This is a genomic window from Leisingera sp. S132, from assembly GCF_025144465.1.
GTDB lineage: Bacteria > Pseudomonadota > Alphaproteobacteria > Rhodobacterales > Rhodobacteraceae > Leisingera.
Window position 1 is genome coordinate 57,672 of record NZ_CP083556.1, and the last position, 57,671, is coordinate 115,342.

Consider the following 57,671-nt stretch of genomic DNA (forward strand, 5'->3'; position numbering starts at 1 on the left):
ATGCTGCGAGAAGCCCATGCCAACGCCGCCGCCGTGGTGCAGCGACACCCAGGTGGCGCCGGAAGCGGTGTTCAAGAGCGCGTTCAAGAGCGGCCAGTCAGAGACAGCATCAGAGCCGTCCATCATCGCCTCGGTCTCGCGGTTCGGCGAGGCCACAGACCCCGAGTCCAGATGGTCGCGGCCAATGACGACCGGCGCTGACAGCTCGCCATTGCGGACCATCTCGTTGAACGCGAGGCCGGCCTTGTGGCGATCACCGAGGCCGATCCAGCAGATCCGCGCCGGCAGGCCCTGGAAGGCGATGCGCTCCTGGGCCATGTCCAGCCAGCGGTGCAGGCCCTCGTTCTCCGGGAACAGCTCCTTCATCTTGGCGTCTGTCTTGCGGATGTCCTCCGGATCGCCCGACAGCGCGCACCAGCGGAACGGGCCGATGCCCTTGCAGAACAGCGGGCGGATATAGGCGGGCACAAAGCCGGGGAAGTCAAAGGCGTTCTCCAGCCCCTCCTCCAGCGCCATCTGGCGGATGTTGTTGCCGTAATCGACGGTGGGAACGCCCATCGCGTGGAAATCGCACATCGCCTTGACCTGCACGCGCATACTGGCACGGGCGGCCTTTTCCACCGCTTTCTTGTCCGTTTCGCGGCGCTCTTTCCACTCGCCCATGGTCCAGCCCAGCGGCAGGTAGCCGTTGACCGGGTCGTGGGCAGAGGTCTGGTCGGTGACGATATCAGGACGGATGCCGCCTGCTTCGGCGCGCTTCACCAGCTCCGGGAAGATCTCAGCCGCGTTGCCCAGAAGGCCCACGGATTTCGCCTCGCCCGCAGCGGTCCAGCGCTCGATCATCTCCAGCGCTTCATCCAGGGTTTCGGCCTTCTCGTCCAGGTAATTGGTGCGCAGGCGGAAGTCGATGCTGTCGGGGTTGCACTCCACCGCCAGGCAGCAGGCACCGGCAAACACGGCTGCCAGCGGCTGCGCGCCGCCCATGCCGCCCAGGCCGCCGGTCAGGATCCATTTGCCCTTGAGGTCGCCGCCATAATGCTGGCGGCCGGCCTCGGCAAAGGTTTCATAGGTGCCCTGCACGATCCCTTGCGTGCCGATATAGATCCACGAACCAGCGGTCATCTGGCCGTACATCATCAGGCCCTTCTTATCGAGCTCGTTGAAGTGGTCCCAGTTGGCCCAATGCGGCACCAGGTTGGAGTTGGCGATCAGCACCCGCGGCGCATCCTTGTGGGTCTGGAACACGCCAACCGGCTTGCCGGACTGCACCATCAGGGTCTGGTCTTCCTCCAGGTTCTTCAGGGTCTCGACGATCAGGTCGAAATCCTTCCAGGTGCGCGCGGCGCGGCCGATGCCGCCGTAAACCACCAGCTCATGCGGGTTTTCGGCGACGTCGGGGTGCAGGTTGTTCATCATCATCCGCATCGGTGCCTCAGTCAGCCAGGACTTGGCGGTGATTTCCGGGCCGGTGGGCGGGAAGATGTCGCGGGTGTTCTTGCGGGGATCGCTCATGCCGAGGGCCTCCAGTTTTTGAGATCAATCAGAATTCGGGTGAGATGGGCGCGCAGGCGGTCCGCGCGCTCCGGCAGATAGGTCCAGGGCGGGCTTTCCTGGCAGTATGTGGCCTGCGCCAGTTCCATCTGGATCGCGTGCAGCCCGTCCGCAGGACGCCCGTAATGGCGGGTGGTCCAGCCGCCTTTGAAGCGCCCGTTGAGGGTGGAGGTATAACCCTCCGCCGCCACGCAATGGGCGACGGTCAGCGCCTCGATTTCAGGGTCGCAGGTCTGTCCCATGTTGGTGCCCACGTTGAAATCCGGCAGGCGGCCCTCGAACAGGAACGGGATGTCGCCGCGGATCGAGTGGCAGTCATAAAGGATCGCAAAACCGTGGCTCGCCTTCACCCGCTCCAGCTCTGCCATCAGCGCCGCGTGATAGGGGGCGTGGTAGGCATCGCGGCGGCGCGCGATTTCCGCCTCACCCGGCTCCTTGCCCTCTTGCCAGATCGGCAGCCCGTCAAATTCCGTGAGCGGCACCAGAGTGGTGGTGTTTTGCCCGGGATAGAGACTGATACCACCCGGATCGCGGTTCACGTCGATCACATAGCGGTGGCTTGGCGTACGGACGGTTGTGATGTCCTCTGCCAGCCCGGAATAGAGGTCATGGATATGCCAGTCTGTGTCCGCTAGCGCCTTGCCCGTCTCGTTCAGACACTCCCAGATTTCCGCTGGCACATCGGTGCCGGTGTGGGGCAAGCCTAGTACCAGCGGCGAGCTGCCTTGGGTCACTTCGATCATGCCGCCACCTTCACGCCAGCGGCCTCAGCAACCCGGCCTGCGCGGACCATGGCGCTGGCGGATTCAATATCCGGCGCCAGATAGCGGTCCTCTGCCAGCGCGGGGATATCGGCCCGCAGCATTGCCAGCACGTCCTGCAGCCGCGCGGAGGTCTGCAGCGGCGCACGCGCCTCCACCCCTTGCGCAGCACAGAGCATTTCGACGCCCAGGATCACCGACAGGTTGGCGTTCATCCGTCCCAGACGCAGCGCGCCATGGGCGGCCATCGACACGTGGTCCTCCTGGTTGGCCGATGTGGGCGTCGAGTCGGTCACGCAGGGGTTGGCCAGGTGCTTGTTCTCGCTCATCAGCGCGGCGGTGGTCACTTCGGCAATCATGAAGCCGGAGTTGAGACCCGGGTCAGGCGTCAGGAACGGCGGCAGGTCGTGGCTCAGCGTCGGATCGACCATCAGCGCCACCCGGCGCTGCGCGATGGCGCCGATTTCCGCCACCGCCAGCGCGATCTGGTCAGCCGCAAAGCCCACGTATTCAGCATGGAAGTTGCCGCCTGAAACGATGCGGCCTTCGTTCACCAGCACCAGCGGGTTGTCGGTTACGGCGTTGGCCTCGATCTCCAGCGTTTTGGCGGCCATCCGCAGCACGTCCAGCGCCGCGCCCACCACCTGCGGCTGGCAGCGGATGCAGTAAGGATCCTGCACCCGGGTGTCATCCTCGCGGTGGCTTTCGCGGATTTCGGACCCATCCATGATCGCGCGCATTTCGCGGGCCACATCGATCTGCCCGGCATGGCCGCGCAAGGAATGGATGTCGGCGACCAGCGGCGCGGTGGAGCCCATGATAGCGTCGGTGGTGAGCGCGGCAATCGCCATCGAGGCCTCTGCCATGCGCCAGGCGTCAAACAAACCGGCCAAGGCGCAGGCGGTGGAGAACTGGGTGCCGTTGATCAGCCCCAGGCCTTCCTTGGGACCCAGCACAATAGGCTCTAACCCGGCCTTTTTCAGAGCCTCAAGGCTGGACATGCGGGTGCCTTCGAACGTGGCCTCCCCTGCCCCGATCATCGCCGCCGCCATATGCGCCAGCGGCGCCAGATCGCCGGAGGCGCCGACGGAGCCCTGCGACGGGATCACCGGCACCACGCCGCGCGCCAGCATCTGTTCGATCTGGTCGATCACCAGCCAGCGCACGCCGGAGGCGCCGCGGCCCATCGACAGGAGCTTCAGCGTCATCATCAGCCGGGTTTTATCTTCCGGCAGTGCCTCCCCTACCCCGCAGCAATGGCTGAGGATCAGGTTGCGCTGCAGGGTGGCGGTGTCAGCCGGTGCGATCTTGGTCGAGGCCAGCTTGCCGAAGCCGGTGTTGATTCCATAGACCGCTTCTTCTCCGGCAGCGGCATCAGCCACCATCTGCGCTGCGGCCTCAACCGGCGCACGGGCCGAGGCATCCAGCCGGGCCGGGGTCAGGTTGCGGTAGATATCTTCCAGCGTGGACAGCGTCACCGTGCCGGGGATCATCTCGATCATTGTTTGCCCTCATAGATACGGGTGTAAAGCGGGTTGAAGCCGATGCGGTAGGCGAGCTCGCCGGGCGTTTCCACGTCCCAGACCGCCAGATCGGCGCGCATCCCAGCGGAAATCTCTCCGCGGTCCGTCAGCCCCAGCGCCCGGGCTGCGTGCCGTGTGACACCCGCCAGCGCCTCCTCCGGGGTCATCCGGAACAGGGTGCAGCCCATGTTCATCGTCAGCAGAAGCGAGGTCAGCGGCGAGGAGCCGGGGTTGCAGTCGGTCGCCAGCGCCATCGGCACGCCGTGGGTCCGGAAGTGTTCAACCGGCGGCATCTGCGTTTCGCGGATGGTGTAGAACGCACCCGGCAGGATCACCGCAACAGAACCCGAGGCGGCCATCGCCCGGGCGTCGTCTTCGGTGGCGTATTCCACGTGATCGACTGACAACGCGCCGTACTTTGCCGCCAATGCGGTGCCGCCCTGGTGGCTCAGCTGCTCGGCATGCAGTTTCACCGGCAGGCCAAGTTCTTTGGCAACCGTGAACACCCGTTCGATCTGGGCAGGCGCAAAGGCGATGTTTTCGCAGAAGCCGTCGACCGCATCCACCAGCCCCTCGGCAAAAGCGGCGCGCAGGGCGGGGATGCAGACCTGATCAATATAATCATCGTCCCGGCCCTTGTACTCCGCCGGGGTGGCATGGGCGCCGAGGAAAGTGGTTTTCACCGTCACCGGGCGCAATTCGCCCAGGCGGCGGGCGGCGCGCAGCATGTTGAGTTCGGTGGTCTGGTCCAGCCCGTAGCCGGATTTCACCTCCACCACCGTGGCACCCTCAGCAATCAGCGCGTCGAGCCGCGGCAGCGCGCCCTGCACCAGATCCTCCAGCGCGGCCTCACGGGTGGCCGACACGGTGGAGACGATGCCGCCCCCTGCCCTTGCGACTTCCTCATACGTGGCGCCGTTGAGGCGCATCTCGAACTCCATCGCCCGGTTGCCGCCAAAGACGATATGCGTGTGGCAGTCGATCAGGCCCGGTGTCACCAGCCGCCCGTCCAGATCCACATGCTTCCAGGGAAAATTGTCAGCTGACAATTCCTGCCGCGGCCCAGCCCAGACGATTTTCCCGCCCGAGACCGCAACGGCACCGTCATCAATCAGCCCGTAAGGCGTATCGGAACTGGCCATCGTGGCCAGCCGGGCGCCTGTCAGAACATAGTTGCCAGTCACGCAAATCCCCCCGAGTCGCTTGGTTGCCAGTTGGGCAATAAGCTACTCATTTAGGGCATTATGTCTAGTCATAAAATGAATAAGCTGCGACTTGGCCCTGCGATGCTAGTGTCCCTCTTTCCGCGGCATCCGAGGGTGCAGATCGTCGATGATGACCGGATGCGCATGCGGGTGGCCGCCCTGCAAGTGCGGGTGATCCGGCGGCAGGTCCGGGTGCTCATGCGCAACCGGCGCGCCACTGTCCGCGGGCCACAGGTGCTGCGCCGCGATCAGCCCGGCAGCGGCCAGCAGCGCCAAAACCAGCATCGCCGCCCCTGCCCCCCAGGCCGCCATCAGCCAGGCCGACAGCGGATAGAAGACCAGCCAGCAGGCATGCGAAAGGGTGAACTGCGCGGCAAAGATGGCCGGGCGGTCCGCTGCATGGGCCGAGCGCGCCAGCAGCCGCCCCGAAGGGGTCATCACAGCAGAGTAGCCCAAGCCGATCACGAACCAGGCGATTGCCAGCCGTGCAAACCCCAGCGGCTGAACCAGCGCGGCCAATGCCAGCCCCATCAGCGCAGCACTTCCCAATGCGCCGCCTGCCAGCATCACGCTGCGGTCCGGCAGACGCTCCAGTAGCCGCGGCAGCAGCATGGCCGACAGCATCGAGCCGCCGCCGAAACAGGCCAGCGCCAGCGCCACTGCGCTTTCGCCATGCCCCAGCCCGGCGCGCACCAGCACCACCGTGTTGACCAGCACCATCGCGGCCATCGCAGACACCACCCAATTCATTGCCAGCAGCCCGCGCAGCCGCGGGGTGCGCAGATAGTTGCGGATGCCGCGGGTGGTGCGCTGCCAGATCGGCCGCGGCGCCTTGGGTTCCGGCGACGGCAGAACGATGGAGACGAGCAGCAAGGCGGAGGCCGCAAACCCCGCCGCGGTGCCCCAGAACAGCGTCGAGGAGCTGACCAGAACCAGCAGCGCCGCGGCCAGCATCGGGCTGATCAGGCTTTCCAGTTCATACGCCATCCGCGACAGCGACAGCGCCTGGGTGTAGTCCTTCTCCTCTGTCAGCACATCTGGGATCGAGGCCTGAAAGGCGGGCGTGAATCCGGCGGAGGCCGATTGCAGCACGAAGATCAGCAAATAGACCTGCCAGACCTCCGTGACGAACGGCAGGCAAACGGCGACTGCGGCCCGCACCATGTCCAGAGTGATCAGCATCCGGCGGCGGTCCACCTGTTCGGCCCAAGCGGCGGCGATGGGGGCTACGGTGACATAGGCCACCATTTTGATCGTCAATGCGGTGCCCAGCACCACGCCTGCGCGCTCCCCGGCCAGATCAAAGGCCAGAAGGCCAAGCGCCACGGTTGCCAGGCCCGTGCCTGTCAGGGCCACGATCTGGGCCAGAAAGAGATGCCGGTAGGTCCGGTACTTCAGGATGGAGAGCATGCAGGCTTTGCCTTTGTGACTGGGAGTGTCCCGGCCACTGTGGCCGCTGGCGAGCGCTGAAAGCAATGGTGCAATGCCGCCGGAACCCGAGGCAAAGGTCAAAATTGTCAGCTGACAATTTCAGTCACGAGGTGCCGGTTCCGGAGTGCGGCAGGGTGGTTTTCAGCCCGGTAAACTGCGCCGTTCCAGATCCGTACCCCATACGGAAACCGGCGCCGCGCCGCGCGGGTTTCACGCTGTCTTCAAAAGTTGTCAGCTGACAATTCACTTCAGGCTCCTGTTCAGAAGAAGCTGAAATCCAGTGTTCACCGCGTCAAACCGGTCACTGAAGACCGGCAGCCTGTGAAAATTGTCAGCTGGCAATCTCCGCCCGGTTCCCCGCCTGCAGCAGCGCATTCAGCATCGGTGCGGTGGAAAACTGGCCCGCGCGCGCTTTCTGAGCCAGACGCCGCAGATAGGCGCCGGGGCTGCGGATGGTGCCGAGTTTCTCCAGCATGCAGATCACCGCTGTTGCCGCGTCCTTGCGGCCCATGGCGGCACGGGCGTCGCTCAGCACCGGCATCTCGATCCCCATCATCGGCGACAGGGTTTCGGCAATGCGGTCGGCATCCTGCCAGCTGCGCAGCTCGCCGGGATAGTAGGCCTGAACCTCTGGGCAGGCACGCAGGACCTTGGCCAGATCACTTGCATTCTCTGTATTGCCTGCCTTGCCGTCTGTGGCATGCGGTTGAGGGCAGGGCGCTTTGGCCTGCGGCTCTTCAGAGTCAGAATCATTTTTTACTGAATCCTGTATGTGCCGCTCATTCTGGCTGACGGGGCCGCTCATTTTGCCTGCAGCGGGCAGGGGAGCTTGCGGGGTTTCCTCCGGTGTCCGGCTGGCAATTTCCGCGCGCAGGAGATCTGCCATTGCGGAGAGTTCGGCTTCGCAGGGCTTGCGGCGCAGCAGTTTGCGGGACGCGTCCAGCAGTGTCTCTGCCGTCTCATCGGCAATGTCCAGCAGCTCCTGCCGCAGCACGGCAACGCGGTCCCGCAGAACGGCCAGGTGCTCGGTGCGTTCCTTGGCGTTCAAGGCGGCACCGAAGATCCGGGCGGCATGGCGGGCGAGGGGAGAGAGATCGAAGCCGAACGCCATCGCGGTGTCCCCGCCAACCCGGCGCGCGTAGCGTTTGCGGTTGGGGCTGTTTTTCCGGCTGACAATGCCGAGCCGGGTGAGGGCGGCCAGGTGGCGGCGCAGGGTGCTTTCGGGCATCCCGTTCAAGCGCTCCATCAGCCTGCGGTTCGACGGGAACACGATGGCGCTGTCCGCTTCTGCAGGCAAAGCGCGCTCCGGGAAAAACGTCAGCAGCGCCTTCAGGACGCCAAGGGTGCGGTGGCTCAGTTCAAATTCCGCGGCGGCGTGCGTCAGCGCAGCCAGAAGGTCCCACTTGTCGTGAGTACCCGCCAGCCGGCCGCACGGATCCTGCCGCCCAAATGCGATTTGGGACGCCTGTTCCATGATTATTTTCACGAAAGACAAAGAATTCCCGCCCCCATGCAGCGCATGGAGTTGACACTAAGGAGTCTGAAGGGCTATTCCAAAGGTGCTAAATCTGAGAACGGCCTTCTGGGATGTAATGTCCTGGGGGGCTTTTCTTTTGCCTGCTTACGTGCCTCCTGTCCTGTTTTCTCTGCTCTTCTTCAGTCTTCCGGCTGCTCGGGCTGGTCTTTTTGCCAGCGGCCGTGAAGCTCTGCCATGATCTCTTCTGCGTTTTCGTCGAACCAGGCGTCAAAGCCGGGTGTGTCCTTGCCGGAGATCGTCAGGGTGATGCCCTTGGCGGTTGTCTTGATGCCTGCCACTGCGGCGCCGTTGCTGCCCGGCAAGGCGCGGGATTTCGGCGGGGCAGGGGGGGCTTTCACCTCCTGGCTCACGCCCTGGGCATGGGTCAGAACCGCCTCGAACCTTCCGTCGGAATCATAGGTGGTGAAATCCGGCCGGTGTGTCCGGGTGATGGCCCGGGCCCGCGCGGCGGGGTCCTGGAACAGCTTGACCAGCATCATCCAGCGGTCGCGGCCGACGCCGGGGGCAGAGCCGATGGCCCGCAGGAAGGGCAGCTCAAACGCGGTGCCGACCTTCAGCATCCGCGACACCATCGGCAGGTCGATCGACAGCGCCGCGGCAATTGTCGGCCGGTCATAGCCGTCGTTCTGCAGCTGCGCCGCAAAGGAGGCCTTTTCAATAAAGCTGAGATCCAGGCGCGAGGTGTTTTCCTGTCCCTGCGCCATCACAAGCGCGTGGTCGTCCAACTGCCGCACCATCGCCTTCACTGGCAGGCCAAGCTCCCGCAGCGCCATCAGGCGGCGGCGGCCATAAACGATTTCGAACCGCCCGGGCGCCTTGGGGTGCGGGCGCAGCAGCACCGGAACCTGCTGGCCATAGGTCCGCAGGCTCTCCTTCAGCTGGTTAAGCGCGGCACCGTCCAGGCCCAGACGGTCCTCGTAGCCCGCGTCGTCGATCAGCGCGGCGTCGATTTCCTGCACCGCGCTTTCCTGCAGCTTGCTGAGCGAGGATTGCAGCGCCCCGACCGCGCCGCGCGGCATCATCTTGGGTTTCGGCCCGCCAGCGGATGCTGCCGGGCTGCCGAGTGCCGTGCTGAGAATGCCTTTGCGTGCCATCAACGCCTCCATGCTTGTTGAAGGAGCGATTCTATTTCATCGTTAACTTGATTTAGTGAATCCACCGCACGGTCGTAGGTTGACCTGTGAAACATGGATCTTTCGACCTCATAGACCGTTTGCTGGGTCAGGCCCGCGTCGGAAATCGCGGTGGATTTCAGCATCGGGGCAACCATCACTTCCTCGCCGAACAATTGCCGCAGAAATGCAACCACCTGTTGCTGCGGGCCGTCGTTCGGCTCGTACCGGTTGATCAGGAAGCGCAGGAAATCGAACTCCAGCGCGGCCCCGGCGTTGGAAACCACATCCAGCAGCTCGGCTGACATCTGCAGGAACTGCGACATCGAGGCGATGTCGAGCATGTTCGGCACCACGGTGATGATCACGCCGGTGGAGGCACAGAGCGCCGACATGGTCAGATACCCCAGCTGCGGTGGGCAGTCGAAGATGATCACGTCGTAATCCTGCTCGACCTCCTCCAGCGCGGCGGCCATGCGCGAGAAGAACGCGGGCTGCACGTTGTTGATCAGCGCCTGCGGGGTCTCGTGTTCGAATTCCTGCAGGATCAGCCCGCCGGGGGCGAGGTCTAGATTGGCGAAATAGGTCTGCTGGATGATGTCGCGCAAGGGCAGGGGGTCATCATAGCGGATTGCGTCATAAATCGTCCCTGTTTCGAGGAAATCGACCTCTGGCCTATAGCCGAAAAGCGTCGTCAGCGACGCCTGCGGGTCGATATCCACCGCCAGAACCCGGTAGCCCTTGAGCGCCAGCCGTTGCGCGGTGTGAATGGACGACGTGGTCTTGCCCGATCCGCCCTTGAAGTTCAGGAAGGACAGCACCTGCACCTTGTCGCCCTCGCGGCGGCCGCGCAGGTAGGTGCCGGGGGTCTTGGCCGCGGCATCCAGGATCTTGCGCATTTCCATCAGGTCGGCGGCGGAATAATGGCGGCGGCCGCCCGGGGTGGTGTGCACCTCGGGGAATTTGCCGTCAAAATGCAGCTTGCGCAGGAAGCTGGCAGAGATTCCCAGCATCTCTGCTGCCTCGCCGGCACTGAACAGGCGCAATTCCTTCCTTGCATCCGGCGCAAAACTCGCCAGCATGTGGCTGTTAAGAGCCGCACTGAGGTTCTCCGCGTTCTCGCGGATACGCTGATTGATGTGGAGTGCTACTGCCACCTGCTGCCCTCTCGATAGTAACGCTGTTTTGCGTCAGCGCCTTATTTATCGTTTCTATACGCAATGCGAACGCAGTTGTGCAATAGATTCCTTCAGTTAGAGGTTGCAGCCGGGTCCGCCGGCGCCGTGCCTTACACGGTGAATCTCAGAGGTTTTCCGGGTAAGGCATTGAATTAAAATAACTTGTTAGGCACCGAATGGGTTTTCACGGCCTGTGGATAATTTTTCGCCACGGTATGCATGATGCGCAAAAACGATCGGGTCCGCGAGTCGCCAAGGCATGGAGATTCCCGGAAAAACAGCTGGTTTAGGGTCTAACGGCCTGATTTCCCGTCTGCGCGGATCAACTGGCCTGACTCCAGGACGGTTCCGCAGGGCAGAGTGTCGGTTTCTGCAACCGGATTTCGCAATCCTGCAGGTGAACCCTGCGTCTTTTGGCGAAACTCACTGTCAAAGGAGACCCCTGCGATGACTGAGCAAGCCACTGCCCCGCGCACCCGTTCCGGCGGCCGCCACGCCCGCCGCGCCCTGCGAACGGCCCCGAAATTCGACATGCTGCCGGGGCTGACCCGCAATATCCCGCTGTGCGAGGTGATGGACGGCGCCCAGGTTGAGATGATCGACAACGCCTCGCTGGACATTCTGGAAAACGTTGGCGTCCAGTTCCGCGACCCGATTGCACTGGAGGACTGGAAACGCGCAGGCGCCAAGGTTGTGGGCGAACTGGTCTATCTGGACCGCGGCCTCGTGCGGGAACTGATCCAGACCATCCCCAGCGATTTCACCTATCACGCGCGCGACCCCAAGAAGAATGTCCGCCTCGGCGGCAAGCATTCGATGTTCATCCCGATGACCGGCGCGCCGTTCCTGCGCGACCTTGATGACGTGCGCCGCAACCCGCTGCTGGAAGACCTGGCGATGTTCCACAAGCTGGCGCATATGATGCCGGCGATGCATTCCTCCGCGCATCACATCGTCGAGCCTTACGACCATCCGATCAGCCAGCGCCATCTGCGCATCACCTACTCGTCGATGAAATACTCCGACAAGACGTTCATGGGCATGACCACCAGCCCGAAGAACGCCGAGGATGTGATCGACATGTGCGCGATCCTGTTCGGTGCGGATTTCATCGACAGCCACCCGGTGGTGACCGGCAATTGCAACGGCAACTCGCCGCTGGTCTGGGATGAGACCATGCTGGGCGCCATGCGCGCCTTCTGCCGCCGGAACCAGCCGGTGCTTTGCTCTCCCTTTGTGCTGGGCGGCGCCAATACGCCTGCGTCCGTCCCTGCAACCGTGGCGCAGCTGAATGCCGAGGCGCTGAGCGCGCTGGCCTATACCCAGGTCATACGCAAGGGCGCGCCCGCGATTTACGGCCATTACCTGTCGACCGTCAGCATGAAATCAGGTGCGCCAATGGCGGGGACGCCCGAGATCAGCCTGATGAACTTCATGATCGGCCAGATGGCGCGGCACTACGGCGTGCCGTGGCGCACCTCCAACACCCTGGGCGGGGCCAAGACGTTCGATGCGCAGGCGGGTTATGAATCCGCGACCACCTTGTCGGCGGTCATGCACGCGGGTGCCAACTACATCTGGCACTCGGCGGGCTGGAACGAGGCCGGGATGCACTGCTCGGTCGCCAAGTTCATCGTCGATGCAGAGCAATGCGCCATGGCCTACCGGATGGCGGAAGGCCCGAAATGGCACGACTTCGGCCAAGCGCTGGCGGCGGTGCCGGATGTCGGCCCCGGCGGCCACTACCTGGGCCATCCGCACACCCAGGAGAACTTCCAGGAGGCGTTTTTCATGCCGGAGCTTTTTGACAACAACTCTATCGAGCAATGGCAGGCCGAGGGCAGCGCCGAGATCACCGAACGCGCCCTGACCCGCGCCAAAAAGCTGCTGGCGGACTACCAGGAGCCGAAGCTGGACGAGGCCAAGAACGAAGAACTGCTGGAGTATATCACCCGGCGCGAGCGGGAAATCCCCGCCGCGGACGAGCTGAACCAAAGCTGCTAGGTTTCCTCCCCGACTGGCCCGCCCTAACGATAGAGGGCGGGCTTTTTTCTGACAGGGCAGACTCATGAAAATCGCGGAAATCCATATCTACCAGCATGATCTGCCAGTGAAGAACGGCCCCTACACCATGGCCGCATCGCAGATCCATGCGCTGGACACCACGCTGGTCAAGCTGGTGACGGACAATGGCCTGACCGGCTGGGGCGAGACCTGCCCGCTGGGGCCGGTTTATGACAAGGCGCATGCCAGGGGCGCGCGGGCGGCGCTGGCAGAGATGGCGCCGGGGCTCATTGGGCTGGAGTGCCAGGTGCTGGCGCTGCACCGGCGGATGAACAGCCTGCTGATGGGGCATTCCTATGCCAAGGCGGCGCTGGACATCGCCCTGCATGACGTTCTGGGCAAGCATCTGGGGCTGCGGGTGGCGGATCTGCTGGGCGGCGCGGTGACCGAACGGGTGCCCAGTTACTATGCAATCGGCATCGAAACCCCCGAAGAAGCCGCCCGCATCGCGCGGGAGAAGCGCGCCGAGGGCTACGGGCGGCTGCAGGTCAAGGCAGGCGGGCGCGACGTGCAGGAAGACATCGCCGTGGCCCATCATGTCTGGGAGAAGATCCGCGGCAGCGGCATGCGGCTGGCGCTGGATGCCAACCGCGGCTGGACCATGCGGGACGCGCAGTTCGTCAGCCGCGGCTGTGCGGAAATACCGCTGGTGATCGAACAGCCCTGCGCCAGCCTGCAGGAGCTTCAGGCGCTGCGCCCGCTGCTGTGCCACCCGCTCTACATGGACGAAAGCTCAGAGGATCTGGGCATTGTGACCGAGGCCGTCGGGCGCCGACAGGCGGATGGTTTCGGCATGAAGCTCACCCGGATCGGCGGGCTGCACCCGATGCGCGCCTTCCGCGATATCTGCGAGGCGGGCGGCGTGCCCCATACCTGCGACGATGCCTGGGGCGGCGATATCCTGGCCGCCGCCTGCACCCACATCGGCGCTACCGTGCGCCCCGATCTGCTGGAAGGGGTGTGGATCGCCGCGCCGTATATTGACGGGCATTATGACAGCGGAAACGGCATCTGCGTTGAGGACGGGCACATCGCCCTGCCGCAGGGACCGGGCCTTGGCGTCCTCCCGGATGAGAGCCGGTTCGGCGCACCTGTGGCAACCTTTTGAGGAAGACGGAACTGGCGCGCGGGGGGCCTGCCCGGACCTTCGCCTGTTCACCTTTGCAAAAATACTCCGGGGGAGGCCGCAGGCCGGGGGCAGCGCCCCCTCCGCCCTCTACTCCTTGCCGGACCGCCATTCCTTCCACATCAGGTAGGTATTGGCGCCCAGCGAGGCAAAGGGTTCCGGCGGCAGTTTGGGCGGCATTGGCTGGGCCTGGAAATGGCTGGCGATCCGCGAGCCGCCCTGCAGCAGCAGCTCGGCTATGCCCATCCCTTGCAAGGTGCCGCGAGCGATGCCAAGGCCGTTCTGGCAGCAGGCGGAATAAAGACCCTGATCCAGCTCCCCGAACGCCGCAGACCCGTTGCGGCTGAGGCAAAGCATGCCGGCCCAGCGGTGTTCCATCTGCACATCCCCCAGCTGCGGGAAGCGTTCCGTGAACTTGCGGTCATGCACCCAGCCCGCGTTGCGCAGGCGCATCTGGCTGGTCTCAAGGGTGGGGTGGAAGCTGGAGCAGCTGCGGATCAGGATGCGGTCGCCGTAAGATCCCGATATCCGCCGGACAGAAGTGCCCATCGGGTTGGCTGGCGTCACCGACCAGCGGCTTGCGCCGCCCAGGCGTTTGATCTGCTCTGGCGTCAGCCGCCCGGTCATCGAGGCATAGAGGCAGATATGCATCAGGCGGCGCTGGTAGAAGCCGAAGCTTTCCAGATGGCCGTTGCTGGCCAGGATAATTTTGCCGGTGCTGATGCGCCCTTTGGGGGTTGTCACCAACCAGCCTGCGCCCTGTTTCTCAAAACCAGTGGCCGGGGTGTTTTCAAACAGGGTAATTTGCCCAGCCAGATGCGCCGACAGGGCGCGGATATAGGCGGCGGGCTGGATCATCACCGTGCCGGGTGCATAAAGACCGGAGGTGTAATGCGCACTCCCGGTGCGCTCCTGTATCTCCTGGTGGCTCAGCAGCTGATGCGGCTCGCCCAGCCGCTGCAGATGGGCGGCGAAATCGCGGTTGTGCTGATCGCCCGCGCGGGTGGCGGCGGCGTTGATCTTGCCCGCGGGGTCGAACATCTCCTGCGGCAGGGCGCAGTCCTGCGCCACCTCCGCGGCAAAGGAAATCGCCTTGCGGTTCATGGCAATCGCGGCCTTGTCTGCCTCCAGCCCTGCGCCGGCGTAATTGTCGGAGGCCAGGTCATGCGGCAGGTCGATCATGAAGCCGGAGTTGCGCCCGGCGGACCCTTCGGCAATGCGCCCGGCCTCCAGCAGAACCACCTTCAACGAGGGGTCGAGCTGGTGCAGGCGGCGGGCGGCGGACAGGCCCGCAAAACCGCCGCCGATAATGGTGACATCTGCGGACAGATCCTGGTCCAGCACCGGCAGGGCGTCTTGGGGCGGCAGGATGGCATTCCACCCCGCAGCCCCGGTCTGCCGGGGCAGGCGTTTTGCGGTGTAGGCGGTCAATCCACGGCCTCGTCTGCGTCGTCGGCCAGGTCGATCCAGATGGTTTTCAGCTGGGTGTACTGGTCGTGGGCGTGGACAGAGTTGTCGCGGCCGCCAAAGCCCGACTGTTTGTAGCCGCCGAAGGGGGTGGAAATGTCGCCTTCGCCAAAGCTGTTCACGGTGACTGTGCCTGCCCGGATGGCGCGCGCGCCGCGGATGGCGCGTTTGGCATTGGCGGTGAAGATCGAGGCGCAAAGGCCGTATTGGGTGTCATTGGCGATACGGATCGCCTCGTCAAAGCCGGACACTTCGATCACCGACAGGACGGGGCCAAAGATCTCCTCGCGCGCCAAAACCGCGTCATTGCCCGGAACCTCGACCACGGTGGGTTCGACAAAGGCGCCGTCGTGTGACTTGCCGCCCAGCACCACGTTTTCCGCCAGTTCCAGATAGCCGCAGACCTTGTCGAAATGCGCCCGTGACACCAGCGCGCCCATGCGGACCTCCGGGTCCAGCGGGTCGCCCACGTTCCAGGCCTTGGCGTGGTGCGCGATACGCTCCAGCAGCTCTGCCTTGATGTCCTTGTGCACGATCAGGCGCGACGAAGCCGAGCAGTTCTCGCCCATGTTCCAAAATGCGCCGTTGACGATATGCTGGGCCACGCGGTCCAGGTTCTCGGCGTCGTTCATCACGATGGCCGGGTTCTTTCCGCCCATCTCCAGCACCACCTCCTTGGCGTTGCTTTCTGCCGAATAGGACAGGAATTTCTTGCCGGTCACGGTGGAGCCGGTGAAGGAGACCATGTCGATATCCATGTGCCGCCCGATGGGTTCACCCACGTCGCCGCCGCCGCCGGGCACGATGTTCAAGACACCGCGCGGCAGGCCCGCTTCCATCGCCAGTTCCGCCACGCGCAGCGCGGTCAGGGTGGTCTCGGCAGCTGGTTTCACCACAACGGAGCAGCCGGCGGCCAGCGCCGGGCCGATCTTCCACGCCAGCATCAAGAGCGGGAAGTTCCAGGGCAGTACCAGGCCAACCACGCCGATAGGTTCACGCAGCACCATGGCGATGTGATCGTCGGAGGCGGGCGCCACCTGGTCATAGATTTTGTCGATCGCCTCTGCGTGCCATTTGATGCAGTGGATGGTCTCCGGCACGTCGACGGTTTCGCAGTCATAGATGGTCTTGCCGCTGTCGAGGCTTTCCATCACGGCGAGTTCGCGGGCATTGCGGGTCATCAGTTTGCACAGCCGGATCAGCACGTCCTTGCGTTCCGATGGATGAAGCCGCGACCAGCGGCCATCGTCGAAGGCTTCGCGCGCCTTTTCGACCGCGACATCAACGTCCGCGGCACCGCAGGCCGCGATGTCCGCCAGCTTCTCGCCGGTGGCCGGGTTCACGGTTTCAAAGGTCTTGCCGGACGCAGCGGGGCAGAACTTGCCGTCAATGAACGCAGCCGTCGGCAGGTCCAGATTGGCGGCGATGGAATTGTATTCGTCCTGAGTAAGCAAAGTCATTCCTTAACCCTCCGCCTCGATATCTGCGATTTTCTGTTTCAGCACCCGCACGACCTGTTCCAGCGCGCGTTTGTCGTCCTTGTTCAGGCCCTTCAATGGCGGGCGCATGGCGCCGGCTGCGATGCCGTTCAGGGTGACGCCGTGCTTGATGGTCTGGATGAACTTGCCGCCCTGTTCGAGGACACGCATCAGCGGCATAAGCGCCGACATGATCCGGCGGCCCTTGGCGAAATTGCCCTCAATCACACAAGCCTTATAGAGCGCCACGTGTTCGCGGGGCAGGAAGTTTGAACCGCCGCAGACCCAGAAGGGCGCGCCCCAGGCGAAGAACTCCAGCGCCTGATCATCCATGCCGCAGCCCAGCTGGATATGCGGGTAGTCGCGGGCCAGCAGATGCACCCGGTTGATATCGCCGGAGCTTTCCTTGATGCCGCAGAAATTGCGGGAGCGGCCAACCCGGTCGAGGAACTCCTCGCCCATCATCGTGCCGGTGCGGTGCGGGTAATTATACAGCATCACCGGCAGATCGGCGGCCTTGTCGATGGCCAGCGCATTCAGCGCGTTTTCGCGGTCGGTCGGGACCGAGTAGGGCGGCGAGGCCAAGAGGATCGCATCGGCGCCGATGTCCTTGGCGCCGGTCGCCAGCGCGATGGAATCGCTGGTCAGCATCGCGCCGGTGCCCACCACCAGCGGCAGGCGGCCCGCCAGCCGGTCATGGGTGAAGCGCGCCAATGCCACGCGCTCCTCCACGGTCTGGGCATAGTTCTCGCCGGTCGATCCGCCGGAGATCAGCCCGTGCACGCCGTTCTCAACCAGGTAGTCGATCACCTCGGCCAGCGCGTCCCAATTGACGCTGCCGTCCTCGAAATGGGGTGTCACCACAGGGGTGTATATCCCCTCAAACCGGAAAATAGGGGTCATGTCATCCTCATGCAGGGGTTTTGCGGGCGACGGTTCCCAGCGGCATGTCCAGCCCGGCGGGCATGACGAACAGCTCGATCTGGTCGCGCGACAGGTTCCAATGCGCAATCGCCAGCTGGCCTGCCGCCGCCTCGTCGCCGGCCTCGATGGCGGCGATGATGGCGTCGTGCTGGGCGCTGGCCTCATCCAGGTTCTCCGCCATCCGGGCGTCCTGGGGGCGGTAGAAGGTCATGCCGATACGGGCGTGGTCGATCAGCAGACGCTGAAAGGACGGCAGCAGATAGATGTTGTCGGCCATCTCGCCGGTGATCTCGTGGAAGCGGTTGTTGGCCATCGCGCGGTCTGCGCTGGAGCCGCTGCGCAGGGCGGACTTGAAGGCATCCTGCGCCTCTTTCAGCGCAGTGATTTGCGCGGGCGTTGCGTGTTTGGCGGCCAATTGCATCACCGCGCCATAGATCATCGGCGCCGCCAGGAAGAAATCGCGCAGGGTCATATGCGACATTTCGCTGACCCGCGCGCCGCGGTTTTCCCGCAGGTCCACATAGCCCTCGCCGGCAAGCTGGCGCAGCACCTCGCGCAGCGGGGTGCGCGAGAGGCCCGACTCCTCTGAGAGTTTCGCCTCATCCAGATCGGCGCCCGGGCGCAGCTCCAGCGTCATGATCGCGGTCTTCAGGCGGCTGTAGAGCGCAGCCTTCCGGTTCCTTGAGGCGTCTTTCATGGGTCTGTCTCCTGCCGCTTTGCGGTGCGGGATTCTCTGGCTTGCTGGCTCTATGACATGAAAATACATATTGTGTACACAGAAAAAATATGGTGTGTGCAAGCTGCGGGCGCATCGCGGCTTGCGGCAGGCAGGGCAGGGGGCCTAGCCTGTCCGGGGCGCGAGGGCCGTGCAGCCAGGCCCGCCCAGCGTTTCAAGTCAGATGGTTGATCCATGACCAAAACCCAGCATTTTGCCTTTCTCCTGGTTGAGGAGTTTTCCCATCTGGCGTTTTCCTGCGCGGTGGAGCCGCTCAGGATCGCCAACCTGGTCAGCGGCCAGGATCTTTATGACTGGTCGTTCGGATCGGAGAATGGCGAGACCGCGACCTGCTCAAACGGATCGGTGACGCTGGTGCATTACGGCTTTGACGCGGTTCCGAAATGCGACCGGCTGTTTGCCCTGTCGGGCATCCATATGCGCAACCATGTGACCAAGCCGCTGCTGGCCGCGCTGCGCCGGGAAAAGGCGCGCGGTGTTGCGGTGGGCGCGCTCTGTTCTGGGGCCTGGGTGCTGGCAGAGGCCGGGTTTCTGAACGGAATGCAGGCGGCGATCCATTGGGAATATCATGACAGCTTCATGGAGGCGTTCCCGGAGGTGAACCTGGTGCGCAACGTGTTTGTGGCAGATGAAAAACACGTCACCGCCTCTGGCGGCACCGCGACGGCGGACCTGATGCTGCATTTGATTGAACGCGCGCACGGCTATGACCTCGCCGTCGCAGTGGCGGATCAGATGGTCTATAACGCGGTGCGCAATGCGACGGCGGAGCAGCGTGTGTCTTTGCAATCGCGCAACGGGATGCGCAACGCGCATTTGGCCCGCGCCATCCAGATGATGCACGACCATATCAGCGATCCCATTTCCCCCGCCCGCATTGCAGAGGAAATCGGCATTTCCACCCGCCAGCTGGAGCGGCTGTTCGGCAAATATCTCAACACCTCACCGAAAAAATACTCGATGGAGATGCGGCTGGAACGTGCCCGCAACCTGCTGATCCAGACTGAGGCTTCGGTGACCGACGTGGCGCTCAGCTGCGGGTTTGACAGCCCGGGGCATTTTTCCCGGGTCTACAAGGCTGCCTTCAACGTGACGCCAATGCTTCAGCGCGGGCGGATTGACTGAGGCCGCCGGAAACCGGCGCGGTTTCCGGCCATGAAAAATCGATTTTTCATGGCCGTTTTCATTACATGAAAACGGCACCCGCCCCAAATTTCCGGACTGGCTTTCAAAGATGATTTTCCCATATTGAAATGAAGACCGTTCACCCGAGCCGTATGCCAGGAGCCGCAGATGTCCCGCCGCCACTACAACCTGCCGCCGCTGACCACCCTGGCTGCCTTTGAGGCCGCGGCCCGGCATCTGAGCTTCAAGAACGCGGCGCAGGAGCTGTCGGTCACCCCCGGCGCGGTCAGCCATCAGGTCAAGGCGCTGGAGGCGGAGCTGCAGGCGCCGCTGTTCCAGCGCAAACACCGGGGGGTGGAGCTGACGGAGGAAGGCGAGGCGCTGTTTGACACCCTGGCCTCGTCATTTTCCAAGATTTCGCTCAGTCTCAAGACCATCCGCGGCCGCCAGACCGGGGATACCGTCACCATTGGCTCCACCTCTGCCGTTGCCTCGCTGTGGTTGTCGCCGTCGGTGGTGCGGTTCTGGGGCAAACACCCGGATGTGAACGTCAACCAGATCGTCAACGACCGCCCGTTGCGCGGCATGCCGGACGTGGATTTCTATATCCGCTACGGGCGCGAGCGCGATACCCGGCTGGAGCAGACCGAACTGTACCGCGACCATCTGGTGCCTGTCGGCAATGCGGACCTGGCACAGAAGCTCACGGGCTGCCCGCTGGAGGAACTGGCGCAGCAGCGGCTCGTGCATCTGGAGTCTGACGACAAGAGCTGGACCACCTGGGCGGACTGGTTTCTGCAACTGGGCTACAGCGGACCCATCGCGCCGGGCGTGCGGGTGAACAACTACGCTGTGGCCCTGCAGGCGGCGCAGGACGGCGTGGGGCTGGTGCTGGGCTGGCAGCGGCTGCTGCACCCGTTGCTCACTTCCGGCCAGCTGGTGCCCATCGGCCCGCATGTTCTGGCGGCGCCGCACGGTTTTCACCTGGTAGGCCGGCCGGACGCCGATCTGTCGGAATCCGCCCGTTTGCTTCGCAATTGGGTGATTGGCGAGGTCAATCGAAGCTCGGATGAGCTCAGCTAACCTCAGCGCGAAAATTCCTGATATTGAGGAAATCCGGTCTCTGCCTTCAATGGCGCAAAACGCGCACATCTTTTTCCTGCCTTGGAGAGACCCCAGATGAACAAGCATGACTCGCTTGCCCCGGTGATGGCTCCGGTCAACGTCGCAAACGGCCTGCCGAACGCCCATTACATCGACCCCGCTGTTTTTGCCGAAGAAAAACGCTCGGTTCTGTTCAAGAACTGGTCCGGCATCGGCTTTGGCAAGGACGTGCCGGAGCCGGGCTATGCCAAGCCGGTGGATTTCCTCGGCATGCCGCTGCTGATCGTGCGTGACACCGATGGCGCCATCGGTGTCTTTCAGAACACCTGCCGCCACCGCGGCATGATCCTGGTGGAACAGCCGGGCAAGATCCGCGGCGCCATCCGCTGCCCCTATCACAGCTGGTGCTACGGCCTGAACGGCCGCCTGGTCTCCACTCCCCACGTGGGCGGCCCCGGCAACAACAAGCATGAAGACATCAAGCTGGACGAGCTGGGCCTGGTGCGCATCCGCTCCTGCGTCTGGCGCGACGTGGTGTTCGTGAATGTCGACGGCACCGCGCCGGAGTTCGAGGAGGCCCACGCCGACCTGCTGGAGCGCTGGAAGGAATTCGACACTCCGGTGCATCACGGCGGCGCGGATTCCGGCTTCAAGCTGGAAGTCAAAACCAACTGGAAGCTGGCGGTGGAGAACTACTGCGAAAGCTACCACCTGCCGTGGGTGCATCCGGGCCTCAACAGCTATTCCCGGCTGGAAGATCACTACAACATCGAGGTGCCGGGCAAGTATTCCGGCCAGGGCACCCTGGTCTACCGCCAGATGAAGGGTGAGAACGGCGAGGTGTTTCCGGATTTCGAGGGCCTCAGCAGCAAATGGGACGAAGGCGGCGAGTACACCGCGGTTTACCCGAACGTCCTTCTGGGCGTGCAGCGCGACCACGCCTTTGCGATCATCCTGGAGCCGGTCGACACCGAAAACACCGTTGAGCACATTGAGCTCTATTATGCGAAGTCCAACGAGGACACGCCGGAGCTGGAAGAGCTGCGCACCGAGAATGCCAAGCTGTGGAAGACCGTGTTCGAAGAGGACGTCTTTGTCGTCGAGGGCATGCAGAAGGGCCGCCATGGCGAGCTTTTCGATGGCGGGCGCTTCTCGCCTGCGATGGACGGGCCGACCCACAACTTCCACGCCTGGGTGGCCGATCAGGTGACCAAGGGCCGCGAGGCATGAGTTCTTTTCTGAAAGACGGGCTGGCCAGGAATTTCCTGGCCGGTTCCTGGGTCGAAGGCGACGGCGGTGCGCGCATGGCCGTCGAGGATCCGGGCAACGGCCAGCACGTGGCCGACTGCGCGCTGGCAGGTGAGGAAACCCTCGCCAAAGCGCTGGACGCCGCCCGCGCCAGTTTCGAGCGCGGCGATCTGGCCGCCATGAAACCCGCCAAACGCGGCCAGCTGATGCAGCGCATCGCGGCGGAGATCCGCGGCATCGCGGATGAGGGCGCGGATCTGCTGTGCCGGGAAAGCGGCAAGAGCCTGAGTGCCGCGCATGATGAATTCGAAGAGGCCGCGCAGTATTTCGAATATTACGGCGGCATGGCGGACAAGATCGAAGGCAAGTCGATCCCGCTTGGCCCCGACTACGCCGACTACACGGTCTATGAGCCTTACGGTGTTTCTGCCCAGATCGTGCCGTGGAACTTCCCGGTGTCGATTGCGGCGCGCTCCTTGGCGCCCGCGATGGCGGCGGGCAACGCCTCGATAATCAAATCGCCGGAACTGGACCCGATGGCGCTGGCGATGCTGGGCGTGGCGCTGGAACGCGCGGAGGTCCCCGCGGGGGCGGTTTCGATCCTGAACGGCATTGGTTCCGAACTGGGCGCCCGGCTGGTGGAAAGCCCGGCGGTGGATCAGATTGTCTTTACCGGCTCGGTCCCGACCGGCCAGGCGATCCTGCGCGCCGCGGCCAATCCGGTCACGCCCGCGCTGATGGAGCTGGGCGGCAAATCCGCCGCGGTGGCGTTCGAGGACGCCAATCTCGACACGCTGATGTCCTCCCTGCACAGCGGGATCTTCTACAACGCCGGTCAGGTTTGTTCGGCGATGTCGCGGGTGCTGGTGCACCGCTCGATCTACGGCGAGGCGGTGGAACGCGCCGCCGCGCTGGCGAACGGCCTGAGCGTTGGGCACGGCTTGGAAAATCCCGGCCTCACCCCGGTGATCTCCGCCCGCCAGCTGGATGGCGTTGAGACCCTGACCGGCACCGCCCGCCAAAGCGGCGCCCGCGCGGCTTCGGGCGGTGCGCGGCTGGAGCGTGAGGGGTATTTCATGGCGCCGACCATCCTGGCGGACGTGGATCCCGCGTCCCGCGTCGCGCAGGAGGAGATCTTTGGCCCGGTCACCTGCTTCACGCCGTTTGACACCGAAGCCGAGGCAATCGCCATGGCGAACGGCACCGAGTTCGGGCTGGTCGCGGGCGTCTTCACCCGCGATCTGGCGCGGGCGCATCGGGTTGCGAACCGTCTTCGCGCCGGGCAGGTGTTTGTGAACGAATGGTTCGCGGGCGGCATCTCCACCCCGTTCGGCGGGGTCGGCAAATCAGGCTTTGGCCGCGAAAAGGGACTGGAGGCGCTCTATAACTATGTGCGCACCAAGAACATCGCGATCTCGCTGAAGGGCTGAGGGATGGAGCGCGCAGAGCTCGACCACGCGCTGCTGCAGGCGCATGCGGACAAGGACAGCGCCGCGCTGGTCCGGTTGTACACACTGGCCGGGGATCAGGCAGAGGCCGCGGGCAATATCGACGCGGCCTGCTTCTACCTGACCCATGCCTTTGTCTTTGCGCTGGAGGCTGGCCTTCCGGAGGCAAGGGAACTGAACCGCCGCCTGGCGGAGCGCGGCCGCGCGCATCCGCTGGAGCTGTGAGACAAGTTTCAGGGTGCTGTCCCCGCGGGGACGGCGCCCTGTTTTGGCCGGCAGGGGAGGGCCGGCCAACCTTATTCTTGAAAGGGAGGCGCGGGCATGATTCCGGAGAAAATGGCAGCAGTCCTGCTGACTGGTCACGGCGGCATTGATAAACTGGAATACCGCACCGACGTGCCGGTGCCGCAGCCCGGCCCTGGCGAGGTGCTGATCCGCGTGGCGGCGGCCGGCATCAACAACACCGACATCAACACCCGCATCGGCTGGTACTCCAAAGCGGTGGAGGCCGACACCAACGCAGGCGGCGCCACCGGGTTCGACAGCGTCAACGGCGATGACGCCAGCTGGTCCGGCAAGCCGCTGGAATTCCCGCGCATTCAAGGTGCGGATGCCTGCGGCCGCATCGCCGCGGTGGGGGAGGGGGTCGATCCCGCCCGCACCGGCGAGCGGGTGCTGGTGCGCAATATGCTGCGATCTTACGTCGACTACCGCCCCTATGAATGCTGGACCTTCGGCAGCGAATGCGACGGCGGCTTTGCGCAGTTTGCGGTGGCGCCTGCGCGCGAAACCCATGCGGTGAACTGCGATTGGTCCGATGCGGAACTCGCCTCGATCCCCTGCGCCTATTCGACTGCGGAGAACATGCTGCACCGGGTGGGTCTGGGCGCGGAAACCGTGCTGATCTCCGGCGCCTCCGGCGGCGTCGGCTCCGCCGCCGTGCAGCTGGCCAAGCGGCGCGGCGCAACCGTGATCGCGCTGTCCTCCGCCGCCAAGGCGGATGAGGTGCTGGCCCTTGGCGCCGACCGCGTGGTCGACCGCAACGCCGATTTGCGCAGCGAGCTGGGCGAAGGCTCCATCGACGTGGTTGTCGATCTGGTTGCCGGTCCGCAATGGCCCGCGTTTATGGATGTTTTACGCCGCGGCGGGCGTTACGCCACCGCCGGCGCCATTGCCGGGCCGATCAGCGAAATCGACGTGCGCACGCTCTACCTCAAGGATCTGACCCTGATGGGCTGCACCTTTCAGGAGGATGAGGTGTTCGCCAACCTTATTTCCTACATTGAGGCCGGCGAAATCCGCCCGCTGGTTGCTAAGACCTATCCGTTGGCAGAGATCGCCGCCGCGCAGGAGGACTTCCTGAGCAAGGCCCATACCGGCAAGCTGGTGCTGATGATCCCGGAAGTAACGCCATGAAGATCAAAAAGATCGAGCTGTATCAGCTGGAGCTGCCGTATTCCGGCGGCGTTTACATGCTGTCAGGCGGGCGGGAGTACCGCAGTTTTGACGCGACTTTTGTACGCATCACCACCGACACCGGGCTGGAGGGCTGGGGCGAAAGCACGCCGTTTGGTTCCACCTACATCGCGGCGCATGCGCTGGGTGTGCGGGCGGGGATTGCCGAGATCGCGCCCTATCTCTTGGGCCGTGACCCGCGGCAGATGGACCGTATAAATGAAGCGATGGACGAGGCGCTGCTGGGCCACAACCACGCCAAGTCCGCAATTGATCTGGCCTGCTGGGACCTGTTCGGCAAATCGGTGAACCTGCCGGTCTGCGAACTGCTAGGCGGTTCCACCGGCAAACGGCTGCCGGTGATCTCCTCGATCTACGCAGGCAGCCCCGAGGACATGCGCGCCCGTGTCGCGCAGCACCGGGAGATGGGCTATTTGGGCCATTCGGTGAAAATCGGTGCGCTGGACGGCGAAGGCGGCCCGGCGCTGGACGCCGAGCGCATCCGCGCGTCGCTGGCCGACCGGCAGCCGGGGGAGTTCTTCCTGGTCGACGCAAATGGCGGTCTGGCGCCGGAAACCGCGCTGCGGATGCTGCGGATGCTGCCCGAGGGGCTGGACTTTGTGCTGGAAGCGCCCTGCACGACCTGGCGCGAGACGATGTCGCTGCGCAAGCGCTGCACTGTGCCGATCATCCTGGATGAACTGGTGCAGCAGGATGAGGACATCGCGCTGATGCTGGCGGAGGACGTGGCGGACGGCATCGGCCTCAAGATCTCCAAGGCCGGCGGGCTGACCCATGGGCGGCGGCACCGGGACATGTGCCTGGCTGCGGGCGCCACCGTCAGCGTGCAGGATACCGTTGGGTCTGTGGTGGCATTTTCCGCCATCGCGCATCTGGGCGCGACGGTGCCAGAGCGGTCCCTGCGCTGCATTCTGGACTGCCGCGATATGGTGACGCTGAAAACGGCGGAGTTTGATGCGCCGGTGCAGGACGGCGGCGTGCTGGTGCCGGATGCGCCGGGACTGGGCATCACCGTTGACCGCGATCTGATGGGTGCGCCGCAGGCCGTTTGGGACGCCTGAATACGCAGTATTTGGTAGAATCAATTTCTACAGCCTGTTGAGACTGACGGGCACAAAGGACCGCCTTGCCGGCGCCTGCCGGAATGCTGTTGCCGTTTCCGCCCGTCCGCTTTGACGGTTTCCCAAGACCCGTGAGCGCCAACAGTCTGATAAAAGCGCGCAGTGCACAGGAAATTGGGAAACAGGCAGGGGCACAGCCTTGCCATTCGGCGCCGAATTTGATTCGAGTGCGCCGGAAATCAGGACAGGCTGTGCGGATGTGCGGAAAACGGCGTTTTGTGCGTTTTCTTTGCCGCCGCTGCCGGAACGGGGTAAGAACCGCCACGGGATTCGGCCTTGGAGGGACGTAGCGCAAATATGAAGACATTTAACTTGAGAAAGGGGCTGGATCTGCCGGTGACAGGCGCACCGGAGCAGGTGATCCACGACGGTCCCTCCATCACCTCGGTGGCCGTGCTGGGCCCCGACTACATGGGTCTGAAACCCCGCATGCTGGTGCAGGAAGGCGAAGAAGTCCGCCGCGGCACGCCGCTGTTCTGCCACAAGGATGCCGAGGCCGCGCTGATGGTGGCGCCGGTGACCGGCAAGGTCGTGGCGATCAACCGCGGCGCGCGCCGGGTTCTGGAAAGCGTGGTGATTGCGGTTTCCGATGCCGAAGACACCGGCATTGATTTCTCTGCCACCGGCAATGCTGACACTGCCGAAGGGCTGACAGAGAAGCTGTGCGCTGCCGGTCTCTGGACCGCCTTCCGCACCCGTCCCTATTCCAAGATGCCGCAGCCGGGGTCCAAGCCCGCCGCGATCTTTGTCACTGCGATGGACAGCGAACCGCTGGCTGGCGACGCCGCCGTGATCATCAATGATGCGGCTGAGGCGTTTGAGGCCGGCCTCAAGGCCGTGACCCTGCTGACCGACGGCACCACCTATCTGTGCCAGAAGACGGGCGACAGCATTCCGGGCGCGAACCTTGCCGGTGTCGAGGCTGCGGGTTTCTCCGGCCCGCACCCTTCGGGCCTCGCGGGCACCCACATCCATTTCCTACATCCCGTGCGTGCGAATGATCAGGTCTGGACCGTGTCCTACCCCGACGTGATTGCTATCGGCCGCCTGCTGCTGACCGGCCGCCTGGACCCCTCCACCGTGGTTGCCATCGCCGGTCCCGCTGCGCGCAGCCCCCGTCTGGTCCGTACCGTGACAGGCGCCTCCACCGATGAGCTGACCCGTGGAGAGATTGCCGCGGACGGTCCGGTGCGGGTAATCTCCGGGTCGATCCTGTCGGGCCGCCAGGCGGCTGGTCCGCTGGCGTTCCTCGGCCGTTTTGCCCGCCAGGTTGCGATCATCGAAGAAGACCGCAAGCAGATCCCGCTCGGCTGGATCCGCCCCATGGGCGGCAAATACGCGGTGCAGCCGGTGCTGGGCTCGGCCCTCAGCCGCAAGCTGTTCAGCCTCACCAGCAACCTCAACGGCGGCCGCCGGGCAATGGTGCCCACCGGCACCTTTGAGCAGCTGATGCCGCAGGACTACCTGCCGACGCAGCTCTTGCGCGCGCTGCTGGTGATGGACACCGACACCGCACAGGCGCTGGGTGCGCTGGAGCTGGACGAAGAGGACATGGGCCTCGTCGGCTTTGCCTGCCCGGCCAAGTACGAATACGGGCTGGCGCTGCGCGACTGCCTGACCAAGATTGAAAAGGAGGGCTGAGCCGGATGGGATTGCGCAGCTTCTTTGACAGGATCGAACCGCATTTCGAGAAGGGGGGCAAGTACGAAAAGCTCTTCCCCGTCTACGAGATGGTGGAGTCCTTCCTTTATACCCCGAAAACCGTCACCTCGGTGGCGCCGCATGCCCGCTCATACGTCGATATGAAGCGGATCATGACCTATGTGGTGATCGCTACCATCCCCTGCATCCTGTGGGGCATGTGGAACACCGGTTATCAGGCCAACTCGGCAATTGCCGCGCTGGGGGCTGATGCGGCCACCGGCTGGCGGATTGCCCTGCTGCAGATGTTCGGCATCTCGCTGGATGCGGCAAACCCGATGGCCAATATCGCGCACGGGTTCCTGTATTTCCTGCCGATCTACATCGTGACGCTGGTTGCGGGCGGCATCTTTGAAGTCATCTTTGCCACCGTCCGCGGCCATGAGGTGAACGAGGGCTTCCTTGTGACCTCGATGCTTTACACCCTGATCATGCCGGCCTCCGCGCCGCTGTGGCAGGTGGCGCTTGGCATCATCTTCGGCGTGGTGATCGGCAAGGAAGTCTTTGGCGGCACCGGCAAGAACTTCCTGAACCCGGCACTGGTGGGCCGTGCGTTCCTGTATTTCGCCTATCCGGCGAACATGTCGGGCGATGCGGTCTGGACCCCGGTTGACGGCTTCTCCGGCGCGACCGCGCTGGGTGTGACTGCGGCTGATGGCGTGCAGGCGCTGGCCGCCAAGGGCATCGAATGGTCGGATGCGTTCTTTGGCATCATTCAGGGCAGCTTCGGCGAGACCTCGACGCTGGCCTGCGCCATCGGTCTGGGCTTTCTGCTGTTCACCAAAATCGCCAACTGGCGCCTGATCGTGGGCTGCCTGGCGGGCATGATCGCCTTCTCGATGCTGCTGAACCTGATCGGTTCCGACAGCAACCCGATGTTTGCGATGCCGTGGTACTGGCACCTGGTGCTGGGCGGCTATGCCTTTGGCCTGGTGTTCATGGTGACAGAGCCGGTTTCGGCGTCGCACACCAACGCGGGCCGCTATATCTACGGTGCCCTCATCGGTGTGATGGTGGTGCTGATCCGGGTGCTGAACCCTGCCTTCCCCGAAGGCATGATGCTGGCGATCCTGTTCGGCAACGTCTTTGCACCGCTGATCGACTACTTCGTCGTGCAGGCAAACATCAAACGGAGGGCGCGCCGCCATGGCTGAGACCCAAAGCAAAGGCCTGATTGGCCGCTTCCTCGCCGCGTCGCCGGACTCTGTCGGCAAGACCTTGTTCATCGCTGTTGCCGTTTGCCTGGTGGCCTCGATGATCGTGTCCACCGCCGCCGTGTCCCTGCGCCCGGTGCAGGAAATCAACAAGAAACGCGACAAGCAGCTGAACGTGCTGCAGGTGGCCGGCCTCTATGAGCCGGGCCAGAACGTGGCCGAAGCCTTTGCCGCCTTTGAGCCGCGGGTGCTGGACCTGGAGACCGGTGAATTCACCGACCAGTTCGACGCCGCCAATTTCGACGGTCTGGCCGCTGCGCAGGACCCGGAGCTGAGCCGTGCGCTGGAGAACGACCCGGCGGGCATCGGCCGCCAGTCGCGTTACAAGACCGTGTACCTGCTGCGCGAGGAAAACGGCGATCTGGACAAGGTGATCCTGCCGATCCACGGCTACGGCCTGTGGTCGACCCTCTATGGCTTCATCGCGGTTGAGGAAAACGGCAACGACATCTTTGGCCTGCAGTTCTATCAGCACGGCGAAACCCCGGGCCTCGGCGCCGAGGTGGACAACCCGCGCTGGAAATCCCAGTGGCAGGGCAAGAAGCTGCATGACGAAAGCGGCGAGCTGCAGATCAGCGTTGCCAAGGCGCAGGGCCCTGCCGGGCCGGAGCACCATATCGACGCGCTGGCCGGTGCGACGCTGACCTCTGTCGGCGTGGACAACCTGGTGAAATTCTGGATGGGCGAAGAGGGCTATGCACCCTTCCTGGCCGCCCTTAAAGCGGGAGAGCTCTGATGGCGCAGACCAAGAAAGACATGCTGGTCGACCCATTGGTCGACAACAACCCGATCACGCTGCAGGTTCTGGGCATCTGCTCGGCGCTGGCGGTGACCTCCTCTCTGCAGGTGGCGTTTGTGATGACCCTGGCGGTGACATTTGTGACCGCGTTCTCGTCGATGTTCATCTCTATCCTGCGCAACCAGATCCCCTCGTCGATCCGGATCATCGTGCAGATGGTGATCATCGCCTCGCTGGTGATCCTGGTGGACCAAGTGCTCAAGGCCTATGCTTTTGAGATCTCCAAGACCCTGTCGGTTTTTGTTGGCCTGATTATCACCAATTGTATCGTGATGGGCCGCGCCGAGGCGTTTGCCATGAGCAACCCGCCGGTGGCGTCGTTCATCGATGGCCTGGGCAATGGCATGGGCTATGGCCTGATCCTGATGCTGGTCGGCATCATCCGCGAGCTGTTCGGCTCCGGCTCCCTGTTTGGCATCACCATCCTGGAAACCGTGAACAACGGCGGCTGGTATGTGCCGAACGGCATGCTGCTGCTGCCGCCCTCGGCGTTCTTCGTGATCGGCCTTTTGATCTGGGCGTTCCGCACCTGGAAGCCGAACCAGGTCGAAGAGCGTGAATATAAAATCCAGAATGTGGAGGCGCACTGATGGAAGGGCTGATTTCACTCGCCGTTAAGGCCATCTTTGTCGAGAACCTCGCGCTCTCCTTCTTCCTGGGCATGTGCACCTTCATCGCGGTGTCCAAGAAGATCTCCACCGCGCTGGGTCTGGGGATTTCGGTGATGCTGGTGCAGGCCATCACCGTGCCGACCAACAACTTGCTGCTGACCTACCTCTTGAAGCCGGGCGCGCTGGCCTGGGCGGGTTTCCCGGATGTGGATCTGACCTTTCTCGGCCTGATCTCCTATATCGGGGTGATCGCGGCGATGGTGCAGATCCTGGAGATGATCCTCGATAAGTACTTCCCGCCGCTCTACAACGCGCTGGGGGTGTTCCTGCCGCTTATCACGGTGAACTGCGCCATCCTGGGCGGATCGCTGTTCATGGTGGAACGCGACTACAACTTCGCGGAAGCAACCACTTACGGCCTCTCCTCCGGCTTTGGCTGGGCGCTGGCGATCACCGCGATGGCGGGCGTGCGCGAGAAGCTGAAGTATTCCGACGTGCCGGACGGCCTGCAGGGCCTGGGCATCACCTTTATCACCGCGGGTCTGATGGCGATGGCCTTCATGTCCTTCAGCGGCGTCAAACTGTAAGGGAGCGTCTGAAGTTATGGAAACTTTCTCGCTCGGCGTTGTCCTGTTCACGTTGATCGTGCTGGCGCTGGTGGCCATCATTCTGGCCGCCCGCTCCCGCCTGGTCGCGTCCGGCAACGTCAACATCACCATCAACGGTGAAAAAACCATCTCGGTGCCTGCGGGCGGCAAGCTCTTGCAGACGCTGGCGGCTGAGAAACTGTTTGTCCCCTCCGCCTGCGGCGGCGGCGGCACCTGCGCCCAGTGCCGGGTGCGTGTGCATTCCGGCGGCGGCTCGATCCTGCCGACCGAGGAAAGCCACATCACCAAGCGCGAGGCCGCCTGCGGCGACCGCCTGTCCTGTCAGGTTGCGGTCAAGCAGGACATGGAGGTCGAAGTCCCCGAAGAGGTCTTTGGCGTCAAGAAGTGGCGCTGCAAGGTGCGCTCCAACGACAACGTGGCGACCTTCATCAAGGCGCTGGTGCTGGAGCTGCCCGAAGGCGAGGATGTGAACTTCCGCGCTGGCGGCTACATCCAGATCGAGGCGCCCGCCCACCAGCTGTCCTACACTGATTTCGACGTGCAGGAAGAATACCGCGAGGACTGGGACCGGTTTAACCTGTGGCAGTATAAGTCCGTCGTGGATGAGCCGGTCGAGCGCGCCTATTCGATGGCGAACTACCCGGACGAGAAGGGCATCATCATGCTGAACGTCCGCGTCGCCTCGCCGCCGCCGGGGTCCAGCGACATTCCGGCAGGCAAGATGTCGTCCTACATCTTCAACCTGAAACCGGGCGACGAAGTCACCATCTCCGGTCCGTTCGGCGAGTTTTTTGCCCGCGACACCCAGAAGGAAATGGTCTTCATCGGCGGCGGCGCCGGCATGGCGCCGATGCGCAGCCATATCTTCGACCAGCTGAAGCGTCTGCAGAACCGCGACCGCAAGATCAGCTTCTGGTATGGTGCGCGCTCGAAGAAAGAGATGTTCTTTGTCGAGGACTTCGACCAGCTGGCGGAGGAGTTCGACAACTTCGAATGGCATGTCGCCCTGTCCGACGCGCAGCCGGAGGACGACTGGAAAGGCTACACCGGCTTTATCCATAACGTCCTGTTCGAGGAATACCTCAAGAACCACCCGGCGCCGGAAGACTGCGAGTTCTACATGTGCGGCCCGCCGATCATGAACCAGTCGGTGATCAACATGCTCTTGGATCTGGGTGTGGACCGCGAGGACATCATGCTGGACGACTTCGGCGGCTGAGCCGGAGAGACCCCAAAACACGAAGCCCCGGATGGAAACATCCGGGGCTTTTTGCTGTCTTCAAACCGGGGCCGGGGAGGGGGGTGACATGTATGCACCCCCTGTGCACCCTCTGTACACCCCCCGTGCACCGGCTGGCCAGAAATCACTCCGCCTTCAGCTCGCTGACGATCTGGATGGTGATCGGCCCGGTGGAGAAACCGCCGACGCCGAATGCCTGGTGGTCGATTGTTGTGGTGGCTTCAAACGCCGCCCAATCGCCTTGGTAGTATTCGATCGCGCCGCCCAGAGGATGCGGGCCGAGGTGGGTCATGGTGGTATCCAGCACCACGGACTGGGTGGTGCCATGAATGGTCAGGTCGCCGGTCACCTTGGCGGTCTTGTCGCCGGTCTTTTCGATCCCGGTGCTGACAAAGGTGATCTCGGGGTAGGTTGCGACCTCCAGGAAGTCGGCGCTGGACAGGTGGTCGTCCAGCGGCCCGAAGCCGGTGGAGACACTGTCCGCCTTGATGGTCACATTCAGGGTGGACGCTTCGGGGTTTTCCGGGTCCAGAACCAGGGTGCCCTGGGCGTCGGTAAACTCGCCGCTCTGCATCGAGACGCCGGCGTGGCTCCAGCTGAAGCGAACCTCAGTATGGCCCTGGTCGGTCTTGTAGGTGGTGGCGGCAAAGGCGGCGGGGGCGGCCAGCAGCGCCGCTGCAGCAAGGGAGGCAATCCTGATCATCATGGCAGTCTTCCTGTCGGATGGGGTTGGGCCGGGAACGGCTCTTGTTACGTGAGGATGCGATTGATCCGGGATGGATGCTATGACATCTATCTGCTTGCATCCACCGGCAACGGCGGAACCTCTCCCTTGTTCACCAACTCGTGATGACCGCATGACACCCAGCAAACGCGAAACCGCAATCTGGATCCTGCTGAACCGCGCCCACCGGCAGACCCACCGCGATATGGAGGCCAAGCTGCGGACGGCGGGGCTGCCGCCGCTCAGGTGGTATGATGTGCTGTGGGGGATCGAGATGGCCGGGGAGGACGGCGTGCGGGCCTATGAGCTGACCCGCAACCTTCTGTTCGAGCAATCCAACCTGTCACGCATTCTGGCCCAGATGGTGAAACAGGGGCTGGTGCGTGAAACCGTGTTTCAACGGGACCGCCGCGGCAAGCTGCTGCATCTGACAGAAGACGGCGCGGCGCTGCGGTTGCAGATGTGGCAAATCTACGGTGCGGCGATCAAACAGGCGATGGAACCCTTGGACAGCGCGGAGGATCTGGAGGTGTTTCTGGAACGCCTGCAAAAGACCGGCGGCGGGCCGTTTCCGTGACCATCAGGCGCCGGGTGGAAAAGACCTTTCGCTGCCGGCCAGGGCAGAACTCTGGATTGCAGGCTGCCAGACTATTCTGAGGCGAACCGGGTCTTCAGTATGGGGCATGCGAAAAAATGGATGGCCGGACAAAGCGTGAATTCGCTGCGTTCTGATTCAACGGCGGCAAGGTGCGCTGTTTGCCTGCAGGCTTTCCCGCGTGGGCGGCAAGTTGCCGTTCCCATGAGTGCGCACCCAATTCTCCGGATCGTTGTAAGCCGGTATTCCAGTGCGTTCGAGATTGAGGGCATTCACCAATGCACCGCCACTCTCGTGCGATTTCAGAAAACGAAATCGGCATGAACCGTTGACAGGGGAGCCTTCGCACTCCCGCACAGCCAGAGCCAGCTGAAATAGAGGTAAACCGGCATATTGAGCGGTGCCTATACCTAAGGTTTATGCGCTGCAGACCGTTAGTTTATCCCTTCTGACCGGGGGTTTATCCCTTCTGACCGGGGGTTTATTGCGGCTGCGCCGGAGCCTGTGGCAGTCAGTTGGGAGACGGTGCAGAAGCACCGCGGGTGCTTGCTGCGGCAAGGTCTCGAGCAGAGAAAAACGCTACGCTGGAAACTATGACAGGGCGCTTTCAGGCGCCTTTTTCCGCCTGCGCACATCGGTTCTCTGACGCAACAGTTGGAATTCCGGCACGCCGGAAATGCAGGAGAGAACGGGTGGTCAAGACTGTCACGACGGATGCCGGAGCCTTTGCGGTTTACGAAGCCTACCTGCGGGCAGCCGAAGGCGGCAGCGAGCCGCTGCTGGATCTGAGCGATGCAGGCTTTTACGGCAGCAGCGGCCAGGGAATGACCGCGGCCGAGCTGCAGCAGGAGAATATTGATATCTCCGCGGCGCTGCTGGCCGGCGAGCAGGGCTACGGCGGTGCCAACCCGCTGTCGGTGGAGGCCGTCAGTCAGATTGCCGAGTCGCTGCTGGCGCAGGTCAGCCAGGTCTCCGGCCTGACCGCTGAGCCCAATGCCAATTTCACCGATGCCGAGCTGCAGGCGCGGGCGGATCAGCTGTCTGCTGATATGCTGGCGGAGTTCCAGGCGCAGATTGCGGCCAATCCCTCTGTTGCGGTGGTATTGCCCAGCACGCCGGAGCAGGAAGCCCAGTTCAACCAGGGTGTGGTGACGGCGGTCAAGGATCTGGCTGACGCGCGGGGCTACTTTCAAAAGCTCGCGGCTGGCGATACCAGCCCCGAAGTGATCGGGCTGACGGTTGCAGCGGCAGTAAAAACCGCAACCAGCATTCTGGCCGTTCTGCCGCTGCCGCCGGCCGCCAAGGCGGCAGTTAACATCGTCAACTTTGCTACCTATCTGGCGCCCGGCATTGCCGCGGCGGTGAAGGGCGATGGCGATCCGGCCGCCCTGCTGACCATTGGCCTGCAGATGGCCACCTCGGTTCTGACCTGGGGGGCGTCAGACTATTTCTTTGACTATATTGCTCCAGTCATCGTGTCAGCTGCTGTGAACGCGGAGCTGGGCGCAAACGGGGTGATCGATCTGTCGCCAACGGCGATTACCCAAGGGCTGGTAGAGGCAGCGGTGCATGACAACGGTGGCACCCTGCCTGACTGGTGGTACAGCGCCACCGGCGGCAGCGGCAATTTCGATCAGACCTATCAGCGTGCGCAGTCAATTGCTGACTCTTACGGCAGTCTGCTCAACCCTCAGAGCTATATGGCCAGCCTGTCGGCGCAGTTGACCGCGCAATACGCAAGCTACGGAAATTATTATCAGGAACTGACCCTGAATCTTGACTCCAACCTGGGTCCGCAAAGGTATTATTTCTCGCAGAACGGCGGCTTGACCTACCGGCCGTTCTTTACGGCCTCCAATATCATTCTTCCCGGCGTCGATCCCAATACCTCGAACCCCTGGGACCTGATCAGTGTGATCAACGCGCCTGTTGGCATCAACGGCGGGCTTTACGTGCTGGAGAAGGACACCGCAGCCTTCTCGGCCAGCAATGCGGCGGATACGGTCTTTGCCCCGGCAGGCCGCCCGGTCAATTTGCTGGCGGGCGATGATACGTTCAACTTTGCCCAGGATGCCGCGGGCGGCACCGGTGTCAGCCCCTATTATCAGACTGTCACCGCCGGGCTGATCGACGGCGGCGATGGTTTTGACACGCTGAGCACCCTGGGCCTGACCGAGGGCAACGCTGCGGGCTATACCGGCGATATCGTCATCGACCACAATACGGTGCGTTATGTCACCGGGCCGTTCTACGGTCTGGATGCGTCGAACTTCCGCACCATTGCCACGCACCGTAACTTCGAGGAGTTCCACACCGGCAGCCTGCGCCTGTTCGACATGCGCCAGTCCGCATACGCGGTGAAGCTGGTGACAGAGAATGCGACGGACGGTGTTTCGCAATCTCATATCTATGGCTCTGCCTACGGCGACACGCTGATTGTTGACAGCGGCCGCAGTGTCACCGCCCGCATCACACTGTGGCAGGGTCAGGTCACCTCGGTCAGCTATGGCGACAACAGCAGCCAGCTGATTGCGGTCGACGCAGGCGCTGGTCATGACTATGTCGCGGGCGAGCTGGTCAATGGGGCCTCATACCAGGGCGGTGCAGGTATCGACACGTTTGAGATCCTGACCCCGGACGTGAACCGCGCGCCGGAGCCCAGTGTCATTGCCAACACCTACTTCGTGACCTCTCTGGATCTGGAAACCGGTGCGACATGGATGCGGACCCACGCGGTGGGCAATTCAATCCACTCCTGGATCACCACGCCGCATTATGACGTTCTGGTCCACACCGACACCACCGCCACGGTGCAAGGGTTCGAATGGGCCGTCGGCAGCCAGTACAGCGACATTATCTATGCGCAGAATGCGGGTTCGCGCATCCGCGGCCAGGCGGGCGACGACACGCTGCACGGGCGCGATGGCCGGGACCAGCTTTATGGCGGCGACGGCCATGACTCGCTGCTGGGCGGCGGCGGCACCGACCGGCTTCAGGGCGGCAACGGCAACGACACGCTGGACGGCGGCGCGGGCCGCGATGTCATCATGGGCGGCAGCGGCGACGATGTCATAACCGACCTGCAGGGAGCCAACCTGATTTCCGGCGGCGCGGGCAATGACCGCATCACCACCGGGGACGCCGCGAACGAGATTTTCGGCAGCAGCGGCAACGATACCATCACAACCGGCAATGGTGCCAACACGATCTCTGGCGGGGCCGGCAATGATCGCATCTACACCGGCAGCGGAAATGACAGTGTCGATCTCGGCGCGGGAGTAGATGAAGTCCTGGCCGGAGCGGGTGATGACACAGTTACTGACACCTGGGCCCCGGGAGGTCTGATCTCCTACTACGACCGTCTGACGCTTCAGCCTGTGTACCGCAGTGCCACCGTGGATGGCGGCGAAGGGTACGATGTTCTGACCCTGGACATCAGCGGCTCATCCATGCTGTTCACGGATTTGGCTATCTTCCGGTCTGAGAGCTTTTCTTACGATTTTGTCACTGGCGTCAGCCACGGTGCTCTGCCCACCAGCTATGTCAATTTCGAGGAAATCCACCTGACCGGCGGCAATATCACCGTCGATATGGTGGATTGGCTGGACTACGAGCCGGACTTCTGGCCATCGATTGCAGGCCATGACCTCAACAACGCGATCGGCACCGGCAGCGGCAATGACAATGTGGCGCTGGGGGCGGGCAACGACACCTATTACGCGGGCCTGGGCAATGACACCATTGCCGGGGAAAGCGATTACGACACGCTCGACTACAGCCGCCTGGATGCGGGGTATACCGTCGATTTCTCCGGGCTGGATGCCAATGGAAATGGCTCCATCCGCATTCTGAACAGCGACGGCACGCTGGCGGCAACGGATACGGTGTCCGGCTTTGAGGCGATCACCGGCACCGCCCATGGCGAGGCGATCGCGCTGGATACGGGCGACAATGAGCTCCGCGGCGGCGGCGGCAACGACACCCTGCGCGGCGGCGCGGGCAACGACCGCTTCCTGTTCGGGTCGAACGACGGCGCGGATGTGCTGCCGGATGCGGCAATCGGCGATGTGCTGGTGTTTGAAGGCCCGGACAGCAGCGCGGCGCCGTCGCTGGCGCGCACCGGCAGCGCCGGGAATTACACCTATACCGTCACCTTCGGCAGCACCACGGCGACGTTTTCCTCGCCTGATCTGCTGGACCTGAATGCCACTTCGGCCAGCGCCGGCGGCATCACCACCTGGGAGATGACGGTGGCGGACGGCACGCTGGTGGCGCGCGATGACAGCGGCGCCGCCTTCAACACCGATGAGGACACGGTGCTGACCACCGGCGACGTGCTGGCCAATGACACCGATCCGGGCATCGCCAATGTGCAAATCGTGTCCTTTGACGCCGTCTCGGCGCACGGCGCCACGGTGACGCGGGTGCCGGGCACCGGCCAGTTCACCTATGATCCGGCCAATATCTTTGACGGGCTGATCGACGGGCAGTTTGCCACCGACACCTTCACCTACACGATTTCCGACGGCACCACGACGACCACGGCCACCGTCACCATCAATATTGCAGGCTTCACCGACAACCCGGTCGCCTATGCCGACAGCGCCACCACCAGCGAGGACGCGCCGGTCACCATCGACGCGCTGGCCAACGACCTGGACCCGGGCGCGCAGGATGCTGTTGTTTCGCAGTATGACAGCACCGGCACTGGCGGCGGCACGGTGGTCTACAATGGTGACGGCACCTTCACCTATACGCCGGGCGCAGGATTCAACAGCCTGGGCGCAGGCGAGACCGGCACCGATACCTTTACCTATACGCTGGACGACGGGCGCTATGCCTCCACCACCTCCGTCACGGTGACGGTGACCGGGGTGGACGATCCCTTTACCGCGCAGGACGACAGCCGGGTGGTGCTGGAGGATCAGGTCCTGACGCTGGACGTGCTGGCCAATGACATCGACCCCGACGGTGATCCCGTCAGCCTGGTGAGCGTGGGCACGCCCAACGTGGGCACCGCCGAGATCGTCAATGGCCAGATCGTCTATACTCCGCCGCTGAACTATAACGGGCCGGTCACCTTCACCTATGACGCCACCGATGGTCTGAGCACGCAGACAGCCACGGTCTCGCTGAATTACGTGGCGGTGGATGACGCGCCGACCATCGTGAATGACACGGTCACCGCCACCATCGGGCGCGGGCCGGTGGTGATTGACGCGCTGGCCAATGACTACGACCCGGAAGGCGGGGCGCTGACGATCTGGGCGGCAAATGCCTGGTCCTCGCAGGGCGGGGCGGTGCAGATCGTTGACAACCAGATCGTCTGGAACCCCGCATCGAACTTGGGGCCTGGGACCTATCAGCTGTACTACGGCATCCGCGATGACGCGGGGCACGTCACCTACAACGGGCAGATCGACGTCACGCTGATCAATGAGCAGGCGCCCTATACGGTCAACTATATCCTGACCGCCGCAGAGGATGTGCCGTTCACTTTCACCGGCACCGAGTCCTATTTCGACCGCAACGGCGACACCCTGTCGGTCGTCAGCGTTCAGACGGAGAACATCGCCAACGCAACCGTCGCCCAAAACCCGGACGGGACGTATACGGTCACACCGGATGCCAACTTTGTCGGCATCGTTTACGTGCCGGTGGTTGTCACCGATGGCCTGCATGAGGTCACCCATACCCAGCAGATCGATTTCCGCAACACCTATGATCCGATCACCCTGAACGGCGATACCTACCGCATCCGGCCGGATGAGCTGCTGACCGTGAGCACGGTGGATCTGCTGGCCAATGACGTCAATCCGGACGGCGCCTTGAACGGCTGGGTGACGTCCGTCGGGCTTGGGGTCAACGGCACCGTCACCGGTTATACCGGCGAGAGCCAGAGCATCAATTACGCGACCTCAAGCCACCCGGGCATCATGACCGGTCCCAGCGCTATACTACTGGAACAGTGGGGCGGGCGGGTCAATTTCACGCCGGATGCCGGGTTCCACGGGATCGCCAGCTTCCAGTACAATTTCTTTGAGAGCGCGATCCACGCCTATACCGCCGTCAACGGCACCGTCACCGTCTATGTCGACAATGATGTGGCCGCCGCAGACGACACCGCCAGCACCGCCGAGGACACTGCCGTCATCATCAATGTTTTGGCTAACGACAGCGATGCCGATGGCGATGCGATGGTGGTGCACCGGGTGGATCAGCCCGCCAACGGCACCGCCGAGGTGCTGGCGGACGGCACCATCCGGTACACACCGGACGCCAACTTCAGCGGCACCGAGACGATCACCTATTACGTGGGGTCTGAGTTCCAGCCGGAAAGCGCGGCCAGCACCGCGACCATCACCGTCACGGTGACACTGGTCACCGATGCGGTCACCGCGGTGGATGACAGCGTCACCACAGCGGAGGACCAGCAGGTCGTGCTGGACCTGACGGCGAACGATCTCAATCCGGACGGGCTGGGCGGCGCAGTGCTGTCTGTTGGCACGCCGGGGCATGGCGCTATCGTGCAGAGCGGCCAGACATTCACCTATGTGCCGGATGCCGATTTCAACGGCACCGACAGCTTCAGCTACACCCGCGAGGACGGGCTGGGCGGCACCACCACCGCAACAGTCACCGTCACTGTGACCGGGGTGAATGACGCGCCTGTTGCCAATGCCGACAGCGTGACGGTGGCAGAGGACGGTAGCCTGACCTTTGACCCGCGCAGCAATGACAGCGATCCCGAAGGCACCGCGCTGAGCATCACCGGCCTGGGCACGCCCGCGCATGGCAGCGTTCAGATCAACGCCGATGGCACCGTGACCTATGTGCCGGATGCCAACTATTTCGGCAGCGACAGCTTCACCTACACGGTAAGCGACGGCGAACTGACTGCGACAGCCACCATCACCGTGGCTGTGCAGCCGGTGCAGGACGCCCCGGTGGCGGTGAATGACAGCGCCAGCACGGCGGAAGACACCGCCGTGGTGATCGATGTTGCCGCAAATGACATGGAGCTGGACGGCGAGGCTCTGACAGTTACCGCCGTCACTGGCGCCGCCAATGGCCAGGTGCAGTTCAGCGGCGGCCGGATCACCTATACGCCGGATGCGGATTTCAACGGCTCTGAGCAGCTGACTTATACAGTTTCGGACGGAAATGGCGGCACCGCCACTGCAACGGTGGACATAACCGTAACGCCGGTGAACGATGCGCCGGTAGTGGTGAATGACACATCCTCCGCAGCGCAGAGCGCCACGCAAACAGTGGCACCGCTGGCGAATGACAGCGATGTGGACGGGCTGCAGCTGAGCATCACCGCTCTGAACGGCACCGCGGTGCAGCCGGGGCAGTTTATCAGCCTCGCCAGCGGTGCGCTGGTGTTCCTGAACGGCGACGGCACGGTCAGTTTCTTCCCCGGCGGCAGTTACGACCACCTGGCGTTGGACCAAAGCGCCATTGAAACCGTTACCTATACCATCTCGGATGGCGCAGGCGGCACCTCCTCTGGCACCATCCAGTTCACCGTGACCGGCATCAACGACGCGCCTGTTGCGGCGCCGGACAGCGCTGCCACGCAGGAAGACACCGCGGTGACGGTGGGCGTGCTGACCAATGACTGCGACGCAGAGGGCAACCCGCTGACCCTGACAGCGGTAGCAGACCCGGCGAACGGCACGGTGAGCTTCACTGCAGGCGGCAGCATCACCTTTACGCCGGATCAAAACTTCAACGGCACAGAGGTGATCACTTACACCGTGTCTGACGGGCTGGGCGGCAGCAGCACCGGCACCCTGACAGTCACCGTGGCCCCGGTGAACGACCTGCCGGTGGCGGCAGATGATGCGGTCTCCACCAATGAGGACACCGCCGTCACCATCGATGTGCTGGCCAATGACAGCGATGCGGAGACAGCCAATTTGCTGGTCACTGGCACCACTCAGGGCGCAAATGGTACTGTAGAGATCGTGAACGGCCAGCTGGTCTATACGCCGGATGCCAATTTTCATGGCACCGACAGCTTCATCTATACGGTGAACGACCGCCAGGGCGGGAAAGCTGAAGCCACGGTCACGGTCACCGTGCAGCCGGTGAATGACGCGCCGGTGGCTGCAGGCGACACGGCAACCACCAGCGAGGACAGCCCGGTCACCCTGGCGCCGCTGGCCAATGACAGAGATGCGGAAGGCGGCGTGCTGGCGATCACCGCACTGGACGGCACCCCGGTGACCGAAGGCGGCAGCGTTACCCTGGCCAGCGGCGCCATTGTCACTCTGAACGCGGACGGGACCGTCACCTTTGATCCCAACGGCGCTTATGACAACCTGCAGCCCGGCGGCAGCCCGGCGGTGGTGCAGATCCCCTACAGCATTGCCGATTCCGGCGGGCTGGCGGACTCCGGCGTGATCGAGATCACGGTGACCGGGGCGAACGACCCGGCTGCATTCTCGGGCCAGCTGAACGCGGCGATGTCCGAAGACGGCGCCGGCACCAGCGGCCGGATCGCCGTCACCGATCCGGACAGCCTGCAGCAGATGACCCCGGGAAGCTATACCGGCAACTACGGCAGCCTCAGCCTGGCGGCGGACGGCAGCTGGAACTACACCCGCACCGCAGTCCTTGATTACCTGGAGCCGGGCCAGAGCGTCATTGACAGCTTTGCCCTCACTTCAGCGGATGGAACGCCGGCCGCCCTGGAGATCACCATTGAGGGCGCGCTGGATCATCTGGCCATCACCGGCACAGCCGCGGGCGAGAGCCTGACCGGGGGCAGCGGCAACGACACTCTCTCCGGCCTGGGCGGTGATGACACCATGACTGGCATGGGTGGCAATGACATCATCGAAGGCGGCTCTGGCTTTGACTATGCTGCCTATCTTGGCAACAGCGACGAATTCACCTTTGCCCTTGCAACAGACGGCCGCGGCATTCTGGTAACGGATTCCAACGCGCTTGACGGGCTGGATGAGGGGACCGATCTGCTGTTGGCGGGCACTGATGCCATCGTGTTTGCAGATGATGCGGTCGGCAGCATCGTCTGGCAGGGGGACCAGGCGGTGTCGATGGAATTGCGTCAGAACGGCCAGCTTATCTCGCGGCTGGGCGAAACAGCGGACGGGCTGGGGAGGGCCGTCACCTATCAGGACGGTGTCGTGGCAACTGTGACTTTCACAGATACCAGTGCGGACGGCAGTGCGCAGCCTTGGGCGTCGCTTACCCGGACCCTCAACAGCAGCGGTCAGGTGGCGCAAAGCGAAATCGTCTTTGACAATGGCACGACCCGTTCGGTTGTGAACAACTACGAGAACGGTGTCCTGGCCACCCGCACGCTGACAGACGGTGCAGGCAGCGCCAGCAGCGCCCGCTGGCAAAGCATCCAGCGCAGCATGGATGCCAGCGGCAATGTCCTGCAGTCAGACATCGTCTATGACGACGGCACCACAAGATCCGTGCAGAACAGTTTTACGGATGGCATCAGAACCGGTCAGGTTTTAACCGACGGGGACGGCGCGCAAAGCGGTGCCCGCTGGCAGGCTATAGCCCGCACTTTTGATACCAGCGGCAACATTCTGAGCACCGAAGTGAATTTTGACGATGGCACCTTGCAGATGCGCGAGAACACCTGGAGCGGCGGTGTCCTCGCGGCACAGGTCATTACAGACGGCACCGGTACGCAAAGCAGCGCCAACTGGAGCCGTCTGGAGCGCTTTTTTGACGCGGACGGCAGCTTAGCCCGCAAAGTCATCAATTGGGACGATGGGGACCGCACGATTGCTCTCTATGACGCTGGAATTCTGACAACACTGACCCGCGAAGACCTGAACGGCGACCAGCCGTTCGATAGCAGAACAACGGTCTTTGCTCCGGATGGATCCATTATTGATACAACATTTGTCTGGGATGTGATCGGGTAGGCTGCGCAGTCTTGATCAGCCACTTCCGGGCCGCAGCGCTGAAGCGGGCCCGCGAATGATAAGTAATGGCAGCAAGGTTAAAGCGGCATTCGCGATCATTTCGGCCTGTGCTGTTCTGATGCTTGTTGAGGGCCTGATCGAGATTGCCGATCCGGCCTGGTGGGAAGATTGGGAGAAGTATCACTTCCTGGAGCTTCTGGTCACAGTAGGCCTGCTGTTTGCCGTTGCTTTCCTGAGCTTCGAAGTCCGGGCGATGCGGCAGGCCGCCGATACCATGGCGGCAAAGCTGGAGGCTGCGTCCGGCTCGTTCAATCAGCTGCTGGAAGCGCACTACGATGCCTGGGGGCTCACACCAACCGAGCGGGAGGTGGCGCGGCTGGTGCTTAAGGGCTGTTCCAATGCCGAAATCGCCGAGATCCGCAATGCCGCGACCGGAACGGTCAAGGCTCAGACCCACTCGATTTATGCCAAGTCCGGGCTCTCAGGAAAGAGCCAGCTGATGGGTTTCCTCTTGGAAGAGCTGACGGATGGTCACTCTTTGAAGTAGGCAGTGTAGCGAAAACGCCCGGCAGCCGTACATTCGCTTCAGAAAATGCAGCGAGCGGGTGCAGTCATGTCTGGCCAGACGGTGTCGCTGCTAAGGAGCTCAGGGCTGCAAAGAGCCTGTTCTTTGCCGTTTAAGCTTGCGCCCCTCCGCCAGAGTCCGGTTCCAGGGACGCTTTCCTACAGCAAGCAAATGCGGGCCCGGTGCCCGTTTGGGCCGGCATTGTTTTGGCCAATGGCGGCTTCCCACGCATTTCACCCGTCAATGTCTCGCGCAGCATCGGTCAATCCGGACTTAAACCGGTGCTCTGCTGCATCAGGCGTAACTGGCAGTAAATGCGGCAAAGCCTGCTGCCGGAGGTGATCCGCCCGAAGGCGGACCATCAAGTTTGAGCCTCAGCCGACGATCATCTGCTTCATGCGCAGGGCTTCGTATTCCAGCTCCTTCAAGCGGAAGTTCACCACGTCGCCGACGGTGATCATGCCCGCGAGCTTGCCGTCCTTCAGAACCGGCAACGGTGGAACCGCCGCCCTGTTCACCGACTCGTGAAGACGTGATAACGCCCGTCCCCCTGCCGCCGCTCAGGTGGTATGATGTGCTGTGAGGGATCGAGATGGCCGGGGAGGACGGCGTGCGGGCCTATGAGCTGACCCGCAACCTTCTGTTCGAGCAATCCAACCTGTCGCGCATCCTGGCCCAGATGGTGAAACAGGAGCTGGTGCGTGAAACCGTGTTTCAACGTGACCGCCGCGGCAAGCTGCTGCACCTCACAGAGACCGGCGCGGCGCTGCGGTTGCAGATGTGGCAAATCTACGGTGCAGCGATAAAACAGGCGATGGAACCCTTGGACAGCGCGGAGGATCTGGAGGTGTTTCTGGAACGCCTGCAAAAGACCGGCGGCGGGCCGTTTCCGTGATGAAAAGAAACTGACAGCGCCAATCAGAATATAACCTTACAGCGCCGTTACTTGGCACAAATTGGTTGAGCAGTTTCTATGGTTTTCCTGGAGTATAGCTGACGGAGACTGCTTGGGCTCGGATAACCCCGGACAGTCCAAATACCGGCTCGATCTGTAGCTCGTAGACGCCTGTATTCTCACCGGAACGAACCCGTTTCAGGGACAACCCGCCGATGACATTCTGATGGTTGAATCCTTCAATCTCTAGTTCGAAAATCCGATCCATCGTAAACGTGACAACCGCATGTTTTTCTAGACGATAGTACCCATTTTCTATCTCACTGGTCATGTTCCTGGTGTGTATGGACAGTTTGGACTTGCCAGAGCGCTTGAGATGTAAATCAAGAACCTCAGCATCATGGAAACCGGGAACCCGCCCGAACCACTTAATCAGTTCCGGCCCGCCGTCGACAGTGCCGAAAGCCGAAGCGGTTGCATCTTCATTCATTTCTGAAACTCTTGCCACAATTCAATCCGCGGGAAGGAAAGCGCGATCACCGCCGGCCTTCCCGCGTCCAGTTTAGCCGACGATCATCTGCTTCATGCGGAGGGCTTCGTATTCCAGCTCCTTCAAGCGGAAGTTCACGACGTCGCCGACGGTGATCATGCCCGAGAGCTTGCCGTCCTTCAGAACCGGCAGGTGGCGGAAGCGGCCCTCGTTCATCACCTTGGCGACGTCAATCAGCAGGTCGTCCGGCGCGCAGGTCTTGACCTCGCGCGTCATGATCTCCTCGACCAGCTGCGGCAGTGTGTGGCCCGGCGTGTCCGCCAGGCGGCGCACGATGTCACGTTCCGACAGGATGCCTTGCAGCGTGCCGTTCTGGTCGGTGACGACCAGCGCGCCGATGCGCTTTTCCTTCAGCGCCTCCACCGCGTGGCCAACTGTGTCATTGGGGCGGATTGCAAAGATCGCGTCGCCCTTGGCATCCAGCAGACTGGCGACGGTCGATTGGCCGTGTGACAAATTCGACTCGGCCGACTGGCTGTGGCTTTCCTGCCCGGCCTTGTCGCCCCGGGTGGGAGGCTGGTATGAGAACGGTGCCATGCGCGGGGTCTCCTCCTGTATCCTGCATCAGGTCATGCCCCCATCTTAACGGCGGATTATGATCCGGGAAGGGGCGAAATGACGCGAGCGCTAACAACAGCGGAAAAACAACATGTTCGAAAGCCTCTACCTGACCCCCGTGACCGGCGCGCTGACCGTGTTCCTGGTAGTGGTCTGCGGCCATCTGTACCGGCAGAACTGGAAGAGTGAAGCGCCCAACGCGCGGCTGCGGGCCTGGCTGTACGGGCTGCCGGCGGCGATTGGCCTCTTGGCACTGGCTTTTCTGCCGCTGAAGTTCTGACATCCCCTCTGACGCCCTGTTTGACTCTGCCGCGGGGCAGGGGCATAGCTGCGCCAGTTTTGCTGCCGGAGGTTGCCGAATGCCCAGCTTGATGCCCAGAAAACTCCTGACCGCCCTGACCCTGCCCGCAGTGCTGGCCATGTCCGGCTGCTGGTTCGGCAGCGATCCGGAAGAGGTGCGGCTGACGGGCGAAACCATGGGCACCACCTACAGCGTGATTGCGATTGGCGAGGATCTGGACGCCGGGGCGCTTGGGTCCGCAGTCGAGGGCACCCTGGCGTCGGTCAATGCCAGGATGTCGAACTGGGATCCGGCCTCGGAGGTTTCCACCTTCTCAGCCGCGCGCAGCACGGCGCCGGTGCGGGTGTCTCCTGAGTTTGCCCATGTGCTGGCGGCGGCGGGCGACGTGCACGCCAAGACAGGCGGCAAGTTCGACGTGACCCTCGGCCCGCTGATCGAGCTGTGGGGCTTTGGCCCGCGCAAGCCCGAGGACCCGGTGCCGTCAGATACGGCGATTGCCAAGGCGCTGGAGGGCGTCGGCCAGGCGCGGCTGCTGGTGCTGGATGCGGACGCCGGAACGCTCAGGAAATCTGCGCCGGAAACCGGCATCAACCTGTCGGCCATTGCCAAAGGCTATGGCGTGGATGCGGTGGCGGAAGCGCTGCAGGGGTTTGGCGTCGAGCATTACATGGTCGAGATCGGCGGTGATCTGGTGACCAAGGGCGAAAACGCCAAGGGCGAGGCCTGGCGCATCGGCATCGAGAAACCGGATGCTGCAGCGCAGACCGTGCAGCTGATCGTGCCGGTCAGCAACTATGGCCTGGCGACCTCAGGCGACTACCGCAATTACTTCGAGCATGAGGGCACCCGCTATTCCCACATCCTTGATCCAGTGGCCGGGCGGCCGGTGACCCATGCGACCACCTCTGTCACGGTGATCGCAGAAAACGCCATGCTGGCGGATGCCTGGGCCACTGCAATGCTGGTTCTGGGCCGCGAAAACGGGCTGAAGCTTGCTGAGGAGCATAAACTTGCCGTGTTTTTCATTGATCGGGACGTGCAAGCCGGGCCGGATGCCTATATGACAGCGGCAAGCAGCGCGTTCGAGGCGCTGACCGCAAACTAACGCCGCGCACCAAGCATCCTGCGAGGGACACCACATGAGCACCTTTCTTCTGGCCTTCATCCTGCTGCTGATCGTCACCCTGGGCATGTCACTGGGGGTGATCCTGATGGGCAAGAAGATCAAGGGCAGCTGCGGCGGCCTGAATGCGATCTCGGGTGCCGACAAATGCGTGGTCTGCTCCAAGGATGTCGACCCCGACAGCCCGCTGCGGGACAAGCTGCAGTGCAAGCGCGCGCGCAAGATGGTCGAGCAGATGGAACGCGAGGCGCAGCAGGCCTGAGCCGGCTGCGGCGTCCAGTTTCAGCCTATTCTGAAGGTTTCACCGCCACGACAGCGCTGCCCGGATCCTGGTGCGGCGCCCATCCCTTGCCCAGCGAAATCTGCAGGCTGGCCCAGGCCAGCGCCAGATCGCGCCGTGCGGCGATCAGGGCCAGTTCGTTGTCTCGCAGCGCTTCTTCGGTGTTCAGCAGGTCGAACAGGGTGATTTCGCTGGCCCTGAAGGTTTCACGCGCAAGATCGGCAACCTTGGTTCCCAGATTGACGGCGCGGGCCTGGGCGGCGGTGCGTTCGCGGGCGGCGCGCAGGCTGCTTTGCTGCGACTGGACCTCTTCCACCGCGGCCCTGACCGCGGCGCGGTAGTCGTATTCGGTCGCCTTGGCCTCGGCGATGGCGCTTTTGTGGAAGGCGCGCAGCACCGGGCGGTTGAACAGCGGCAGGTTCAGCACCGGGCCGATCTGGTAGAGAGCGCCGGTGCCGCGGGTGGCGCGCACCGAGCCGGAGATCTCCAGCGAGGGATAAAGCTCCGCTTCGGTGACACCGATATCGGCGGCGGCGCTGCGCAGCTGGGCTTCGGCCAGCAGCACATCGGGGCGGTTGCGCAGCAGGGTTGCAGGCACGCCCAGTTCCGGCTGGCTGGCGGGGTATGGCTGGCCATAGCTGCCCTGCATCATCGCAAAGATCTCTGCCGCGTCGCGGTCGAGCAGGGTTGCCAGGGCAAAGACAGAGGATTCGTAGCTGGCAATGAAGCCGGGCAGGTCCGCCTTGGCGCTGGCAACCTGAAGCTTGGTGCGCTCCACATCCAGCGCCAGCAGGGCGCGGGCCGCCTGCAGTTCTTCCACTGTTGCCAGGATCTGCTGGCGCAGCTGGATCGTCTGGCGGGTCACGGCGGCGCCGCGCTGGAAGAACCGCGCCTCAATGTAGGTGCGGGTGATGGCTTCGATCAGCGCCAGCCGGGTGGTGGCCATCCGGTAGAACTCCGCGTCGCGGTCTGCCACCGCCCTTTCGGAGCGGCGCTGGAATTCGCCGAAGAGGTCAAAGACATAGGTTGCGCCGACCTCTGCCGTGTCGGTGCTGGTGGTGCCGTTCTGGGATTCGCGGCGCGCAAAGACGGAGCTGCCGTCCAGATCGCCGTTGACTTGCTGCGGCCGGCCGGTGCCGCGGCGCAAGGCCTCTGCCGAGATCAGGCGTTCCTTGGCGGCCTTGAGCCCCAGGTTCTGCTGCAGTCCCGCGGTGATCAGCCGGTTCAGGGTGGCATCGTTCAGACCCCGCCACCATGTTTCCGAGGCGCCCTTGGCGGTGGCATAGCTGCGCGACTGGTAATAGCTGGCCGGCACCGCGAAATCCGGGCGGTGGTAATCAATGCCGACAACAGTGCAGCCGCACAGAAAAGTGCCTGCTAGCAGCACGGAACGGGCTGTCCAACGGGGTTTGCTCATGGTTTGCCTCAGGGCGCCCTTTTTCGCGGGCTTTCAGGCAGGATAGCCATGGCGGGCGTGGTCCGCGAAGCGGTTCCGGCGCTGAGCAGCGTCTTTCCCGGTTACTGATGCGCCTATCCCACAGCTGTGCTTTGTCGGAAAATGACCTGCCGGCTGGCGGTTTTGGCCTTTCCTGCACTGAAAAAGGCGGGCAGGCTGCCGGACCAGACCCGCCCTTCCCAACCAGTGGCAGCGGCAGGTGCTTCAAAATGCGCTGCGCCCTTGCCCCAACCTCAGCCGCCCCGGCGGTGCAACAGTGAGACCAGCCTGATGGACCTGCAAAAATTCTATATCGGCGGCGCCTGGGTGACGCCGCATTCGGCCCGCGAGTTTCCGGTGCTGAACCCGGCCACGGAGGCGCAGATCGGGACCATCATCCTCGGCGACGAGACGGATGTGAACGCCGCGGTGGCGGCGGCCAAGGCGGCGTTTGAGAGTTTTTCGCAAACGTCGCGCGATGAGCGGATTGCGCTGCTGGAGCGGTTGCTGGAAATCAGCAGGGAGCGGCGCGAGGAGCTGGCGCAGGCGTTGTCTGCCGAGATGGGAGCGCCGGTTTCGATGGCGCGGGACGCCCAGGCCGATTCGGGGATCGGGCATCTGGAGGGTATTCTGGCGGCGCTGAAGACCCAGGAACTGCGCGAGACACTGCCCAATGGCGATATCCTGGTGCGCGAGCCGATCGGCGTCTGCGGCCTCATCACACCCTGGAACTGGCCGGTGAACCAGATCGCGCTCAAGGTGCTGCCGGCGCTGGCGACAGGCTGCACCTGCGTGCTGAAACCGTCGGAGCACACGCCAATGTCTGCCGCGGTTTATGCACAGATGATCCATGATGCGGGATATCCTGCGGGGGTGTTCAACCTGATCCATGGCGACGGGCCAACGGTGGGGGCGGGTCTGTCGCGCCATCCTGACGTAGATATGATGTCCTTCACCGGTTCGACCCGGGCCGGCATCGCGGTGTCCAAGGATGCAGCCGACACGGTGAAGCGGGTGACGCTGGAACTGGGCGGCAAGTCTCCGAACCTGGTGTTTGCGGATGCGGATCTTGAGGAGAAGGTCACCGCATCGGTGCTCGAGTGCATGTATAACACCGGCCAGAGCTGCGACGCGCCGACCCGGATGCTGGTGGAGAAAAGCTGCTACGATCAGGTGCTGGAGATTGCCCGGGCTGCCGCCGAGGGGCAGGCTATAGGCGATCCGAGCCAGGAGGGCGATCACATCGGCCCGATGTTCGACCGCATCCAGTACGACCGGGTGCAGGAGATGATCCAGAAGGGCATCGGTGAAGGGGCGACCCTGCTGGCAGGCGGTCTGGGCCGGCCCGAGGGGCTGGACAAGGGTTGGTATGTGCGCCCCACCGTCTTTGCCGATGTGACCAACGATATGGCGATTGCGCAGCAGGAAATCTTTGGCCCGGTGCTGGTGATCATCCCGTTCGAGGATGAGGAGGACGCTATCCGTATCGCCAATGACACGCCTTATGGGCTGGCGGCCTATCTCCAGACCGGCAATCCGGAGCGGGCCGAGCGGGTTGCCGCCCGGCTGCGGGCGGGGGCGGTGCATATCAACGGCGGCGGCTTCAACTACGGCTCACCCTTTGGCGGTTACAAGCAGTCCGGCAACGGCCGCGAAGGCGGCATGCTGGGGCTGGAGGATTATCAGGAAGTCAAAACCCTGCATTTTGGCTGAGTTCCCCTTCCTCCTGGCAGGGTGATGCCGGGAGGGATGCCGCTTGCGGCCTGCCGGATGCCGTTATCTGGCTTTTATCATGTCGCAATCCGCCAAGCGTGCCGTCTGGCGGCGGCTCAGGATGGAGACATGACAAAGAGCTTCATTCCAAAACGCATGGACCGCCGCGCAACCGGGTGCAACCTGGCCGCTGCCTGAGTTCCGTTGCCCTTCGCGGGTTTTGACGGTTTCTCAACGGCGGACATTGGAATGACACATGACAGCATCACAGGCGCTGCGCCTTGCCATTGATATTGGCGGCACATTCACCGACACCGTTCTGGTGGCGGGCGAAGACAGAATTCTGGCCTCGACCAAGACCCTGACCACGCATCGGAACCCGGGCATTGGCGCGATGGAGGGCGCCGCGCGGGTGATGGGTCAGGCAGGGCGGTCTTTGGCGGAGGTGACGGGGTTTATCCATGGCACCACTCTGGCAACCAATGCGCTGATTGAGCGGCGCGGGGCGCGGGTGGCGACGGTCACCACCGAGGGGTTCCGGGATATTCTCGAGATCGCTTATGAGCGGCGCTATTCGCAGTATGACATCAACCTGGAGAAACCCGATCTGCTGGTGCCGCGGGAGCGGTCGCTGACCATCCGCGAACGGATGTCGGCGGATGGTTCAGTGCTGATTCCGATGGAGGACAGCGCAGTTGAGGCGCTGATTGCGGAGCTGGATGCCAGCGGGGCGGAGGCGGTGGCGGTCTGCCTGATGCATGCCTATGCCAACCCGGAGCATGAGCGGCGGCTGCGTGATATTCTGGCGGCGCGGCGGCCCGGGCTGACGGTTTCGATCTCCTCGGAGGTCAGCCCCGAGGCGCGGGAGTTCGACCGGCTCTGCACCACGGTTGCCAATGCCTATATCCAGCCGCTGATGGAGACTTATCTGGCGCAGTTTGCCGGGCGGTTCGCGGCGGAAGGGGTCAAATGCCCGATCCTGATGATGACCGCGGGCGGCGGCATGTGCACTATTCAGACCGCGGCGCGGTTTCCGGTCCGGCTGGTGGAATCGGGCCCGGCGGGCGGCGCCATTCTGGCAGCGCGAATTGCGGCGCAGGCGGGGCTGGAGAAGGTGCTGTCCTTTGATGTGGGCGGCACCACTGCCAAGCTGTGCCTGATTGACAATGCCCGCCCGCAGACCTCCCGCCAGTTCGAGATCGCCCGCGCGGCGCGCTTCATCAAGGGGTCGGGGATGCCGGTGCGCATTCCGGTGATCGAGATGATCGAGATCGGGGCCGGGGGCGGCTCAATCGCCGGGGTGGACCGGCTGGGGCGGCTGACCGTGGGGCCGAAATCAGCCGGGTCGGAACCGGGGCCGGTGGCCTTCGGGCGGGGCGGCACGGAGCCGACGGTGACCGACAGCGATATCGCGCTGGGTTATATCCTGCCGGAAACCTTTGCCGAGGGGCATATCCGGATTGACCCGGCAGCGTCGAAAGAGGCGCTGAGCCGGGTCATCGGTGCGCAGCTGGAGCTGGACGGGACTGGCGCCGCGGACGGGGTCAGCCGGATCGTCGATGAAAGCATGGCCAGCGCCGCCCGGATGCATGCGGTGGAGTCGGGCAAGGATCTGGGATCGCGGACCATGATCGCCTTTGGCGGCAACGGGCCGCTGCATGCGACCCGGGTGGCGCGCTCAGCGGGTGTTGCGCGCATCGTGGTGCCGCCGAATCCGGGGGTGGGGTCTGCTGTGGGTTTTCTGTTTGCGCCGGTGTCGTTCGAGATCGTGCGCTCTCGATATACGCTGCTGGAGGATATCGATCTGGACGCCATCAACACGCTGTTTGCCCAGATGACCGGCGAGGCGCAATCGGTGGTAGCGCAGGGCGCGGGGGATGCACCGGCAGAGGTCCAGCGCACCGCCTTCATGCGCTACAGCGGGCAGGGTCATGAGATAGAGATTGCTTTGCCGGCGCGCGATCTGTCAGCGGCGGACTTGGGTCAGCTGACGGCAGCGTTTGAGGCGGAATACGCCCGGCAGTTCTCCCGCCCCGTGCCGGGGATGAAGATCGAGATCCTGAACTGGGCGGTACGGGTGGCAACCCCGGATGCGAAAGCGCCGCCGGTGCCGGCGATGCCGGAGCTGCGGACCATCAACCCGGCTGCGCACCGGCCCATCATCTGCGATGTGGATGGCCGCGAGAAACAAGCGGCATTTGTGCCACGGGCCAGCCTGAGACCCGGCGACCGTATCTTGGGCCCGGCGCTGATCACTGAACCGCAGACCACCACGCTGGTCTCGGCGGACTTCTCTGCCCATGCGGATGCCATCGGCAACCTTGTCCTGATCCAGGACCAGAAAGGAGGGGCGCAATGACCGCCTTGTCACAGAAGCTCTCGCCTGCCCGCCTGCAAGTGATGTGGAACCGGCTTCTGGCGGTGGTCGAGGAGCAGGGCCAGACCCTGATCCGCGCGGCCTTCTCGCCCATCGTGCGCGAATGCGGCGATATCTCTGCCGGGATTTTCGACGCACAGGGGCGGATGCTGGCCCAGGCGGTGACCGGCACGCCGGGCCATATCAACACCATGGCCGAAGCGGTGATGCATTTGCGCGCGCGCTTCCCGGCGGAGACCATGAAGCCCGGCGATATCTACATGACCAATGACCCCTGGCTCGCCTCGGGGCATCTGAACGATTTCCTCCTGATGATGCCGGTGTTCAAGGGGGGCAGGGTTGTGGGATACACCTCCTGCACCTCGCATCTTGTGGATCTGGGCGGGCTGGGCATGGGGCCGGAGGGGTCCGACATCTATGATGAGGGGCTCTTGATCCCGCCCTGCAAGCTGGTGGAGGAGGGCGAGCCCAATGCGCTGCTGCTGGATATTGTCCGCGCAAACAGCCGCGAGCCGATTGCCAATGAGGGCGACATCTATGCGCTGATTGCCTGCTGCGAGGCGGGGGCGGCGCGGCTGATGGGGATGATGGAGGAGTTCGGCCTGAGTGATCTGGAAGCGCTGGGAGCCTACATCATCGAAACCTCCCGCCGCGGCACTTTGCAGGCCATCGCCGAGGTGCCGGAGGGCGTCTACCGCAATGTCCTGAAAGTGGACGGCTACGAGAAGGAGCTGGAGCTGCACGCGACGCTGACAGTCCGCAAGGACGGCATGCATGTGGATTTCACCGGCACCTCGGGCTGTTCCAGCAAGGGCATCAACGTGCCGCTGAACTATGCCGCGGCCTATACCGTCTTTGCCCTTCGCTGCATCGTCGGGCCGGATATCCCCAACAATGCGGGGTCGCTGGCGCCTTTCACCGTGGATGGCCCCAAGGGCTGCATCCTGAATGCGCAGCGCCCGGTGCCAGTGGCGATGCGGCACACGCTGGGGCAGGTGACGCCGGATCTGGTGCTGGGCTGCCTGCATCAAGCGCTGCCGGACCGGGTGCCTGCCGAGGGTGCCAGCTGCATGTTCGACCTGCCGATGCGCCACGCGCCGGAGGTGGCCCGCGACGGCGGCCGGGAATTTGCCATCGAACCGGTCCACAACGGCGGCACTGGGGCGCGGCCCCATGCGGACGGGTTGTCGGCGACCGCCTATCCCTCGGGTGTTTACGGCAGCCAGGTGGAGATCACCGAGGCCGTGGCCCCGGTGATCATGTGGCGGCGGGAGCTGCGGCCCGACAGCGGCGGGGCCGGCAGGTTCCGCGGCGGGCTGGGGCAGCGGATCGAAATGACCTCTGCCAATGGTGCGCCCTTTATCGTGTTCCTGTCGGTGGAGCGGCTGAAGTTCCCGGCCTTGGGGCGCATGGGCGGCTTGTCCGGCGCGCCGGGGCGCATCCGGTTCCGCGATGGGTCGCAGGACATTCCGGGCAAGGGCGAGCTGCGGGTGGAGGCAGGCGATTATCTGATCTTTGAAACTCCGGGCGGCGGCGGTTTTGGCGATCCCTTGGAGCGCGACCCGGAGGCGCTGGCATTGGATGTGCGGCGCGGTCTGGTGACTGAGGAAGGCGCGCGCGCCTATGGGGACGGCAGATGATCCGCGCGGTGCCGCATGTTGCGGCCATGGCCCCTTATGCGCTGGCGGATCTGGGCGGGGCGGGGACAGTCTCGCTTGTGCAGAATGAAAGCGCCTTTCCACCCAGCCCGGCAGCACTTGCGGCGGGCCGGGCGGTGCTGGAGCAGATGCCGCTCTATCCGGACCCGGAATGGCCGGACCTGCGCGCGGCAGCGGCACAGGTGCAGGGGCTGGACCCGGCCAAGATCCTGTGCGGGGCCGGGTCGATGGAGCTGATCAGCTGCCTGATCCGTGCCTTTTCCGGGCCGGGTGATCACGTGCTGGGGACAGACTATGGCTATGCCTTTGCGGCGTCGGCCGCGGCACAGGTAAAAGCGGGCTACGTCAAGGCGCGCGAGCGGGAGCTGACTGTCTCGGTGGATGATATTCTGACCGCGGTGACGCCGGAAACCCGCATCGTCTTTGTCTGCAACCCGGGCAACCCCACGGGCACGCTGATCCCCAACAGCGAAATTCTGCGATTGCGCGAGGGGCTGCCGGAAAATGTTCTGCTGGTGGCGGATCAGGCCTATGCGGAGTTTGCCGATGCGGACAACGATCCGGGGGATACCTTCGCGCTGGCAGAGCGCGGCGATACGGTGGTGCTGCGGACGCTTTCCAAGGCCTACGGGCTGGCGGGGGCGCGGGCCGGCTGGGGGTATTTCCCGACGGCGATTGCCGGCGAAGTGCGCAAGCTGCTCAATCCCAACAATATATCAATCCCATCGCAGGCCATGGCGGCGGCGGCCATGCGCGATCAGGCGCATATGCGGGATGTGGTGGCCAAGACTGCCGTGCTCCGGGACGGTTTTGCCGACGGCTGCCGGGCATTGGGGCTGGAGGTGCCGCAGAGCCATACCAACTTTGTGCTGATTCGCTTTGCCTCCGCCAGCCAGGCGCAGGCGGCGGACCGGGCGCTGCGGGCAGAGAACCTGCTGATGCGGGGTATGGGCGGGTATGGGCTGGGCGATTGCCTGCGCGCCACCATTTGCAGCCGGGACGTGATGGACCACGCGCTGGATGTGCTGAAGGGAGTGTTGGCATGACCTATGAAACCCGGACCCGTGCCAGGGTCGGCGTGCTGGTGCCCTTTACCAACACCAACCTTGAGGCCGACATGATGCTGATGCGCTGCCCCGGCACCACGGTGCATTTCCAGCGCCTGGGCGGCTATGACGTGGAGGAGATCCCCGGCGCCGGTCAGATGGCGGGGCTGGGGGCGTCGGATATCAGCCATGACCTGAGGATGATTGCGGGGGTGCGGCCTGATGTTGTGCTCTATGGCTGCACCTCCGCGACGCTGACGCACGGGCCGGCGTTCGACATGGATCTGGCGGCGCGGATCAAGTCGGGCTCCCGCGCCCTTTCCCTGACCGCTGCCGGTTCACTGGTGGAGGGCATCCAAACGCTGGGAGCGGTGAAGATCGGATTTTCGTCGCCCTATCTTGGCGAGATCAACACCCAGGCGGTGGCGTTTCTGGCCGCCAACGGGATAGAAACCGTCAGATGCGCGGATGTGGGCCGCGAGCTGGGCAACTACGGCCAGGGGGAGCTGACACCGGACGAGGTGTTCGATCTGGCCTGCCAGGCGGACCACCCGGAGGCGCAGGCCATCGTGCTGAGCTGCACCGACATGCGCGCAGTGGAGGCGGTGGAGCGGATCGAGGCGCATCTGGGCAAGCCGGTTGTCACCTCGAACCAGGCGATGATGTTTTGCCTGATGCGGGCGCTTGGCCTGCCGCGGCATGGCGGGCTGCCGGGACGGCTGTTTGACCGGCTCTAAACAGGCGTCTGTTTCATCTTTGCAAAAATACTCCGGGGAGCGCGAGGGGCCGGCCCCTCGCACCCGTCCTATCAAGGCTCGCCGGAGCCGATTTCTTCTTTACGCCTGGCCACATAGGCGTCCAGTTCCTCGCGGATTGCCGGATCCATCGCCGGTTGCTCATAATCGCGCAGCGCCTGCTGCCAGAGGCCGGTCGCGCGGCTCAGCGCGTCCCTCGCACCTGCTGCTTCCCAGTTCTCGTAGTTTTGCCAGTCCGACAGCAGCGGGTGGTAAAACGCGGTCTCATAACGTGCCATCGTGTGTTGGGCGCCAAAGAAATGGCCGCCGGTGGGAACTGACTGGATGGCGTCAAAGCCCAGCTCATCGGTGTCGAATTTCATCGGCTTCAGGAACTCGATCATGTTCTGGATGATCTCCACATCCAGGATGAATTTCTCGTAGGACGCGGTCAGCCCGCCCTCCAGCCACCCGGCCGCGTGGTAGACGGTATTGGCGCCGCCCAGCACCGCGCCCCAGGTCGCCATCATGGTCTCATACGCCGCCTGCAGGTCCACCGCGTTGGAGGCATTGGCGTTGGAGGTCCGGTAGGGGATGCCATAGCGCCGCGCCAGCTGGCCGCCGGCGATGTTGGCCTTGGCGTTTTCCGGCGTGCCAAAGGCCGGCGCGCCGCTGCGCATGTCGACGTTGGAGGTGAAGGAGCCGTACATCACCGGAGTGCCGGGGTTCACAAGCTGGGTCAGCACCACGCCGAACAGCGCCTCGGCGTTCTGCTGGGCGAGGGCGGCGGGCAAAGTCACCGGTGTCATCGCCCCCATCAGGGTAAAGGGCGTCACCGTGACCGGCTGGCCGTATTCCGCCATCGCGATCAGCCCGTCGCCCATAGCATCGTCAAACAGCCGCGGCGAGTTGACCGAGATGATCGTGATGACGCCCGGGTCATCTTTCATTTCTTCCGGCGTCTGGCCGCGGGAGATTGCCATCATGTTTATCCCGTCCAGCGCCCGGCCGCGGCCAATAGCGGTGCAGTGGAAGCTGAGGTCGGCATAAGTGATGTTGGCGAGGTAGGTATCCAGATGCCGGTTGTTGGCGGGCAGTTCCAGCGGCGCGGTGACCTGGTTGCCGATCAGGTGGATGGCGTTGAAGTAATGCGCCAGTTTGATGAAGTTCTCGTAGTCGGTCAGGTTGCCGGAGCGCCGTCCATTGATGCAGTCATGCACGTTGGGCGGGCCGGCCACCAGGCCGAAGGTCACGTTATTGCCGCCCAGGGTAATCCGCTTGTCCCGGTTGCGGCCGGTCAGGGTGAACTCCGGCGGCACCGTCTTCAGCGCCTCTGTGATGATGCTTTCGTCGATGCGGATGGTTTTGGTATCGCGGTCGACGATGGCGCCCGCCGCCTCGAAAATGCC

The 57,671-nt window shown here is 63.6% G+C and carries 44 protein-coding genes and 1 pseudogene (2 of these 45 cut by a window edge); 27 read left to right on the forward strand and 18 right to left on the reverse strand.

Annotation, left to right across the window (positions count from 1 at the left end):
* The 8 genes from hutU to repA form a co-directional block, all read right to left on the reverse strand.
* Nucleotides 1-1,512: the 5' portion of a urocanate hydratase gene (gene hutU / locus K3725_RS20675; protein ID WP_260018904.1), read on the reverse strand. Its footprint begins 171 nt before the window's first position; only the first 1,512 of its 1,683 coding nucleotides appear in the window; its start codon is at nt 1,510-1,512; its stop codon lies beyond the left edge, outside the window.
* A complete protein-coding gene (gene hutG, locus K3725_RS20680; RefSeq protein ID WP_260018905.1) occupies nt 1,509-2,294 on the reverse strand; it encodes an N-formylglutamate deformylase in 786 nt (261 codons plus the stop codon). Before hutG ends, hutU begins: the two co-directional genes overlap by 4 nt.
* Complete coding sequence (gene hutH, locus K3725_RS20685; RefSeq protein ID WP_260018906.1) at nt 2,291-3,814, reverse strand: histidine ammonia-lyase; 1,524 nt, start codon at nt 3,812-3,814, stop codon at nt 2,291-2,293. Before hutH ends, hutG begins: the two co-directional genes overlap by 4 nt.
* Nucleotides 3,811-5,019, reverse strand: a complete 1,209-nt coding sequence (gene hutI, locus K3725_RS20690) for an imidazolonepropionase (RefSeq protein WP_260018907.1) — start codon at nt 5,017-5,019, stop codon at nt 3,811-3,813. The genes hutH and hutI overlap by 4 nt, the downstream gene beginning before the upstream one ends.
* A 105-nt stretch (nt 5,020-5,124) precedes the next feature.
* Nucleotides 5,125-6,450 (reverse strand): MFS transporter, encoded by a 1,326-nt coding sequence (locus K3725_RS20695; protein WP_260018908.1) that lies wholly within the window; start codon nt 6,448-6,450, stop codon nt 5,125-5,127.
* 352 nt (nt 6,451-6,802) lie between these two features.
* Nucleotides 6,803-7,945: a plasmid replication protein RepC gene (gene repC / locus K3725_RS20700; protein ID WP_260018909.1), complete on the reverse strand. Its 1,143-nt coding sequence runs from the start codon at nt 7,943-7,945 to the stop codon at nt 6,803-6,805.
* Between the two features lie 182 nt (nt 7,946-8,127).
* Complete coding sequence (gene repB, locus K3725_RS20705) at nt 8,128-9,102, reverse strand: plasmid partitioning protein RepB (RefSeq protein WP_260018910.1); 975 nt, start codon at nt 9,100-9,102, stop codon at nt 8,128-8,130.
* Nucleotides 9,102-10,277 carry a plasmid partitioning protein RepA gene (gene repA / locus K3725_RS20710; RefSeq protein ID WP_260018911.1) on the reverse strand — a complete coding sequence of 392 codons (1,176 nt, stop codon included), beginning with the start codon at nt 10,275-10,277 and terminating at the stop codon, nt 9,102-9,104. Before repA ends, repB begins: the two co-directional genes overlap by 1 nt.
* Nucleotides 10,278-10,745: 468 nt before the next feature.
* Here repA and K3725_RS20715 point away from each other — a divergent pair, with 468 nt between their 5' ends.
* Nucleotides 10,746-12,302, forward strand: coding sequence for a trimethylamine methyltransferase family protein (locus K3725_RS20715; protein ID WP_260018912.1), 1,557 nt, complete (start codon nt 10,746-10,748; stop codon nt 12,300-12,302).
* A gap of 64 nt (nt 12,303-12,366) precedes the next feature.
* Entirely contained in the window at nt 12,367-13,470 is a 1,104-nt protein-coding gene (locus K3725_RS20720) for a mandelate racemase/muconate lactonizing enzyme family protein (RefSeq protein WP_260018913.1), read from the forward strand.
* A gap of 108 nt (nt 13,471-13,578) precedes the next feature.
* Here K3725_RS20720 and K3725_RS20725 read toward each other — a convergent pair whose 3' ends face one another.
* The 4 genes from K3725_RS20725 to K3725_RS20740 are packed head-to-tail and all read right to left on the reverse strand — an operon-like array spanning nt 13,579 to nt 18,054.
* Nucleotides 13,579-14,919 (reverse strand): FAD-binding oxidoreductase, encoded by a 1,341-nt coding sequence (locus tag K3725_RS20725; RefSeq protein ID WP_260018914.1) that lies wholly within the window; start codon nt 14,917-14,919, stop codon nt 13,579-13,581.
* Nucleotides 14,916-16,415 (reverse strand): aldehyde dehydrogenase, encoded by a 1,500-nt coding sequence (locus K3725_RS20730; RefSeq protein ID WP_260018915.1) that lies wholly within the window; start codon nt 16,413-16,415, stop codon nt 14,916-14,918. The genes K3725_RS20725 and K3725_RS20730 overlap by 4 nt, the downstream gene beginning before the upstream one ends.
* A gap of 3 nt (nt 16,416-16,418) precedes the next feature.
* Complete coding sequence (locus K3725_RS20735) at nt 16,419-17,336, reverse strand: dihydrodipicolinate synthase family protein (RefSeq protein ID WP_260018916.1); 918 nt, start codon at nt 17,334-17,336, stop codon at nt 16,419-16,421.
* A gap of 7 nt (nt 17,337-17,343) precedes the next feature.
* On the reverse strand, nt 17,344-18,054 hold the full coding sequence (locus tag K3725_RS20740; protein WP_260018917.1) for a GntR family transcriptional regulator: 711 nt from the start codon (nt 18,052-18,054) through the stop codon (nt 17,344-17,346).
* Between the two features lie 213 nt (nt 18,055-18,267).
* Here K3725_RS20740 and K3725_RS20745 point away from each other — a divergent pair, with 213 nt between their 5' ends.
* From K3725_RS20745 to nqrF, 13 genes are all read left to right on the forward strand, one after another.
* Nucleotides 18,268-19,218, forward strand: a complete 951-nt coding sequence (locus K3725_RS20745) for a GlxA family transcriptional regulator (protein ID WP_260018918.1) — start codon at nt 18,268-18,270, stop codon at nt 19,216-19,218.
* A gap of 168 nt (nt 19,219-19,386) precedes the next feature.
* Nucleotides 19,387-20,301: a LysR substrate-binding domain-containing protein gene (locus K3725_RS20750; RefSeq protein ID WP_260018919.1), complete on the forward strand. Its 915-nt coding sequence runs from the start codon at nt 19,387-19,389 to the stop codon at nt 20,299-20,301.
* A gap of 96 nt (nt 20,302-20,397) precedes the next feature.
* Nucleotides 20,398-21,552, forward strand: a complete 1,155-nt coding sequence (locus tag K3725_RS20755) for an aromatic ring-hydroxylating dioxygenase subunit alpha (RefSeq protein WP_260018804.1) — start codon at nt 20,398-20,400, stop codon at nt 21,550-21,552.
* Nucleotides 21,549-23,000 (forward strand): aldehyde dehydrogenase family protein, encoded by a 1,452-nt coding sequence (locus K3725_RS20760; protein ID WP_260018805.1) that lies wholly within the window; start codon nt 21,549-21,551, stop codon nt 22,998-23,000. The genes K3725_RS20755 and K3725_RS20760 overlap by 4 nt, the downstream gene beginning before the upstream one ends.
* Nucleotides 23,001-23,003: 3 nt before the next feature.
* On the forward strand, nt 23,004-23,243 hold the full coding sequence (locus K3725_RS20765; protein WP_260018806.1) for a hypothetical protein: 240 nt from the start codon (nt 23,004-23,006) through the stop codon (nt 23,241-23,243).
* 111 nt (nt 23,244-23,354) lie between these two features.
* On the forward strand, nt 23,355-24,434 hold the full coding sequence (locus K3725_RS20770) for an alcohol dehydrogenase family protein (RefSeq protein WP_260018807.1): 1,080 nt from the start codon (nt 23,355-23,357) through the stop codon (nt 24,432-24,434).
* Entirely contained in the window at nt 24,431-25,555 is a 1,125-nt protein-coding gene (locus K3725_RS20775; RefSeq protein WP_260018808.1) for a mandelate racemase/muconate lactonizing enzyme family protein, read from the forward strand. The genes K3725_RS20770 and K3725_RS20775 overlap by 4 nt, the downstream gene beginning before the upstream one ends.
* Nucleotides 25,556-25,912: 357 nt before the next feature.
* Nucleotides 25,913-27,256, forward strand: coding sequence for a Na(+)-translocating NADH-quinone reductase subunit A (locus K3725_RS20780; RefSeq protein ID WP_260018809.1), 1,344 nt, complete (start codon nt 25,913-25,915; stop codon nt 27,254-27,256).
* A 5-nt stretch (nt 27,257-27,261) separates the two neighbouring features.
* Nucleotides 27,262-28,470 (forward strand): NADH:ubiquinone reductase (Na(+)-transporting) subunit B, encoded by a 1,209-nt coding sequence (locus K3725_RS20785; protein ID WP_260018810.1) that lies wholly within the window; start codon nt 27,262-27,264, stop codon nt 28,468-28,470.
* Nucleotides 28,463-29,266: a Na(+)-translocating NADH-quinone reductase subunit C gene (locus K3725_RS20790; RefSeq protein ID WP_260018811.1), complete on the forward strand. Its 804-nt coding sequence runs from the start codon at nt 28,463-28,465 to the stop codon at nt 29,264-29,266. The genes K3725_RS20785 and K3725_RS20790 overlap by 8 nt, the downstream gene beginning before the upstream one ends.
* Entirely contained in the window at nt 29,266-29,919 is a 654-nt protein-coding gene (locus K3725_RS20795; protein ID WP_039180203.1) for an NADH:ubiquinone reductase (Na(+)-transporting) subunit D, read from the forward strand. The genes K3725_RS20790 and K3725_RS20795 overlap by 1 nt, the downstream gene beginning before the upstream one ends.
* A complete protein-coding gene (nqrE, locus tag K3725_RS20800; RefSeq protein ID WP_019296950.1) occupies nt 29,919-30,527 on the forward strand; it encodes an NADH:ubiquinone reductase (Na(+)-transporting) subunit E in 609 nt (202 codons plus the stop codon). Before K3725_RS20795 ends, nqrE begins: the two co-directional genes overlap by 1 nt.
* Nucleotides 30,528-30,543: 16 nt before the next feature.
* Nucleotides 30,544-31,767 (forward strand): NADH:ubiquinone reductase (Na(+)-transporting) subunit F, encoded by a 1,224-nt coding sequence (gene nqrF / locus K3725_RS20805; RefSeq protein WP_260018812.1) that lies wholly within the window; start codon nt 30,544-30,546, stop codon nt 31,765-31,767.
* Between the two features lie 145 nt (nt 31,768-31,912).
* Here nqrF and K3725_RS20810 read toward each other — a convergent pair whose 3' ends face one another.
* Nucleotides 31,913-32,494: a YceI family protein gene (locus K3725_RS20810; protein WP_260018813.1), complete on the reverse strand. Its 582-nt coding sequence runs from the start codon at nt 32,492-32,494 to the stop codon at nt 31,913-31,915.
* 151 nt (nt 32,495-32,645) lie between these two features.
* On the opposite strand from K3725_RS20810, the gene K3725_RS20815 reads away from it, so the two are divergent.
* The 3 genes from K3725_RS20815 to K3725_RS20825 all read left to right on the forward strand — a co-directional run bounded on the left by K3725_RS20815 (nt 32,646) and on the right by K3725_RS20825 (nt 43,574).
* A complete protein-coding gene (locus K3725_RS20815) occupies nt 32,646-33,089 on the forward strand; it encodes a MarR family winged helix-turn-helix transcriptional regulator (protein WP_260018814.1) in 444 nt (147 codons plus the stop codon).
* A 710-nt stretch (nt 33,090-33,799) separates the two neighbouring features.
* Nucleotides 33,800-43,027, forward strand: a complete 9,228-nt coding sequence (locus K3725_RS20820; protein WP_260018815.1) for an Ig-like domain-containing protein — start codon at nt 33,800-33,802, stop codon at nt 43,025-43,027.
* Between the two features lie 118 nt (nt 43,028-43,145).
* Entirely contained in the window at nt 43,146-43,574 is a 429-nt protein-coding gene (locus K3725_RS20825; RefSeq protein ID WP_260018816.1) for a LuxR family transcriptional regulator, read from the forward strand.
* Nucleotides 43,575-43,966: 392 nt separating this feature from the next.
* Here the strand turns inward: K3725_RS20825 and K3725_RS20830 are convergent.
* Nucleotides 43,967-44,086 (reverse strand): annotated as a pseudogene (locus K3725_RS20830) (CBS domain-containing protein); the annotation flags it as partial.
* A 98-nt stretch (nt 44,087-44,184) separates the two neighbouring features.
* Between K3725_RS20830 and K3725_RS20835 the strand changes: the two are divergent.
* Nucleotides 44,185-44,487 carry a MarR family winged helix-turn-helix transcriptional regulator gene (locus K3725_RS20835; protein ID WP_260018817.1) on the forward strand — a complete coding sequence of 101 codons (303 nt, stop codon included), beginning with the start codon at nt 44,185-44,187 and terminating at the stop codon, nt 44,485-44,487.
* A 76-nt stretch (nt 44,488-44,563) separates the two neighbouring features.
* On the opposite strand, the gene K3725_RS20840 is transcribed toward K3725_RS20835, so the two are convergent.
* Entirely contained in the window at nt 44,564-44,977 is a 414-nt protein-coding gene (locus tag K3725_RS20840) for an immunity 50 family protein (protein ID WP_260018818.1), read from the reverse strand.
* A gap of 72 nt (nt 44,978-45,049) precedes the next feature.
* Nucleotides 45,050-45,574 (reverse strand): CBS domain-containing protein, encoded by a 525-nt coding sequence (locus tag K3725_RS20845; RefSeq protein WP_260018819.1) that lies wholly within the window; start codon nt 45,572-45,574, stop codon nt 45,050-45,052.
* A 112-nt stretch (nt 45,575-45,686) separates the two neighbouring features.
* Between K3725_RS20845 and K3725_RS20850 the strand changes: the two genes are divergently transcribed.
* The 3 genes from K3725_RS20850 (at nt 45,687) to nqrM (ending at nt 47,281) form a co-directional block, all read left to right on the forward strand.
* A complete protein-coding gene (locus K3725_RS20850) occupies nt 45,687-45,875 on the forward strand; it encodes a hypothetical protein (RefSeq protein ID WP_260018820.1) in 189 nt (62 codons plus the stop codon).
* 91 nt (nt 45,876-45,966) lie between these two features.
* A complete protein-coding gene (locus tag K3725_RS20855; RefSeq protein WP_260018821.1) occupies nt 45,967-47,001 on the forward strand; it encodes an FAD:protein FMN transferase in 1,035 nt (344 codons plus the stop codon).
* 34 nt (nt 47,002-47,035) lie between these two features.
* Nucleotides 47,036-47,281, forward strand: a complete 246-nt coding sequence (nqrM, locus tag K3725_RS20860; protein WP_039174020.1) for a (Na+)-NQR maturation NqrM — start codon at nt 47,036-47,038, stop codon at nt 47,279-47,281.
* Nucleotides 47,282-47,306: 25 nt separating this feature from the next.
* On the opposite strand, the gene K3725_RS20865 is transcribed toward nqrM, so the two are convergent.
* Nucleotides 47,307-48,716, reverse strand: coding sequence for an efflux transporter outer membrane subunit (locus K3725_RS20865; RefSeq protein WP_260018822.1), 1,410 nt, complete (start codon nt 48,714-48,716; stop codon nt 47,307-47,309).
* A 309-nt stretch (nt 48,717-49,025) separates the two neighbouring features.
* Between K3725_RS20865 and K3725_RS20870 the strand changes: the two genes are divergently transcribed.
* The 5 genes from K3725_RS20870 (at nt 49,026) to K3725_RS20890 (ending at nt 56,265) form a co-directional block, all read left to right on the forward strand.
* Nucleotides 49,026-50,447: an aldehyde dehydrogenase family protein gene (locus K3725_RS20870; RefSeq protein WP_260018823.1), complete on the forward strand. Its 1,422-nt coding sequence runs from the start codon at nt 49,026-49,028 to the stop codon at nt 50,445-50,447.
* Nucleotides 50,448-50,703: 256 nt separating this feature from the next.
* The gene (locus K3725_RS20875) at nt 50,704-52,806 is read left to right on the forward strand and encodes a hydantoinase/oxoprolinase family protein (protein WP_260018824.1); all 2,103 of its coding nucleotides are present in this window, start codon (nt 50,704-50,706) and stop codon (nt 52,804-52,806) included.
* Nucleotides 52,803-54,464: a hydantoinase B/oxoprolinase family protein gene (locus K3725_RS20880; RefSeq protein WP_260018825.1), complete on the forward strand. Its 1,662-nt coding sequence runs from the start codon at nt 52,803-52,805 to the stop codon at nt 54,462-54,464. The genes K3725_RS20875 and K3725_RS20880 overlap by 4 nt, the downstream gene beginning before the upstream one ends.
* Nucleotides 54,461-55,528, forward strand: coding sequence for a histidinol-phosphate transaminase (locus tag K3725_RS20885; RefSeq protein WP_260018826.1), 1,068 nt, complete (start codon nt 54,461-54,463; stop codon nt 55,526-55,528). The genes K3725_RS20880 and K3725_RS20885 overlap by 4 nt, the downstream gene beginning before the upstream one ends.
* Complete coding sequence (locus K3725_RS20890) at nt 55,525-56,265, forward strand: Asp/Glu racemase (protein WP_260018827.1); 741 nt, start codon at nt 55,525-55,527, stop codon at nt 56,263-56,265. Before K3725_RS20885 ends, K3725_RS20890 begins: the two co-directional genes overlap by 4 nt.
* 71 nt (nt 56,266-56,336) lie before the next feature.
* Here the strand turns inward: K3725_RS20890 and K3725_RS20895 are convergent, their stop codons facing one another.
* A protein-coding gene (locus K3725_RS20895; protein ID WP_260018828.1) for a trimethylamine methyltransferase family protein crosses the window boundary here: on the reverse strand, nt 56,337-57,671 show its 3' portion. The gene runs 204 nt beyond the window's last position; only the last 1,335 of its 1,539 coding nucleotides appear in the window; the start codon falls outside the window, past its right edge; it ends in the stop codon at nt 56,337-56,339.

What these genes read in the sequence shown, in the direction of transcription:
- hutG (WP_260018905.1), bottom strand. Translation starts at nt 2,294, where the DNA reads ATGATCGAAGTGACCCAAGGCAGCTCGCCGCTGGTACTAGGCTTGCCC.
- hutH (WP_260018906.1), bottom strand. Translation starts at nt 3,814, where the DNA reads ATGATCGAGATGATCCCCGGCACGGTGACGCTGTCCACGCTGGAAGAT.
- K3725_RS20695 (WP_260018908.1), bottom strand. Translation starts at nt 6,450, where the DNA reads ATGCTCTCCATCCTGAAGTACCGGACCTACCGGCATCTCTTTCTGGCC.
- repC (WP_260018909.1), bottom strand. Translation starts at nt 7,945, where the DNA reads ATGGAACAGGCGTCCCAAATCGCATTTGGGCGGCAGGATCCGTGCGGC.
- repB (WP_260018910.1), bottom strand. Translation starts at nt 9,102, where the DNA reads ATGGCACGCAAAGGCATTCTCAGCACGGCACTCGGCAGCCCGGCAGCA.
- K3725_RS20715 (WP_260018912.1), top strand. Translation starts at nt 10,746, where the DNA reads ATGACTGAGCAAGCCACTGCCCCGCGCACCCGTTCCGGCGGCCGCCAC.
- K3725_RS20720 (WP_260018913.1), top strand. Translation starts at nt 12,367, where the DNA reads ATGAAAATCGCGGAAATCCATATCTACCAGCATGATCTGCCAGTGAAG.
- K3725_RS20730 (WP_260018915.1), bottom strand. Translation starts at nt 16,415, where the DNA reads ATGACTTTGCTTACTCAGGACGAATACAATTCCATCGCCGCCAATCTG.
- K3725_RS20735 (WP_260018916.1), bottom strand. Translation starts at nt 17,336, where the DNA reads ATGACCCCTATTTTCCGGTTTGAGGGGATATACACCCCTGTGGTGACA.
- K3725_RS20740 (WP_260018917.1), bottom strand. Translation starts at nt 18,054, where the DNA reads ATGAAAGACGCCTCAAGGAACCGGAAGGCTGCGCTCTACAGCCGCCTG.
- K3725_RS20745 (WP_260018918.1), top strand. Translation starts at nt 18,268, where the DNA reads ATGACCAAAACCCAGCATTTTGCCTTTCTCCTGGTTGAGGAGTTTTCC.
- K3725_RS20750 (WP_260018919.1), top strand. Translation starts at nt 19,387, where the DNA reads ATGTCCCGCCGCCACTACAACCTGCCGCCGCTGACCACCCTGGCTGCC.
- K3725_RS20755 (WP_260018804.1), top strand. Translation starts at nt 20,398, where the DNA reads ATGAACAAGCATGACTCGCTTGCCCCGGTGATGGCTCCGGTCAACGTC.
- K3725_RS20760 (WP_260018805.1), top strand. Translation starts at nt 21,549, where the DNA reads ATGAGTTCTTTTCTGAAAGACGGGCTGGCCAGGAATTTCCTGGCCGGT.
- K3725_RS20765 (WP_260018806.1), top strand. Translation starts at nt 23,004, where the DNA reads ATGGAGCGCGCAGAGCTCGACCACGCGCTGCTGCAGGCGCATGCGGAC.
- K3725_RS20770 (WP_260018807.1), top strand. Translation starts at nt 23,355, where the DNA reads ATGGCAGCAGTCCTGCTGACTGGTCACGGCGGCATTGATAAACTGGAA.
- K3725_RS20775 (WP_260018808.1), top strand. Translation starts at nt 24,431, where the DNA reads ATGAAGATCAAAAAGATCGAGCTGTATCAGCTGGAGCTGCCGTATTCC.
- K3725_RS20780 (WP_260018809.1), top strand. Translation starts at nt 25,913, where the DNA reads ATGAAGACATTTAACTTGAGAAAGGGGCTGGATCTGCCGGTGACAGGC.
- K3725_RS20785 (WP_260018810.1), top strand. Translation starts at nt 27,262, where the DNA reads ATGGGATTGCGCAGCTTCTTTGACAGGATCGAACCGCATTTCGAGAAG.
- K3725_RS20790 (WP_260018811.1), top strand. Translation starts at nt 28,463, where the DNA reads ATGGCTGAGACCCAAAGCAAAGGCCTGATTGGCCGCTTCCTCGCCGCG.
- K3725_RS20795 (WP_039180203.1), top strand. Translation starts at nt 29,266, where the DNA reads ATGGCGCAGACCAAGAAAGACATGCTGGTCGACCCATTGGTCGACAAC.
- nqrE (WP_019296950.1), top strand. Translation starts at nt 29,919, where the DNA reads ATGGAAGGGCTGATTTCACTCGCCGTTAAGGCCATCTTTGTCGAGAAC.
- nqrF (WP_260018812.1), top strand. Translation starts at nt 30,544, where the DNA reads ATGGAAACTTTCTCGCTCGGCGTTGTCCTGTTCACGTTGATCGTGCTG.
- K3725_RS20810 (WP_260018813.1), bottom strand. Translation starts at nt 32,494, where the DNA reads ATGATGATCAGGATTGCCTCCCTTGCTGCAGCGGCGCTGCTGGCCGCC.
- K3725_RS20815 (WP_260018814.1), top strand. Translation starts at nt 32,646, where the DNA reads ATGACACCCAGCAAACGCGAAACCGCAATCTGGATCCTGCTGAACCGC.
- K3725_RS20825 (WP_260018816.1), top strand. Translation starts at nt 43,146, where the DNA reads ATGCTTGTTGAGGGCCTGATCGAGATTGCCGATCCGGCCTGGTGGGAA.
- K3725_RS20835 (WP_260018817.1), top strand. Translation starts at nt 44,185, where the DNA reads ATGGCCGGGGAGGACGGCGTGCGGGCCTATGAGCTGACCCGCAACCTT.
- K3725_RS20840 (WP_260018818.1), bottom strand. Translation starts at nt 44,977, where the DNA reads ATGAATGAAGATGCAACCGCTTCGGCTTTCGGCACTGTCGACGGCGGG.
- K3725_RS20845 (WP_260018819.1), bottom strand. Translation starts at nt 45,574, where the DNA reads ATGGCACCGTTCTCATACCAGCCTCCCACCCGGGGCGACAAGGCCGGG.
- K3725_RS20850 (WP_260018820.1), top strand. Translation starts at nt 45,687, where the DNA reads ATGTTCGAAAGCCTCTACCTGACCCCCGTGACCGGCGCGCTGACCGTG.
- K3725_RS20855 (WP_260018821.1), top strand. Translation starts at nt 45,967, where the DNA reads ATGCCCAGAAAACTCCTGACCGCCCTGACCCTGCCCGCAGTGCTGGCC.
- nqrM (WP_039174020.1), top strand. Translation starts at nt 47,036, where the DNA reads ATGAGCACCTTTCTTCTGGCCTTCATCCTGCTGCTGATCGTCACCCTG.
- K3725_RS20865 (WP_260018822.1), bottom strand. Translation starts at nt 48,716, where the DNA reads ATGAGCAAACCCCGTTGGACAGCCCGTTCCGTGCTGCTAGCAGGCACT.
- K3725_RS20870 (WP_260018823.1), top strand. Translation starts at nt 49,026, where the DNA reads ATGGACCTGCAAAAATTCTATATCGGCGGCGCCTGGGTGACGCCGCAT.
- K3725_RS20875 (WP_260018824.1), top strand. Translation starts at nt 50,704, where the DNA reads ATGACAGCATCACAGGCGCTGCGCCTTGCCATTGATATTGGCGGCACA.
- K3725_RS20880 (WP_260018825.1), top strand. Translation starts at nt 52,803, where the DNA reads ATGACCGCCTTGTCACAGAAGCTCTCGCCTGCCCGCCTGCAAGTGATG.
- K3725_RS20885 (WP_260018826.1), top strand. Translation starts at nt 54,461, where the DNA reads ATGATCCGCGCGGTGCCGCATGTTGCGGCCATGGCCCCTTATGCGCTG.
- K3725_RS20890 (WP_260018827.1), top strand. Translation starts at nt 55,525, where the DNA reads ATGACCTATGAAACCCGGACCCGTGCCAGGGTCGGCGTGCTGGTGCCC.